The 57,001-nt window shown below is 70.1% G+C and carries 51 protein-coding genes and 1 pseudogene (2 of these 52 running past the window's edge); 37 read left to right on the forward strand and 15 right to left on the reverse strand.

The window, feature by feature from the left end:
- The 8 genes from lepB to ACQEVG_RS28015 all read left to right on the forward strand — a co-directional run.
- Positions 1 to 571 carry the 3' portion of a signal peptidase I gene (gene lepB / locus ACQEVG_RS27980; protein WP_432988747.1) on the forward strand. It extends 209 nt beyond the left edge of the window, so the window shows 571 of its 780 coding nt (coding positions 210–780); its start codon lies beyond the left edge, outside the window; the stop codon is at positions 569 to 571.
- Positions 572 to 677: 106 nt separating this feature from the next.
- On the forward strand, positions 678 to 1,154 hold the full coding sequence (locus ACQEVG_RS27985) for an NUDIX hydrolase (protein ID WP_432992960.1): 477 nt from the start codon (positions 678 to 680) through the stop codon (positions 1,152 to 1,154).
- A 54-nt stretch (positions 1,155 to 1,208) separates the two neighbouring features.
- Complete coding sequence (locus tag ACQEVG_RS27990; RefSeq protein WP_055510545.1) at positions 1,209 to 1,517, forward strand: DUF2469 domain-containing protein; 309 nt, start codon at positions 1,209 to 1,211, stop codon at positions 1,515 to 1,517.
- 99 nt (positions 1,518 to 1,616) lie between these two features.
- Entirely contained in the window at positions 1,617 to 1,979 is a 363-nt protein-coding gene (locus tag ACQEVG_RS27995; protein ID WP_432988750.1) for a YraN family protein, read from the forward strand.
- On the forward strand, positions 1,979 to 3,595 hold the full coding sequence (locus ACQEVG_RS28000) for a YifB family Mg chelatase-like AAA ATPase (protein WP_432988752.1): 1,617 nt from the start codon (positions 1,979 to 1,981) through the stop codon (positions 3,593 to 3,595). Before ACQEVG_RS27995 ends, ACQEVG_RS28000 begins: the two co-directional genes overlap by 1 nt.
- The gene (dprA, locus tag ACQEVG_RS28005; RefSeq protein ID WP_432988756.1) at positions 3,595 to 4,779 is read left to right on the forward strand and encodes a DNA-processing protein DprA; all 1,185 of its coding nucleotides are present in this window, start codon (positions 3,595 to 3,597) and stop codon (positions 4,777 to 4,779) included. Before ACQEVG_RS28000 ends, dprA begins: the two co-directional genes overlap by 1 nt.
- 242 nt (positions 4,780 to 5,021) lie before the next feature.
- Positions 5,022 to 5,858, forward strand: a complete 837-nt coding sequence (gene whiG / locus ACQEVG_RS28010; protein ID WP_432988759.1) for an RNA polymerase sigma factor WhiG — start codon at positions 5,022 to 5,024, stop codon at positions 5,856 to 5,858.
- A 69-nt stretch (positions 5,859 to 5,927) separates the two neighbouring features.
- Positions 5,928 to 6,485, forward strand: a complete 558-nt coding sequence (locus ACQEVG_RS28015) for a TetR/AcrR family transcriptional regulator (protein WP_432992963.1) — start codon at positions 5,928 to 5,930, stop codon at positions 6,483 to 6,485.
- 235 nt (positions 6,486 to 6,720) lie between these two features.
- On the opposite strand, the pseudogene ACQEVG_RS28020 reads toward ACQEVG_RS28015, so the two are convergent.
- Positions 6,721 to 7,299 (reverse strand): annotated as a pseudogene (locus ACQEVG_RS28020) (M23 family metallopeptidase); the annotation flags it as partial.
- Positions 7,300 to 7,556: 257 nt separating this feature from the next.
- Between ACQEVG_RS28020 and rpsB the strand changes: the two are divergent.
- The 9 genes from rpsB (at position 7,557) to ACQEVG_RS28065 (ending at position 17,346) form a co-directional block, all read left to right on the forward strand.
- A complete protein-coding gene (gene rpsB, locus ACQEVG_RS28025; RefSeq protein WP_432988761.1) occupies positions 7,557 to 8,462 on the forward strand; it encodes a 30S ribosomal protein S2 in 906 nt (301 codons plus the stop codon).
- 107 nt (positions 8,463 to 8,569) lie between these two features.
- Positions 8,570 to 9,406 carry a translation elongation factor Ts gene (gene tsf / locus ACQEVG_RS28030; protein ID WP_432988764.1) on the forward strand — a complete coding sequence of 279 codons (837 nt, stop codon included), beginning with the start codon at positions 8,570 to 8,572 and terminating at the stop codon, positions 9,404 to 9,406.
- A 161-nt stretch (positions 9,407 to 9,567) separates the two neighbouring features.
- Positions 9,568 to 10,350, forward strand: coding sequence for a UMP kinase (pyrH, locus tag ACQEVG_RS28035; protein WP_432988766.1), 783 nt, complete (start codon positions 9,568 to 9,570; stop codon positions 10,348 to 10,350).
- Between the two features lie 127 nt (positions 10,351 to 10,477).
- Positions 10,478 to 11,035, forward strand: coding sequence for a ribosome recycling factor (gene frr, locus ACQEVG_RS28040; protein WP_360875303.1), 558 nt, complete (start codon positions 10,478 to 10,480; stop codon positions 11,033 to 11,035).
- Positions 11,035 to 12,153, forward strand: a complete 1,119-nt coding sequence (locus tag ACQEVG_RS28045) for a phosphatidate cytidylyltransferase (protein WP_432988770.1) — start codon at positions 11,035 to 11,037, stop codon at positions 12,151 to 12,153. The genes frr and ACQEVG_RS28045 overlap by 1 nt, the downstream gene beginning before the upstream one ends.
- An 80-nt stretch (positions 12,154 to 12,233) precedes the next feature.
- Positions 12,234 to 13,340, forward strand: coding sequence for a 23S rRNA (adenine(2503)-C(2))-methyltransferase RlmN (gene rlmN, locus ACQEVG_RS28050; protein WP_432988772.1), 1,107 nt, complete (start codon positions 12,234 to 12,236; stop codon positions 13,338 to 13,340).
- 218 nt (positions 13,341 to 13,558) lie between these two features.
- The gene (locus ACQEVG_RS28055) at positions 13,559 to 14,653 is read left to right on the forward strand and encodes a thiamine ABC transporter substrate-binding protein (protein WP_432988774.1); all 1,095 of its coding nucleotides are present in this window, start codon (positions 13,559 to 13,561) and stop codon (positions 14,651 to 14,653) included.
- Positions 14,654 to 14,715: 62 nt separating this feature from the next.
- Positions 14,716 to 16,329 carry an ABC transporter permease gene (locus tag ACQEVG_RS28060; RefSeq protein WP_432988776.1) on the forward strand — a complete coding sequence of 538 codons (1,614 nt, stop codon included), beginning with the start codon at positions 14,716 to 14,718 and terminating at the stop codon, positions 16,327 to 16,329.
- Positions 16,330 to 17,346 carry an ABC transporter ATP-binding protein gene (locus ACQEVG_RS28065; protein ID WP_432988778.1) on the forward strand — a complete coding sequence of 339 codons (1,017 nt, stop codon included), beginning with the start codon at positions 16,330 to 16,332 and terminating at the stop codon, positions 17,344 to 17,346. It begins immediately after the preceding gene.
- 16 nt (positions 17,347 to 17,362) lie between these two features.
- On the opposite strand, the gene ACQEVG_RS28070 is transcribed toward ACQEVG_RS28065, so the two are convergent.
- From ACQEVG_RS28070 to ACQEVG_RS28100, 7 genes are all read right to left on the reverse strand, one after another.
- Positions 17,363 to 18,268, reverse strand: coding sequence for a hypothetical protein (locus tag ACQEVG_RS28070; protein ID WP_432988780.1), 906 nt, complete (start codon positions 18,266 to 18,268; stop codon positions 17,363 to 17,365).
- 113 nt (positions 18,269 to 18,381) lie between these two features.
- The gene (locus ACQEVG_RS28075) at positions 18,382 to 19,296 is read right to left on the reverse strand and encodes a hypothetical protein (protein ID WP_432988782.1); all 915 of its coding nucleotides are present in this window, start codon (positions 19,294 to 19,296) and stop codon (positions 18,382 to 18,384) included.
- Positions 19,297 to 19,381: 85 nt separating this feature from the next.
- Entirely contained in the window at positions 19,382 to 20,491 is a 1,110-nt protein-coding gene (locus ACQEVG_RS28080) for an LOG family protein (RefSeq protein ID WP_432988784.1), read from the reverse strand.
- 91 nt (positions 20,492 to 20,582) lie between these two features.
- Positions 20,583 to 21,728 carry a hypothetical protein gene (locus ACQEVG_RS28085; protein ID WP_432988786.1) on the reverse strand — a complete coding sequence of 382 codons (1,146 nt, stop codon included), beginning with the start codon at positions 21,726 to 21,728 and terminating at the stop codon, positions 20,583 to 20,585.
- The gene (locus ACQEVG_RS28090) at positions 21,710 to 22,438 is read right to left on the reverse strand and encodes an ABC transporter ATP-binding protein (RefSeq protein ID WP_432988788.1); all 729 of its coding nucleotides are present in this window, start codon (positions 22,436 to 22,438) and stop codon (positions 21,710 to 21,712) included. Before ACQEVG_RS28090 ends, ACQEVG_RS28085 begins: the two co-directional genes overlap by 19 nt.
- A gap of 191 nt (positions 22,439 to 22,629) precedes the next feature.
- Positions 22,630 to 24,009 carry an aspartate aminotransferase family protein gene (locus ACQEVG_RS28095; RefSeq protein WP_432988790.1) on the reverse strand — a complete coding sequence of 460 codons (1,380 nt, stop codon included), beginning with the start codon at positions 24,007 to 24,009 and terminating at the stop codon, positions 22,630 to 22,632.
- On the reverse strand, positions 23,994 to 24,485 hold the full coding sequence (locus ACQEVG_RS28100; RefSeq protein ID WP_432988792.1) for an Lrp/AsnC family transcriptional regulator: 492 nt from the start codon (positions 24,483 to 24,485) through the stop codon (positions 23,994 to 23,996). Before ACQEVG_RS28100 ends, ACQEVG_RS28095 begins: the two co-directional genes overlap by 16 nt.
- 179 nt (positions 24,486 to 24,664) lie before the next feature.
- On the opposite strand from ACQEVG_RS28100, the gene ACQEVG_RS28105 reads away from it, so the two are divergent.
- A complete protein-coding gene (locus tag ACQEVG_RS28105; protein ID WP_432992966.1) occupies positions 24,665 to 26,104 on the forward strand; it encodes a gamma-aminobutyraldehyde dehydrogenase in 1,440 nt (479 codons plus the stop codon).
- A gap of 61 nt (positions 26,105 to 26,165) precedes the next feature.
- Here ACQEVG_RS28105 and ACQEVG_RS28110 read toward each other — a convergent pair whose 3' ends face one another.
- Both ACQEVG_RS28110 and ACQEVG_RS28115 read right to left on the reverse strand, forming a co-directional pair.
- Positions 26,166 to 26,720 (reverse strand): TetR/AcrR family transcriptional regulator, encoded by a 555-nt coding sequence (locus ACQEVG_RS28110; RefSeq protein WP_432988794.1) that lies wholly within the window; start codon positions 26,718 to 26,720, stop codon positions 26,166 to 26,168.
- Positions 26,717 to 27,079: a DUF1304 domain-containing protein gene (locus ACQEVG_RS28115; RefSeq protein WP_405811104.1), complete on the reverse strand. Its 363-nt coding sequence runs from the start codon at positions 27,077 to 27,079 to the stop codon at positions 26,717 to 26,719. Before ACQEVG_RS28115 ends, ACQEVG_RS28110 begins: the two co-directional genes overlap by 4 nt.
- Before the next feature lie 161 nt (positions 27,080 to 27,240).
- Between ACQEVG_RS28115 and ACQEVG_RS28120 the strand changes: the two genes are divergently transcribed.
- Complete coding sequence (locus ACQEVG_RS28120) at positions 27,241 to 28,395, forward strand: polyamine ABC transporter substrate-binding protein (protein ID WP_432988796.1); 1,155 nt, start codon at positions 27,241 to 27,243, stop codon at positions 28,393 to 28,395.
- A gap of 211 nt (positions 28,396 to 28,606) precedes the next feature.
- On the opposite strand, the gene ACQEVG_RS28125 is transcribed toward ACQEVG_RS28120, so the two are convergent.
- Positions 28,607 to 29,299: a glycerophosphodiester phosphodiesterase gene (locus ACQEVG_RS28125; RefSeq protein ID WP_432988798.1), complete on the reverse strand. Its 693-nt coding sequence runs from the start codon at positions 29,297 to 29,299 to the stop codon at positions 28,607 to 28,609.
- A 21-nt stretch (positions 29,300 to 29,320) separates the two neighbouring features.
- Entirely contained in the window at positions 29,321 to 30,346 is a 1,026-nt protein-coding gene (locus ACQEVG_RS28130) for an adenosine deaminase (protein ID WP_432988800.1), read from the reverse strand.
- Positions 30,347 to 30,481: 135 nt separating this feature from the next.
- Between ACQEVG_RS28130 and ACQEVG_RS28135 the strand changes: the two genes are divergently transcribed.
- Entirely contained in the window at positions 30,482 to 31,198 is a 717-nt protein-coding gene (locus ACQEVG_RS28135; protein WP_432988802.1) for a DUF4190 domain-containing protein, read from the forward strand.
- A 117-nt stretch (positions 31,199 to 31,315) separates the two neighbouring features.
- On the opposite strand, the gene ACQEVG_RS28140 is transcribed toward ACQEVG_RS28135, so the two are convergent.
- Positions 31,316 to 31,876 carry an NADAR family protein gene (locus ACQEVG_RS28140; protein WP_432988804.1) on the reverse strand — a complete coding sequence of 187 codons (561 nt, stop codon included), beginning with the start codon at positions 31,874 to 31,876 and terminating at the stop codon, positions 31,316 to 31,318.
- 175 nt (positions 31,877 to 32,051) lie between these two features.
- Here ACQEVG_RS28140 and ACQEVG_RS28145 point away from each other — a divergent pair, with 175 nt between their 5' ends.
- From ACQEVG_RS28145 to ACQEVG_RS28180, 8 genes are all read left to right on the forward strand, one after another.
- Positions 32,052 to 33,566 (forward strand): gamma-aminobutyraldehyde dehydrogenase, encoded by a 1,515-nt coding sequence (locus tag ACQEVG_RS28145; RefSeq protein WP_432988806.1) that lies wholly within the window; start codon positions 32,052 to 32,054, stop codon positions 33,564 to 33,566.
- Between the two features lie 46 nt (positions 33,567 to 33,612).
- On the forward strand, positions 33,613 to 34,860 hold the full coding sequence (locus ACQEVG_RS28150) for a polyamine ABC transporter substrate-binding protein (protein WP_432988808.1): 1,248 nt from the start codon (positions 33,613 to 33,615) through the stop codon (positions 34,858 to 34,860).
- Positions 34,861 to 34,909: 49 nt separating this feature from the next.
- Entirely contained in the window at positions 34,910 to 36,061 is a 1,152-nt protein-coding gene (locus ACQEVG_RS28155; RefSeq protein WP_432988810.1) for an ABC transporter ATP-binding protein, read from the forward strand.
- On the forward strand, positions 36,058 to 36,984 hold the full coding sequence (locus tag ACQEVG_RS28160) for an ABC transporter permease (RefSeq protein ID WP_432988813.1): 927 nt from the start codon (positions 36,058 to 36,060) through the stop codon (positions 36,982 to 36,984). The genes ACQEVG_RS28155 and ACQEVG_RS28160 overlap by 4 nt, the downstream gene beginning before the upstream one ends.
- A complete protein-coding gene (locus tag ACQEVG_RS28165; protein ID WP_432988815.1) occupies positions 36,984 to 37,781 on the forward strand; it encodes an ABC transporter permease in 798 nt (265 codons plus the stop codon). Before ACQEVG_RS28160 ends, ACQEVG_RS28165 begins: the two co-directional genes overlap by 1 nt.
- A 32-nt stretch (positions 37,782 to 37,813) precedes the next feature.
- Positions 37,814 to 39,226, forward strand: a complete 1,413-nt coding sequence (locus tag ACQEVG_RS28170; protein WP_432988817.1) for an NAD(P)/FAD-dependent oxidoreductase — start codon at positions 37,814 to 37,816, stop codon at positions 39,224 to 39,226.
- A 105-nt stretch (positions 39,227 to 39,331) separates the two neighbouring features.
- Positions 39,332 to 39,793: a hypothetical protein gene (locus tag ACQEVG_RS28175; protein ID WP_432988819.1), complete on the forward strand. Its 462-nt coding sequence runs from the start codon at positions 39,332 to 39,334 to the stop codon at positions 39,791 to 39,793.
- An 86-nt stretch (positions 39,794 to 39,879) separates the two neighbouring features.
- The gene (locus tag ACQEVG_RS28180; protein WP_432988821.1) at positions 39,880 to 41,685 is read left to right on the forward strand and encodes a chitinase; all 1,806 of its coding nucleotides are present in this window, start codon (positions 39,880 to 39,882) and stop codon (positions 41,683 to 41,685) included.
- On the opposite strand, the gene ACQEVG_RS28185 is transcribed toward ACQEVG_RS28180, so the two are convergent.
- Both ACQEVG_RS28185 and gabT read right to left on the reverse strand, forming a co-directional pair.
- Entirely contained in the window at positions 41,636 to 42,172 is a 537-nt protein-coding gene (locus tag ACQEVG_RS28185; RefSeq protein WP_432988823.1) for a phosphatase PAP2 family protein, read from the reverse strand. The two genes, ACQEVG_RS28180 and ACQEVG_RS28185, sit on opposite strands and share 50 nt — an antisense overlap.
- Positions 42,173 to 42,553: 381 nt before the next feature.
- Positions 42,554 to 43,888 carry a 4-aminobutyrate--2-oxoglutarate transaminase gene (gene gabT, locus ACQEVG_RS28190; protein WP_432988825.1) on the reverse strand — a complete coding sequence of 445 codons (1,335 nt, stop codon included), beginning with the start codon at positions 43,886 to 43,888 and terminating at the stop codon, positions 42,554 to 42,556.
- Between the two features lie 300 nt (positions 43,889 to 44,188).
- Here gabT and ACQEVG_RS28195 point away from each other — a divergent pair, with 300 nt between their 5' ends.
- The 9 genes from ACQEVG_RS28195 to ACQEVG_RS28235 all read left to right on the forward strand — a co-directional run.
- Positions 44,189 to 46,291: an ATP-binding protein gene (locus ACQEVG_RS28195; RefSeq protein ID WP_432988827.1), complete on the forward strand. Its 2,103-nt coding sequence runs from the start codon at positions 44,189 to 44,191 to the stop codon at positions 46,289 to 46,291.
- Between the two features lie 100 nt (positions 46,292 to 46,391).
- On the forward strand, positions 46,392 to 47,957 hold the full coding sequence (locus ACQEVG_RS28200) for a PucR family transcriptional regulator (RefSeq protein ID WP_432988829.1): 1,566 nt from the start codon (positions 46,392 to 46,394) through the stop codon (positions 47,955 to 47,957).
- Positions 47,958 to 48,178: 221 nt separating this feature from the next.
- The gene (locus ACQEVG_RS28205) at positions 48,179 to 49,060 is read left to right on the forward strand and encodes an EamA family transporter (RefSeq protein WP_432992969.1); all 882 of its coding nucleotides are present in this window, start codon (positions 48,179 to 48,181) and stop codon (positions 49,058 to 49,060) included.
- Between the two features lie 135 nt (positions 49,061 to 49,195).
- The gene (locus ACQEVG_RS28210) at positions 49,196 to 50,641 is read left to right on the forward strand and encodes an aldehyde dehydrogenase family protein (RefSeq protein ID WP_432988831.1); all 1,446 of its coding nucleotides are present in this window, start codon (positions 49,196 to 49,198) and stop codon (positions 50,639 to 50,641) included.
- 205 nt (positions 50,642 to 50,846) lie between these two features.
- Positions 50,847 to 52,793: an acyl-CoA dehydrogenase family protein gene (locus ACQEVG_RS28215; protein ID WP_432988833.1), complete on the forward strand. Its 1,947-nt coding sequence runs from the start codon at positions 50,847 to 50,849 to the stop codon at positions 52,791 to 52,793.
- 138 nt (positions 52,794 to 52,931) lie between these two features.
- Positions 52,932 to 54,182 carry a 1-deoxy-D-xylulose-5-phosphate reductoisomerase gene (gene dxr / locus ACQEVG_RS28220; protein WP_432988835.1) on the forward strand — a complete coding sequence of 417 codons (1,251 nt, stop codon included), beginning with the start codon at positions 52,932 to 52,934 and terminating at the stop codon, positions 54,180 to 54,182.
- Complete coding sequence (locus ACQEVG_RS28225) at positions 54,179 to 55,480, forward strand: M50 family metallopeptidase (RefSeq protein WP_432988837.1); 1,302 nt, start codon at positions 54,179 to 54,181, stop codon at positions 55,478 to 55,480. Before dxr ends, ACQEVG_RS28225 begins: the two co-directional genes overlap by 4 nt.
- A 163-nt stretch (positions 55,481 to 55,643) precedes the next feature.
- On the forward strand, positions 55,644 to 56,822 hold the full coding sequence (gene ispG, locus ACQEVG_RS28230) for a flavodoxin-dependent (E)-4-hydroxy-3-methylbut-2-enyl-diphosphate synthase (RefSeq protein WP_432988840.1): 1,179 nt from the start codon (positions 55,644 to 55,646) through the stop codon (positions 56,820 to 56,822).
- Positions 56,823 to 56,944: 122 nt separating this feature from the next.
- A protein-coding gene (locus ACQEVG_RS28235; protein ID WP_432988842.1) for a GNAT family N-acetyltransferase crosses the window boundary here: on the forward strand, positions 56,945 to 57,001 show its start. It continues 789 nt past the right edge of the window; 57 of the gene's 846 nt are visible here — the first part of the coding sequence; its start codon is at positions 56,945 to 56,947; the stop codon falls past the right edge of the window.

Below are 57,001 nucleotides of genomic sequence, written 5' to 3' on the forward strand. Positions count from 1 at the left end.
GGTGCGGCGCGGGGACATCGTGGTCTTCCGCGACAAGCAGTGGGGCGACATGCCGATGGTGAAGCGCGTGGTCGGCGTGGGCGGCGACAGGATCGCCTGCTGCGGCGAGGGCGGCAGGCTCACCGTCAACGACAAGGCGATCGAGGAACCGTATCTGCTCAAGAAGGGGCCCGCTTCGAACACCTTCACGGCGACCGTGCCCGAGGGGCAGCTGTTCCTGCTCGGCGACGAACGCATGGGCTCGCTGGACTCCCGCGTACACCTGCAGGACCCCGGGCACGGGTCGGTGCCGCGCTCGGCCGTGGAAGCGCGGCTGGACGCCGTGGCATGGCCCCTGGACGGCGGCCTGGTGGCGCGGCCCGAGGGATTCGCGGCGCTGCCGGGCGGGGTGTCACAGCCGGGTCCGGTGAAGCTGATCGTCGGGTCGGTGGCGGTCGGGGCCGTATTGATCGTCGGGGGTGCGGCGTACGGGCCGCTCGCGCGGCGGCTGTCCCGGAAGGCGGGCAGGGCGTCGGACGGCGGTGGACGCGGGAGCGCCGGGCGCGGGACGGCGGCGGCCGGTGTCGGCTGAGGGCCGTGAGCGTGGGGTCGGTGAGGCCCCGGGCCGTGAGCGTGGAGCCGGCGAGACCCGGGGCCGTGAGCGTGGAGCCGACGAGGCCCCGGGACGTGAGAGCGGGCTGCGGAGGGTCGCCCGGGTCGTACTGCTCGATCCGCAGAACCGCATTTTGCTGATGCAGGGGTACGAGCCCGAGGACCCGGCCGACCGCTGGTGGTTCACGCCGGGCGGGGGCCTGGAGGGCGACGAGACCCGGGAGGAGGCCGCGCTGCGCGAGCTGGCCGAGGAGACCGGGATCACCGAGGTGGAACTGGGCCCGGTGCTGTGGCGGCGGACCTGCTCGTTTCCCTTCGACGGACGGCGCTGGGACCAGGACGAGTGGTACTTCCTGGCACGTACGGCACAGACGGCGACCGCCCCGAGCGGGCTGACGGAGCTGGAGCGGCGCAGTGTCTCGGGGCTGAGGTGGTGGACCTCCGCCGAACTGTCGGCGGCCCGTGAGACGGTGTATCCGACCAGGCTCGCCGAGCTGCTGCGCACGCTGCTCGACGAGGGTCCTCCGCGTACGCCGGTGGTCCTGGCCCCAGAAATCGTCTAGGGGACATGAGGCTGGCGCACAATGGGGGGACGCACGGCTGAAGGGGAACATGCCATGAGCGCCGAGGACCTCGAGAAGTACGAGACCGAGATGGAGCTGAAGCTCTACCGGGAGTACCGAGACGTCGTCGGGCTGTTCAAATATGTGATCGAGACCGAGCGTCGCTTCTACCTCACCAATGACTACGAGATGCAGGTGCACTCGGTGCAGGGCGAGGTCTTTTTCGAAGTCTCGATGGCGGACGCGTGGGTCTGGGACATGTACCGACCCGCCAGGTTCGTCAAGCAGGTGCGGGTGCTGACATTCAAGGACGTGAACATCGAGGAGCTCAACAAGAGCGATCTCGAACTTCCGAGCAGCTGAGCCTCGGGTGACTGAGTTATCCACAATGCATGGGTTGTCCACCAAGATCCACTAGCGGAGAGCTGAAGCGTCACAGTCGGTGCCGGAGGTGGTGCCGATATGAACGCGACGGGGGCACTGGGGCGGTACGGCGAGGATCTGGCGGCGCGGCTGCTGACCGAGGCCGGCATGACGGTGCTGGCGCGGAACTGGCGCTGTGGGCGGACCGGTGAGATCGACATCGTCGCCCGGGACGGCGACATGGTGGTCGTCTGCGAGGTCAAGACCCGGAGGGCGGGGCAGTTCGAGCATCCGATGGCCGCGATCACGCCGACGAAGGCGGAGCGGCTGAGACGGCTCGCCGAGTGCTGGCTGGAGAAGTCCGGGGGACCGCCGCCGGGCGGGGTGCGCATTGATCTGGTGGGGATTGTGCTGCCCCGACGCGGTGCGCCGCGACTCGAGCATGCGCGGGGGGTGGCCTGATGGGGTTCGCGCGTACGTGTTCTGTGGCGCTGGTGGGCGTCGAGGGGGTGGTGGTCGAGGTCCAGGCGGACCTGGAGCCGGGCGTCGCCGCGTTCACTCTGGTCGGGCTGCCGGACAAGTCTCTGGTGGAGAGCCGGGACCGGGTCAGGGCGGCGGTCGTCAACTCGGGCGGCGAGTGGCCGCAGAAGAAGCTGACCGTGGGGCTCAGCCCGGCGTCCGTGCCCAAAGGGGGAAGTGGATTCGATCTCGCCGTGGCCACGGCAGTGCTCGGCGCGGCGGAGCGCATCGACCCCAAGGACATCGCCGATCTGGTGCTCATCGGGGAACTCGGGCTCGACGGCCGGGTGCGGCCGGTGCGCGGGGTGCTGCCGGCCGTTCTCGCGGCGGCCGAGGCGGGGTACCGGCAGGTGGTCGTCCCCGAGCAGACCGCGGGGGAGGCCGCCCTGGTCCCGGGGATCTCGGTCCTTGGCGTACGCAGCCTTCGGCAGCTCATCGCCGTGCTGACCAATGAACCCGTGCCGACCGAGGAACCGGTCCCCGAGGGCAGCCCCGACCCCATGCTGGCCGGGCTGCTGGTGCCCGGCGCCGGGGTGGGCACCGGGCTGGCGGGGGAGAGCGCGGACGGACCCGACCTGGCCGATGTCGCCGGACAGACCGCGGCACGCACAGCGCTGGAGGTCGCCGCGGCGGGCGGCCACCACCTTCTTCTGCACGGGCCACCGGGCGCGGGCAAGACGATGCTGGCGGAGCGGCTGCCCAGGGTGCTGCCGCCGCTGAGCAGACGGGAGTCCCTGGAGGTCACCGCCGTGCATTCGGTGGCGGGGATCCTGCCCCCGGGCCAGCCCCTGGTGCGCACGCCGCCGTACTGCGCCCCGCACCACTCCGCGACGATGCAGTCGCTCGTCGGCGGGGGGAACGGGCTGCCCAGACCGGGAGCGGTGTCCCTGGCCCATCGGGGTGTGCTCTTTCTCGACGAGACTCCCGAGTTCTCGGGCAAGGCGCTGGACGCCTTGCGGCAGCCGCTGGAGTCGGGGCATGTGGTGGTGGCGCGCAGCGCGGGAGTGGTGCGGCTGCCCGCCCGCTTTCTCATGGTCCTGGCGGCCAACCCCTGCCCCTGTGGGCGGCACACCCTGCACGGGGCCGGGTGCGAGTGCCCGCCGTCGCTGATCCGGCGCTATCAGGCCCGGCTGTCCGGGCCGCTGCTGGACCGGGTCGATCTGCGGGTCGGGGTCGAGCCCGTCACCCGCGGCGACCTGCTGGGCCAGGGGGGCCGGGGTGAGCCGACAGCGGTCGTCGCGGCACGGGTGCGGGAGGCCAGAGAGCGTGCCGCGGCACGGCTGCGGGGCACTCCCTGGACCGTCAACAGCGAGGTGCCGGGCCATGAACTGCGTACGCGGTGGCTGGTCGCCCCCGGGGCGCTGGCCGCGGCCGAACGGGACATGGAGCGCGGGCTCCTCACGGCCCGCGGCATCGACCGGGTGCTGCGGGTGGCATGGACGATCGCGGACCTCGCCGGGCGGGACCGGCCGCAGGCGCACGACGTCGACCTGGCCCTTGAGCTGCGTACGGGCATCTCCCGCGGCGCGCCCATGCCGGTCGGCGCGGGAGGGCCGTGATGGAGGCCGAGCGGGCGGGCGCGGGGGAGCCGGAGCGGATCGCGCGGGCCGCACTGACGCGGGTGATCGAACCGGGCGAAGAGCACGGCGGGCGGTGGCTGCGCGAGTTCGGGGCGAGGGAGCTGATGGCCCGCCTCACCTTGCCGGAGTACTCGGACCACCAGAACGCGGGGCTCGCAGGAATCACTCCGCGGCGGCTCGCGGGCTACCGGATACGGGCGGCGGCGGCCGAACCGCACCGCGATCTGGCCGCGGTCGCCGCCGTCGGCGGTCGCTTCATCTGCCCCGGCGACCAGGAGTGGCCCACCCAGCTCGACGACCTCGGTGACGCCAGACCCATCGGGCTGTGGCTGCGAGGGCGGGCCGACCTGCGCAAATGGGCGCTGCGCTCGGTCGCCGTCGTCGGAGCCAGGGCCTGCACTCCGTACGGGGCGCATATGGCGGCCGGCCTCGCATCGGGGCTCGCGGAACGCGGCTGGGTGGTGGTGTCCGGGGCGGCGTTCGGAGTCGACGGCTCGGCGCATCGTGGCGCGCTGGCCGCCGGCGGTGCCACGGTCGCCGTGCTCGCCTGCGGGGTCGACGTCGTCTATCCGCGCGGCCATGCCGAGTTGATCGGGCGCATCGCGGAACAGGGTCTGGTCATCGGCGAGTTGGCGCCGGGCGACCACCCCACGCGCAGCAGATTCATCATGCGGAACCGGGTGATCGCCGCGCTGACCAGGGGCACCGTCGTCGTCGAGGCCGAGTACCGCAGCGGTTCGCTGGTCACGGCGCGCAGCGCTCAGCAGCTGGGACGCTTCACAATGGGTGTCCCGGGGCCGGTCACCAGCGGTCTCTCGGCCGGGGTGCACGAACTCCTGCGCGGGGAGGGTGTGCTGGTCACCGACGCCGCCGAAGTGGCCGAGCTGGTCGGCAACATCGGCGACCTCGCGCCGGACCGGCGGGGCCCGGTGCTTCCCAGGGATCTGCTGGATCCCGTCAGTGCACGGGTTCTTGAGGCACTGCCGGCCCGCGGCGCCGCCGGCGGCGACCAGGTCGCCCGTGGCGCCGGGACGACGACCGACGAGGCGCTCGGCAGGCTGTACGAACTGCACTCGCTGGGGTTCGTCGAACGGCACGGGGACGGCTGGCAGTTGACGTACAGCCCGAGCCGCGGTTCGAACGCGCGGCGAGGCGGTCCTTGACCTGGGGCATTCGGGTGAAAAGGTGATGCCGATGACCTTTGCAGGCCGCTCGGCGACGCCTCGGGGCCGGCGCGCGCGGCGTCGGCCCCGGTTCGAAGGTGTGGGCGAGGGCGGATACCCGCAGAGGTGCGTTCCCTCGTCCTTCGCCCACCGCAACACCACAGTCACGCTACGCTCACCAGGTTCCCGGCCCAGACGCTCGTCCCTCTCCCCCCTCACAGCAGAACGGCTCAAGGCAACGCATGCCCCAGCACACCTCCGGGTCTGACCGCGCGGCAGTGCCCCTCGCTGCCCGTGGCACCGTGCGGCCCCCCGCTCCCTCGTCGCTGGACGAGTTGTGGCGGTCGTACAAGGCCACGGGTGACGAGCGGCTGCGAGAGCAGTTGATCCTTCACTATTCGCCGCTGGTGAAGTACGTCGCGGGCCGGGTGAGCGTGGGGCTTCCGTCCAATGTTGAACAAGCGGACTTCGTCTCCTCCGGAGTCTTCGGACTCATTGACGCCATCGAGAAGTTCGACATCGACCGGGCGATCAAGTTCGAGACGTACGCGATCACCCGGATCCGTGGCGCGATGATCGACGAACTCCGTGCGCTGGACTGGATCCCACGCTCCGTGCGGCAGAAGGCCAGGGCCGTGGAGCGCGCCTATGCCACGCTGGAGGCGCAGTTGCGGCGTACGCCCTCGGAGTGCGAGGTCGCCCAGGAGATGGGGATCGCGGTCGACGAACTGCACGCGGTTTTCAGCCAGTTGTCGCTGGCGAACGTCGTGGCCCTGGAGGAGCTGCTGCATGTCGGCGGCGAGGGCGGCGACCGGCTCAGCCTGATGGACACGCTCGAGGACACCGCCGCCGACAACCCCGTCGAGGTGGCCGAGGACCGGGAGCTGCGCCGGCTGCTCGCCCGCGCCATCAACACCCTCCCGGAGCGCGAGAAGACCGTCGTCACCCTCTATTACTACGAGGGCCTGACCCTCGCCGAGATCGGCAATGTCCTCGGCGTCACGGAGAGCAGGGTCAGCCAGATCCATACAAAGTCGGTGCTCCAGCTGCGGGCGAAGCTGGCCGACGTCGGCCGCTGAGCCGAATCGTGCCTGCTTCAACCACGGCATCCGTACAGTGGAGGCGTGCCCAGGATTCGAGCGGCCTCCGTGGCCGAGCACCGGACGATGCAGCGCGGCGCCCTGCTGGACGCCGCGCGTTCCCTGCTGTCCGAGGGCGGCACGGAGGCGCTGACGTTCCCCGCCCTCGCCGAGCGCACGGGCCTGGCCAGGTCCTCCGTCTACGAGTACTTCCGCTCGCGCGCCGCGGTCGTCGAGGAGCTCTGCGCGGTCGACTTCCCCGTCTGGGCGGCGGAGGTCGAGACCGCGATGCAGATGGCGGACACGGCCGAGGGCAAGGTCGAGGCGTATGTACGCAAGCAGCTGGAGCTCGTCCGGGACCGGCGCCACCGGGCCGTCGTCGCGATCTCCGCGAGTGAGCTGGACGCCGGGGCGCGGGAGAAGATCCGTGCCGCGCACGGCGGGCTGATCGCGATGATCGTGGAGGCACTCGGCGAGCTGGGCCAGGACCAGCCCCGGCTGGCGGCGATGCTGCTGCAGGGCGTGGTGGACGCGGCGGTGCGGCGCATCGAACTCGGCGCGGCCGAGGACCCGTCGGCGATCGCGGACACGGCCGTGGCCATGGCACTCCGAGGCGTCCGCGCCTGACCCTGCGGCCCGCCGCGCCCCTTCGGCGCCGCGCACGGTGCCCCTGTCGTTCCCTTCGCTCCGGCGTACGCCGCGGCGCACGCGCGACACGCTGTGCCGGGCCGGTCGCGTCCCGTGCGCGGCGGAGTTCACGGTGGGCCACCGCGGTCGGGAGCAGGAGCAGTGCCGCGAACAGCGCTCCACCCGCGCTCGCGAGTGCCGGGGCGGGGGCCGGAGCGCGGGCCGGCTCCAGTGGCGGGACGCCGAAGACCGGCAGCAGACGGGACGGCGCGCGGTGCAGCAGCCAGGGCGGTAGCAGGGAGAGCGGGTCCAGATACTCCGCCGCGCGCAGCAGACCCCAGTGCAGGCACCCGGAGGCGCAGTGCGAAGACCCGGGCTCGACGGTTGCCACCACCTGGCCCGCGCTCACGTCCGCGCCCACGGGGAGCAGCGGGCGGACCGGTTCGTATGTGGTGCGCAGCGGTGGGTCACCCGTACCGGTGAGGGTCAGGGTGAGCACCCCACGGCCCGCGACCGGACCCGCGAAGGAAATCCGGCCCGGCGCGGCCGCCCGCACCGCCGTGCCCGGCGGCGCCGGAAGATCCACTCCGCGGTGGCCGGGACCGTACGCCGAATCGGGCGGCTCCCAGCCTCGTACGACGACCGGGCGCGGCGGCCCCACGGGCCAGCTCCGGTCGGCGGAGTCGTCGGCCCGGGCGGGCGCGGTACTCACCCAGAGCAGGGACAGCGGCAGTAACAGCAGCAGGGACAGGAGCAGCGGCGGATCCAGGGACAGAACCCGGGACGGAGACAGAGAGAGAAGGCGGCGGTACATGCACCGACCGTCCCGCACGACCCCTCACCCGAGTGGATCATGGTCCCGATCTGTGGAGTACCGACCGGTTGTGGACAGCGCCGTCACCCGACACCGCGCCGGTCCCGTACACTTCTTCTGGCGATCCGGGTCACCGGGTCGACTTCGCACGCCCCGCCACCACATCCTCTTCAGGTCGGTGGCCGCGCTCCTCGGTCCCTTGTGGCACGGCGCGTCGGGGCGTCAGGACATAACCGAGAATCCAAGGAGATACGGCCATGGCCGTCGTCACGATGCGGGAGCTGCTGGAAAGCGGCGTCCACTTCGGTCACCAGACCCGTCGTTGGAACCCGAAGATGAAGCGCTTCATCTTCACGGAGCGCAACGGCATCTACATCATCGACCTGCTCCAGTCGCTGTCGTACATCGACCGCGCCTACGAGTTCGTCAAGGAGACCGTCGCCCACGGCGGCTCCATCATGTTCGTCGGCACCAAGAAGCAGGCCCAGGAGGCCATCGCCGAGCAGGCGACGCGCGTTGGTATGCCGTACGTCAACCAGCGTTGGCTGGGCGGCATGCTCACCAACTTCTCCACCGTCTACAAGCGCCTTCAGCGTCTGAAGGAGCTCGAGCAGATCGACTTCGAGGATGTGGCCGCGTCCGGCCTCACCAAGAAGGAGCTCCTGGTCCTCTCCCGCGAGAAGGCCAAGCTGGAGAAGACCCTCGGTGGTATCCGCGAGATGCAGAAGGTGCCGAGCGCCGTCTGGATCGTCGACACCAAGAAGGAGCACATCGCCGTTGGTGAGGCGCGCAAGCTCCACATCCCGGTCGTCGCGATCCTGGACACCAACTGCGACCCCGACGAGGTCGACTACAAGATCCCGGGCAACGACGACGCGATCCGCTCCGTCACCCTGCTCACCCGCGTGATCGCCGACGCCGTCGCCGAGGGCCTCATCGCCCGCTCCGGCGTCGCCACCGGTGACTCCAAGCCGGGCGAGAAGGCCGCCGGCGAGCCGCTCGCCGAGTGGGAGCGCGACCTCCTCGAGGGCGAGAAGAAGGCCGACGACGCCGAGGCTCCGGCCGCCGCCGAGGCCGAGAAGCCGGCCGAGGCCGCTACTGAGGCTCCGGCCGTCGAGGCCCCGGCTGCCGAGGCGCCGGCCGCGGACGCCGAGCAGGCCTGACCTCACAGGTTCGGTAGTTGACGGCGGGGGGCGGTGCCACAAGCACCGGCCCCCGCCGCTCACCCGTAGATCTTCGACTTTCGACTTTCGAGAGAGATTCAAAGGACATGGCGAACTACACCGCCGCTGACGTCAAGAAGCTCCGCGAGCTTACCGGCGCCGGCATGATGGACTGCAAGAAGGCGCTGGACGAGGCCGAGGGCAACGTCGACAAGGCCGTCGAGGCGCTGCGCATCAAGGGCCAGAAGGGTGTGGCCAAGCGCGAGGGCCGCTCCGCCGAGAACGGCGCCGTCGTCTCCCTGATCGCCGACGACAACACCTCCGGTGTCATCGTCGAGCTGAAGTGCGAGACGGACTTCGTCGCCAAGGGCGACAAGTTCCAGGCCGTCGCGGGCGCGCTCGCCGCGCACGTCGCCGCCACCACCCCGGCCGACCTCGACGCGCTGCTCGCCTCCGAGATCGAGGCCGGCAAGACCGTCCAGGCGTACGTCGACGAGGCCAACGCCAACCTCGGCGAGAAGATCGTCCTGGACCGCTTCGCGCAGTTCTCCGGTGCCTATGTCACGGCGTACATGCACCGCACCATGCCCGACCTCCCGCCGCAGATCGGTGTTCTTGTCGAGCTCGACAAGGAGAACGCCGAGGTCGCCAAGGGCGTCGCGCAGCACATCGCCGCCTTCGCGCCGAAGTACCTCTCCCGCGAGGACGTCCCGGCCGAGGTCGTCGAGACCGAGCGCCGTGTCGCCGAGGAGACCACGCGCGCCGAGGGCAAGCCCGAGGCCGCCCTCCCGAAGATCGTCGAGGGGCGTGTCAACGGCTTCTTCAAGGAGGCCACCCTCCTTGGTCAGCCGTACGCGCTCGACAACAAGAAGTCCGTCCAGCAGATCCTGGACGAGGCCGGTGTCAGCCTGAAGCGCTTCGCGCGCATCAAGGTCGGCATCTGAGCCGGTACGCGATCGACGCCGGAGCCCGCTAGGGTTCCTTACGCAGTCGCCGGTCGCACTCGCACCGGACGACCGCAGATCTGACGAGGAGGCCATTGCCGACAGGGACACCAAACACCCCACGGCGATGGCCTTCTTCGTATGTGCACGAGGAGATCCCCATGAACAAGGGCGCGGACGCCAATCAGGCTGCCGACGACAAGAGCGACCACGACGCCAAGAACGCCGGGCGCTTCATGCTGAAGCTGTCCGGTGAGGCCTTCGCCGGCGGCGGCGGACTCGGCGTCGACCCCGACGTCGTACACGCCATCGCGCGCGAGATCGCCGCGGTCGTCCGCGACGGCGCCGAGATCGCGGTCGTCATCGGCGGCGGCAACTTCTTCCGCGGGGCCGAGCTCCAGCAGCGCGGGATGGACCGGGCCCGCTCCGACTACATGGGCATGCTCGGCACGGTGATGAACTGCCTCGCCCTCCAGGACTTCCTGGAGAAGGAGGGCATCGACTCCCGCGTCCAGACCGCCATCACGATGGGGCAGGTCGCGGAGCCGTACATCCCGCTGCGTGCGGTACGGCACCTGGAGAAGGGCCGGGTCGTCATCTTCGGCGCCGGTATGGGGATGCCGTACTTCTCCACCGACACCACCGCGGCGCAGCGCGCACTGGAGATCGACGCCGAGGCCCTGCTGATGGGCAAGAACGGCGTCGACGGGGTCTATGACTCCGACCCCAAGACCAACCCCGACGCGGTGAAGTTCGACGCGCTGGAGTACGGCGAGGTGCTCTCCCGCAACCTCAAGGTCGCCGACGCCACCGCCATCACGCTCTGCCGCGACAACGCTCTTCCGATCCTCGTCTTCGAACTGCTCACCGAGGGCAATATCGCTCGGGCCGTCAAGGGTGAGAAGATCGGCACGCTCGTGAGCGACCAGGGCACCAGGGCCTGACCCGGGGGACGTCCCTCGAGGGATGGACAAAGTCCTGCCGGTCGGACACCGTGCAGGGAAAGACGCGACGCAGGTTCCGCCGGCCCAGTCGAACGCCGGGCCTACTCAAGACACGCAGGAGCAAGTGGTGATCGAAGAGACCCTCCTCGAGGCCGAGGAGAAGATGGAGAAGGCCGTCCTGGTCGCCAAGGATGACTTCGCCGCGATCCGCACCGGACGTGCGCACCCGGCGATGTTCAACAAGATCGTGGCGGACTACTACGGTGCGCTGACCCCGATCAACCAGCTGGCCTCTTTCTCGGTGCCCGAGGCGCGGATGGCCGTGGTGACCCCGTTCGACAAGAGCGCGCTGCGCAATATCGAGCAGGCGATCCGTGACTCCGACCTCGGCGTCAACCCGAGCAACGACGGCAATATCATCCGGGTGGTCTTCCCGGAGCTGACGCAGGACCGCCGCAAGGAGTTCATCAAGGTCGCCAAGACCAAGGCCGAGGACTCCAAGATCTCGATCCGCTCCGTGCGCCGCAAGGCGAAGGAGACGATCGACAAGTTCATCAAGGACGGCGAGGTCGGCGAGGACGAGGGCCGTCGCGCCGAGAAGGAGCTCGACGACACCACCGCGAAGTACGTCTCGCAGGTGGACGAGCTGCTCAAGCACAAGGAAGCCGAGCTGCTCGAGGTCTGATGAACGACTCTTCCTGGGGGGCCCCGCCGAGAGCCGGTTACTGGGGGCCGCCCGACCAGGGGCCTGCCCCGGCGGGTCCCGCATACGATGAGCATGACGCACAGCAGACTCGGCCCATGCCCATCGTGCCGGACTTTCCCGACGCAGGTAGAGACGCCGAAGACCGTAACGACCGCGACCAGAGCGACCACAGCAGCGATCGCGACCGGGGGGCTGCTCGGCTGAGTGGCCCCCTGTTCCGCGACGAGATTCCGCAGGAGCCCATGCCCACCCCGCCGCCGGCGTCCGAGCCGCCGCAGAAGAAGCGGGCCGGCCGTGATCTGCGCGCGGCCATAGGGGTCGGCGTCGGGCTCGGCGTGGTGATCGTGGCGTCCCTCTTCGTCGTCAAGGCCGTGTTCGTCGGCGTGATAGCGGTCGCCGTCGTGGTGGGCCTGTGGGAACTCACCTCGCGGCTCGAGGAGCGCAAGCAGATCAAGGCTCCGCTGGTGCCGCTCGCGGTCGGCGGGGCGGCGATGGTGGTCGCCGGGTATGTGCGCGGTGCGGAGGGCGCCTGGGTCGCGATGGCGCTCACGGCGCTCGCGGTGCTGGTCTGGCGGATGACGGAACCCCCCGAGGGCTATCTCAAGGACGTCACGGCGGGCGTCTTCGCGGCGTTCTACGTTCCCTTCCTGGCGACGTTCGTCGCGATGATGCTCACGGCGAACGACGGGCCGCAGCGGGTGCTCACCTTCCTGGTGCTGACGGTGGTCAGCGACACGGGTGCGTACGCCGTCGGCTGGCGCTTCGGGAAGCACAAGCTCGCTCCCCGCATCAGTCCGGGAAAGACCAGGGAAGGTCTGCTCGGCGCAGTGGCGTTCGCGATGGTGGCGGGCGCGCTGTGCATGCAGTTCGTCATCGACGACGGCACCTGGTGGCAGGGCCTGCTGCTCGGCCTCGCGGTCGCGGTCAGCGCGACGCTTGGCGACCTGGGCGAGTCGATGATCAAGCGGGACCTGGGCATCAAGGACATGGGCACGCTGCTGCCGGGGCATGGCGGCATCATGGACCGGCTGGACTCGCTGCTGCCCACGGCTCCGGTCGTGTGGCTGCTGATGGTGATCTTTGTAGGTAGCGGCTGACCTGCGCGTTTATGCGTCAGGGGCTGGTTGTCCACAGGGCGGCCGGCCCCTCTTCGTATCTCTGCGACACTGGTGGGACCATGCCCAAGCCCGGAGAACTCACTTTCGTCGCGCCCCGCGGAGCCAAGAAGCCGCCGCGGCACCTCGCCGACCTCACGCCCGCCGAGCGCAAGGACGCCGTGGCCGCGATCGGCGAGAAGCCGTTCCGCGCCAAGCAGCTCTCGCAGCACTACTTCGCGCGGTACGCCCACGACCCCGCCCAGTGGACCGACATCCCCGCGACCGCGCGGGAGAAGCTCGCCACTGAGCTGCTGCCCGATCTGATGTCCGTCGTACGGCACATCTCGTGCGACGACGACACCACCCGCAAGACCCTGTGGCGCCTGCACGACGGCACCCTCGTCGAGTCCGTGCTCATGCGCTACCCGGACCGGGTGACCATGTGCATCTCGTCGCAGGCCGGCTGCGGGATGAACTGTCCCTTCTGCGCCACCGGGCAGGCCGGGCTCGACCGCAATCTGTCGACCGCCGAGATCGTGCACCAGATCGTCGACGGCATGCGCGCCCTGCGCGACGGCGAGGTTCCGGGAGGGCCTGCGCGGCTGTCCAACATCGTCTTCATGGGCATGGGCGAGCCGCTCGCCAACTACAAGCGCGTCGTCGGCTCCATCCGCCGGGTCACCGACCCCGAGCCGGATGGCCTCGGGCTCTCGCAGCGCGGGATCACCGTCTCCACCGTCGGCCTCGTGCCCGCGATGCTGCGCTTCGCCGACGAGGGCTTCAAGTGCCGTCTCGCCGTCTCGCTGCACGCGCCGGACGACGAGCTGCGCGACACCCTGGTCCCGGTCAACACGCGCTGGAAGGTGCGGGAGGTGCTGGACGCCGCATGGGAGTACGCGGAGAAGTCGGGCCGCCGCATCTCCATCGAGTACGCGCTGATCAGGGACATCAATGACCAGGCGTGGCGGGGCGATCTACTGGGACGCATGCTCAAGGGCAAGCGGGTCCATGTGAACCTGATCCCGCTCAACCCGACGCCCGGGTCGAAGTGGACGGCATCCCGTCCCGAGGACGAGAAGGCGTTCGTGGAGGCCATCGCGGCCCACGGCGTGCCCGTGACCGTACGGGACACCCGTGGCCAGGAGATCGACGGAGCGTGCGGACAGCTGGCCGCCACCGAGCGCTGACCTAGTAACCTGGCCTCGAAACATCTGCATATTCCGACAGGGGAGCGCCACAGCGCTGAGAGTGCGGTGCCAGTCAGACCGCAGACCCTCTGAACCTTGCCCAGGTCATTCTGGGTAGGAAGTTCGGTCGTTACTCAAGCTGTTGCGCCCTGCCCGGATCCTGCCTCAGGACCGGGCAGGGCCGCGTCTCTTCCTGGTCATCTCCAGGAGGAATCTCAGTGAGCACCACCAAGAAGATCACGGTCACGGCGCTCGCCGCGGCCCTGGGCGTCAGTACGCTCGCGGCCTGCGGCAGCGAGGAGGCCAAGGGCTCCGCGTCCGACCGCCCGAAGCAGAAGACCGTGACGCTGGTCAGCCATGACTCGTTCGTCGCCTCCGCGTCCGTACTGAAGGAGTTCACCAAGGAGACCGGTTACACGGTCAAGGTGCTCAAGAGCGGTGACGCGGGCGCCGCCCTCAACAAGGAGATCCTCACCAAGGGCTCTCCGCAGGGCGATGTCTTCTTCGGCGTCGACAACACCCTGCTCTCACGCGCCCTCGACAACGGCCTGTTCACTCCGCACGAGGCCAAGGGCCTGGCCCAGGTGCCCGACGAGGTGCAGCTCGACAAGGACAAGCACCGTGTCACGCCCGTCGACACCGGCGACATCTGCGTCAACTACGACAAGAAGTACTTCGCCGACATGAAGCTGGCCCCGCCGCAGTCCTTCGACGACCTGATCAAGCCCGAGTACAAGAACCTGCTGGTCACGGAGAATGCCGCGACCTCTTCGCCCGGTCTCGGCTTCCTGCTCGGCTCGGTCGGCAAGTACGGCGACGACGGCTGGCAGGACTACTGGAAGAAGCTGAAGGCCAACGGCGTCAAGGTCGTCGACGGCTGGGAGCAGGCGTACAACGAGGAGTTCTCCGGATCGGCGGGCGGCAAGAAGGCCAAGGCGGACCGGCCGCTGGTCGTCTCGTACGCATCCAGCCCGCCCGCGGAGGTGCTCTTCGCCAAGCCGCAGCCGGCCCAGGCGCCCACCGGCGTCGCGACCGGAACCTGCTTCCGCCAGACCGAGTTCGCCGGTCTCCTCAAGGGTGCCAAGAACGAGGATGGCGGCAAGGCACTGCTGGACTTCCTGATCTCCAAGCAGTTCCAGGAGGACATGCCGCTCAACATGTTCGTCAACCCGGTGGTGAAGGGGGCGAAGGTGCCCGAGCTGTTCACCAAGTTCGGCGCGGTCGTCGACAAGCCGGAGACCGTCGCTCCCGACAAGATCGCCAAGAACCGTGAGCAGTGGGTCCAGTCATGGTCCTCGCTCGTAGTGAAGTAACGAAGTCCGTCCGCGGGAGCACGCGGGGCGCGCTCCGCGGGAACGCGGCGCGGCTCGGGCTGATGGCTGTGCCCGTCGCGTTCTTCGCGGTCTTCTTCGCCTATCCCGTCAGCGCGATCGTCGGCCGTGGCCTCCAGATCGACGGAGTGTGGCAGTTCGGGCGGATCGGCGAGGTGCTGGGCCGCGCAGACATCCGGCACGTGCTGTGGTTCACCACCTGGCAGGCGCTCGCCTCGACGGCGCTCACCCTGCTGATCGCGCTGCCCGGCGCGTATGTCTTCGCCCGCCTCGACTTTCCCTTCAAGCGGCTGCTGCGCGCGGTGGTCACCGTTCCGTTCGTGTTGCCGACCGTCGTCGTCGGGACGGCGTTCCTGGCGCTCCTCGGACGTGGCGGGCTGCTCGACGAGCTGTGGGGCATCAGGCTCGACACCACGGTGTGGGCGATTCTGCTCGCGCACGTCTTCTTCAACTACGCAGTGGTCGTACGGACCGTGGGCGGTCTGTGGTCGCAGCTCGACCCGCGGCAGGAGGAGGCCGCCCGGGTGCTCGGCGCCGGGCGGTTCGCCGCCTGGCGAAGGGTGACCCTGCCGGCGCTCGGGCCGGCCGTCGCCGCTGCCGCGGTGATGGTCTTCCTCTTCACCTTCACCTCCTTCGGCGTCGTACAGATTCTCGGCGGGCCGACCTTCGCCACGCTCGAGGTGGAGATCTACCGGCAGACCGCCCAGCTGCTGGATCTGTCCACGGCGGCGGTGCTCTCCCTGCTGCAGTTCGCCGCGGTCGGAGCCATCCTCGCCGTGCACGCCCGGACGGTGCGGCGGCGGGAGACCATGCTGAAGCTGGTGGACCCGGCGGGGACCGCGCGGCGTCCGCGCGGTGCGGGCCAGTGGACGCTGCTCGGCGGCGTACTCGGCACGATCCTGCTGCTGGTGCTCGTACCGCTAGGCGTCCTGGTCGAGCGCTCGCTCGACGGGCCCGGCGGCTACGGCTTCGGCTACTTCCGGGCGCTCACCTCCAGCGACGCGAGCGGCGGCACGTTCCTCGTACCGCCGATCGAGGCCGTGGCGAACTCGCTGCAGTACGCACTGGTCGCGACCGGCATCGCGCTGGCCGTCGGCGGACTCGCCGCAGCCGCGCTCACGCGGCGGGCCGGGGGGCTGGTGCGCGGCTTCGACGCACTGCTGATGCTGCCGCTCGGGGTGTCCGCCGTGACCGTGGGCTTCGGTTTTCTGATCACGCTCGACAAGCCGCCGCTCGATCTGCGGGCCTCGTGGATCCTGGTGCCGCTCGCCCAGGCGCTGGTCGGCGTCCCCTTCGTCGTACGTACGATGCTGCCCGTCCTGCGGGCAGTGGACGAGCGGCTGCGCGAGGCCGCGGCGGTGCTCGGTGCGTCGCCGCTACGGGTGTGGCGGGAGGTCGACCTGCCGATGGTGCGACGGGCGCTGCTGGTCGCCGCCGGGTTCGCCTTCGCCGTGTCGCTGGGCGAGTTCGGCGCGACCGTCTTCATCGCCAGGCCCGACAATCCGACGCTGCCGGTCGCCGTGGCTCGACTGCTCGGCCGTCCCGGTGAGCTCAACTACGGTCAGGCGATGGCCCTTTCAACCATCCTGATGGTTGTCTGCGCGGCCGCGCTGCTGCTGCTCGAACGTATCCGGCCCGACCGTTCAGGGGAGTTCTAGATGCTGATGCTGCAGCACGCGACCGTACAGTTCGGGGACAGGTCGGCGCTCGACGCGGTGGACCTGGAGGTCGCCGACCACGAGATCGTGTGCGTGCTGGGCCCCAGCGGCAGCGGCAAGTCCACGCTGCTGCGCGCCGTCGCCGGACTGCAGCGCCTGGACAGCGGCCGGGTGCTGCTCGGTGGCGCCGACCAGGCGGGAGTGGGCGTGCACCGGCGCGGAGTGGGCCTGATGTTCCAGGACCACCAGCTCTTCCCGCAGCGCGACGTGGGCGGCAATGTGGCTTTTGGACTGCGTATGCGCGGCATGGGCCGACGCGAACAGGCCGACCGGGTCGGCGAGTTGCTGGAGCTGGTCGGGCTGCCCGGCGGGCAGCGCCGGGCCGTGGCCTCGCTCTCCGGCGGCGAGCAGCAGCGGGTTGCGCTGGCCAGGGCGCTCGCGCCCGAGCCCCGGCTGCTGATGCTGGACGAGCCGCTCGGCCAGCTGGACCGGGGTCTGCGCGAACGCCTCGTCGTCGAACTGCGCGAGCTCTTCGGACGGTTGGGCACCACCGTCCTCGCCGTCACCCACGACCAGGGCGAGGCCTTCGCGCTCGCCGACCGGGTGGTCGTCATGCGCGAGGGCCGGATCGCCCAGGCGGGCACACCGCTCGACGTCTGGCAGCGGCCCGCGTCGGCGTTCGTGGCGCGCTTCCTCGGCTTCGACAATGTGGTGGCGGCGACGGTGAGCGGTGCCGCGGCGGACACGGTGTGGGGCAAGATCCCGGTGCCGGACGGTGCCCGGCAGGGCGAGTGCCAGGTGCTGGTCAGGCCCGCGGGCGTAGGGCTCGGGGACGCCGCGGAGGGGCTGCCCTGCACGGTCGAAGGGCTTACGTTCCGGGGCAACCACGTCGCGGTACGGCTGCGGCCCGCCGATGGGCCGATGCTGGAGGCGGAGTGCTCCCTGCGGGACGCGCCGCTGGAGGGGGCGCTGGTCGGGGTGACCTTCGCCGCCGACGACGTGGTGGTGCTGGACTGACCGGCTCAGGGAACGGTCAGGGAACAGTGACGATGAGCAGCTGGCCGTGCGCGGTCAGGGGCTGGGCGTCGACCAGACTGCTCACCCAGCTGACGACGGCGTACCGCCCCGAGCGCATCGGCATCCGCAACGTCACCTCCCGGCCCGGCGAGAGCGGCGGAGTGCCGAGCGCGCCCGCGAAGTCGAACGGCGGGACGCTCGTCTCACCCTTGAAGAACGCCACAATGTCCGCCTCGGTGACCGAGTCGTCGTCGATGGGATAGAAGCGAGCCTCGTCGACGTGCTCGCGCATGGCATTCACATAGCGGAGGGGCTGCTCGGAAAGGACCCGGCCGCTCAGCGCGAAGCGCGGGGCACCGCCCGCGGATTCGAGGGCCGTCACCGTGCCGCTTGGGCGCGGCGGCCTGCTGTCGGACTCGGGCGCCCGGACCGTGAGCGGACGTAGGTACTCCTCTCCCGGCTGCGGATTTCGGCCGAGCGCGCCCGCGAAGTCCAGGTATTCGAGTACGAGATAGCTGCCCGGCCTCAGCCGCAGCGTGAAGTCGGAATCCGCGCCGGGGTGGGGTGCCGCGCCGCCCAACTGGTCGGCGGTGGCCATCAGTTCCCGGGACGCCTGGATGACGGCCGCCGGTTCCTCGGCGGCGAACACCTGCCGCAACCGGGCACGGAACTCGGCCTCGGTCGCCCCGTCGCGCAGCTTGGCGATGCCGACGGTGCCGGTGCGCGGGCTGGTGGTCCGGACGCGGAAGGTCACGGTCCCCGCCCGGGCGGTCGCCGGGGAGACGAACCCGTCCTCGCCGGTGACGATCTGCAGCGGCCCGCGTTGCTGTTCGGGTTCTGACACCTCCGGCAACGCGGCCCCGGTGAGCGCCGCCATGCCCGCCGCCGCCCCGGCGGCCAATACACCCCGTCTGTTCCACATCCGGATCCCCCACCCCTTTGGTTGGCGTACACGCGCCGGTGTACACAGGGCACCCAGTGAAGCCCCCTCCGGCAGGGGAAGGAAGGCCGCCACGGGGCGGGTCGGCGGGCTCTCTAGCGCGTGGTGGTGAGCTCCGGCTCGGGCTCCGGCTGAAGCTCATCGCCGTGCGCCTCCGGCGCGCCGAACCAGGCCACCGCGACCGCGCCCGCCACCGCCAGTACGAAGCCGAGGATCGCGGCCCAGGCGAATCCGGGGCGTGAGGAGTCGCCCAGCCAGAGCACGCCGATCATGCCCGGCAGCACGGTCTCGCCGACCACCAGCGCGGCCGTCGCGCCGTTGACCGAGCCGATCTGCAGAGCGACCGTGTGCAGATACATGCCGCCGATACCGGCCACCAGGATCGCGTAGAGCGCCGGGTCGCCGAGCAGCGCGCCCAGGTCGAAGGGGTCGATGCCGTTCAGTACGCGTACGCCGACCCCCAGCGCGCCGAAGCCGAGCCCCGACAGCAGACCGGCCAGAATCGCGGCGCGCGCGCCCATGAGGCGTACGACGACGGTGCCGCCGGCCATCAGCAGCACGGCGATCGCCAGCAGCCACCAGTGGGTCGCGATCGGGGTGTGGCCGCTGCCCTCCGGGCCCGCGGCGGTGGCCAGCAGCACCAGCGACGAGCAGACGACGGCGATGGACGCCCACTCGGCACGGGTGAGACGGATGCCGAGCATCCTGACGCTCAGTACGGCGGTGATCACCAGGTTGGCGCTGATGACGGTCTGGGACAGGAAGAGGGGGAGCAGTCGCGCTGCCAGCGCGCCCAGACCGAAGCCGACGAAGTCCAAGATTGTGCCGACGATGAACTCCCAGGTCATCGCGGCTTTCGCGGTGGAGGACAGGCTCGGGCCGCCGTGCTGGGTGACACCGGCGGCTGCTGCCTGCCGCCGGGCGGACCCGCGGGATCCGACGGCCTGCAGCACCGATCCTGTGCCGTAACAGATCGAGGCCGCGACAGCGGTCAGTAGGCCGATCAGCACCAAGGGCTCCGTTCACGTGGGGGGCAGCGACTCTGCCGCACTGCCAGACGCGTGCGGGGGGCTGGAAGTTGCTTCGGCCGGCCGGTCAGTCGAGGCCCGCGAGGCGGCGCAGTGCGGCGGGAGCCTCGTCGACCGACTCGACGAGCGCGATACGGGACTCCATCGGGCGGCCGGCCGCGAGGGACTGGAGCAGCGGCCAGGTGGGGAGCGATTGCGTCCAGTGGGTCCGGTTGACGAGGACCATGGGGGTCGGTTCGCCGCGGGACTCGTAGTAGTTCGGGGTCGCGTTGTCGAAGATCTCCTGGACCGTGCCGGCGGCGCCGGGCAGGAATATCACGCCCGCGTTGGAGCGCGCGAGGAGGCCGTCCTCGCGGGTGGCGTTCGCGAAGTACTTGGCTGTGTGACCCGCGAAGGCGTTCGGCGGCTCGTGCCCGTAGAACCAGGTGGGGATGCCGACGGAGTCGCCGCCGCCGGGCCAGCGGTCTCGTACCTCGAAGGCGGCGCCGGCCCAGTCGGAGACGGAGGGGGTGAACGAGGGGGTCTTGGCGAGGAGTTCGAGCGCCTCGTCCAGCATCTCGTCGGGGTGCGGGGCGGCATAGGCGCCGAGGTTGGCGGCCTCCATGGCGCCGGGACCGCCGCCGGTCGCGACGGTGAACCCGGCCCGGGCGAGGACGCGGCCGAGGCGGGCGGCGCCGGCGTAGGCGTCCGTGCCGCGGGCCATGGCGTGCCCGCCCATCACGCCCACGACGCGGGCGCCGACGAGGAGTTCGTCGAGGGCGTCGGACATGGCGTCGTCGTGGATCGAGCGGAGCATCGAGGCGAAGATGTCGCCGTCGGCCCTGGTCTGCTGGAACCAGTCGTAGGTGAGGGCGTCGGGGGTGTCGTCGTAGCCGCCGGTGGAGAGGCCTTCGAAGAGCTCGTCGGGCGAGTAGAGGAGCCCGCGGTACGGGTCGAAGGGCAGATCGGGGACGGGCGGAAAGACGAGCGCGCCGTCGGCCCTGACCTTGGCGTCGGCGTCGGGCTGCATACGGCACCCGAGGAAGACGGCTCCGGTGGTGTCGGTGGCGAGGAGCGCGAAGGTGCGGTCGGTGAGGTCGACGGACTGGACGCGGTGTCCGGCGAGCGAGTGGGTGGAGACGACGTGATCGAACTCGTCGAGGGTTTCGATCTCGCGGTCGTGGGAGGGGTGCGGCATGCGGTCACGATAGGGGTTGCGGGTGAGGCTGGTGGTGCGAGGGGTGCGGGGACCCCTCCCGCACCGCCACGCCCCGAAACCGGGTGCATCGCTAGCCGGAGAGAGGGATCGCCGCCACCGCCGCCACCGCCCACGTCAGGGGGGCGAACGCCGCCAGCAAGGTTGCCGCGCGCAGGGCCGCCGCGCCGCGGAGGGTGGCCGCGGGGGTGCCGAGGTGGCGGAGCGTGGCCGTCGTCGGGGCGCGGGACTGTCTCGATTCGAGGGCCGAGACCAGCAGAGTCGCCGTTGTGCAGGTCATGACCAGTGCCGCGCCCAGTGTCGTCAGGGGGCCCACGGGGTCGGCGGGCGTCCTGTCGTACACGGAGGTTGCCGCGATCGCGCCCGAGGCCACCGCGCACATCACGCCGAGCGGACGGCCGATGCGGGTGGACTCCTCCACCAGGATGCGGCCCGCCAGCAGGCGGGTCGGCCGCGGCCGCAGGGACTGGAGGAGGCGGCCGCAGAAGCGGGTGATGCCTGGCCCTGCCAGGGCCAGGCCCAGGGCGGTCAGGGTCCAGCCCGCCAGCACGCCCGCCGGGTGGCCGTCGAACTCACCGGGAAGGGGGAGCGGCGAGCCCGGGCCACCGCGGCTCGCGTAGGTCTCGACCGCCAGGCCCGCCGCCATCAGGGCCACCCCCCACGGCAGCCCGGTCGGCACTGGCGCCGGCGCGTCCGGGGGCGGAGTGACGCGGCGCGGGCGCAGGGCCAGCGCCGCGGCCACCGAGCCCAGCAGCGGCACCGGCGTGAGCAGGGTCAGCGCGGCCGCCAGCGGCAACGGCTCGCCCGCGGCCAGCAGTTCGGCCTGCGCCCCGTCGAACGGCGGCCCCGTCAGATCACCCCGCAGATGCAGGAAGACCAGCAGCGCGACCATGCTGCCGAGCGAGGCGGAGACGGCGGTCGAGACAGCGGCCAGCACGGCGAGCCTGGCCGGTCCCAGGCCGACCGCCGATAGCCCGGACCGTGGCCGGGTACTCGGATCCGTACGCGCCACCGCCACCGCGAACTGCACCGTCGCGGCGAGCGGGATCAGGCACCAGAGCAGCCGGAGTCCGGACGTGCCGGACTCGTCAGGATGGGACAGCGCGTACGTCAGCGTGCACAGCAGCAGGAAGCCGACACCCGCCGACGCCGCCGCCACCATCAGCCGGCGCAGCAGAACCAGCGGGTGTGCGCCCAGGGCTAGACGGAGAGCGAGCACTCGGCCCGCCCTTCCGTGCCCGTGGTCGCGAGCGAGTTGACGCGCCTGCCGTCCACGAGCGTGATCGAACGGTCCGCCAGCGCCGCCACCTCCGGGTCGTAGGTCGCGAGCACAACGGTGATCCGGTGCGATCGGGCCGCGGCCGTCAGCGTACGCAGCACCTGCACCCGGTCCGCGCGGTGCAGCGTCGCCGTCGGCTCGTCGGCGAACAGCACCGACGGCGTGCCGACCAGCGCCCGTGCCGTGGCGACCCGCTGCCGCTGCGCCTGGAGCAGCGCATGGGGCCGCATACGGGCGCAGTCGCCGATGTCGAGCCGCTCCAGCCACTCCATCGTCGTGCTTTTCGCGGTGCGGCGCGAGGTCCCGCCCAGCAGCAGCGGCAGGGCCGCGTTCTCCCATGCCGTCAGCTCGGGTACCAGCGTCGGCTCGGGGCCGATCCAGCCGAAGCGGTCCCGTCGCAGCCGCTCGCGTGCGATCGGCTTGAGCGTGTGCACGGGTGAGCTGTTGAACCAGACCTCGCCCTGCTGCGCTACGAGTTGACCGGACAGGCACCGCAGCAGCGTGGTCTTGCCGCTGCCGCGTGAGCCTTGCACGGCCAGGATCTCGCCCTCCCGCACACCGAGCGACACACCGACGAGCGCGGGCGAGCCGCTGTGGGAGTGATGCAGGGAACGTGCCCAGAGCACATCGTTGTCCGGCGGGGCCACCATGGCGTACACCTCGGTTCTGATCAGATTTCCACTCCCCCCTTTGGGGGAACGAAGTCAGTGCCGATCGGTCACTCGGCACGCTAGGTATTCAGAACCGGGGTCGGAGGAAGCACACGGCCCGGGTCCGCCCCATCTCACTCGAATGGGCGCTCCCGGGCCGTGTACGGCTGCTGGAACTGGGCTCTGCCGGCCTAGAGCTTCGTCCAGGCCTCCGTCAGCACCGTCCGCAGGATCTGCTCGATCTCGTCGAACGTCGACTGGTCGGCGACCAGCGGCGGCGCCAGCTGCACGACCGGGTCACCGCGGTCGTCGGCCCGGCAGTACAGGCCGTTCTCGTACAGCGCCTTGGAGAGGAAGCCGTAGAGCACGCGCTCGGTCTCCTCGTCCGTGAACGACTCCTTGGTGACCTTGTCCTTCACCAGCTCGATGCCGTAGAAGAAGCCGTTTCCGCGGACGTCGCCGACGATCGGCAGGTCGTGCAGCTTCTGCAGCGTGGAGAGGAAGTTGCCCTCGTTGTCCAGGACGTGCTGGTTGAGGCCCTCCTTCTCGAAGATGTCGAGGTTGGCCAGGCCCACCGCCGCGGAGACCGGGTGGCCGCCGAAGGTGTAGCCGTGCAGGAAGGTGTTGTCGCCCTTGTAGAACGGCTCGGCGAGGCGGTCGGAGATGATGCATGCGCCGATCGGGGAGTAGCCCGAGGTCATGCCCTTGGCGCAGGTGATCATGTCCGGTACGTAGCCGAACTTGTCGCAGGCGAACGTCGTGCCGAGCCGGCCGAAGGCGCAGATGACCTCGTCCGAGACGAGCAGCACGTCGTACTGGTCGCAGATCTCCCGGACCCGCTGGAAGTACCCGGGCGGCGGCGGGAAGCAGCCGCCGGCGTTCTGCACCGGCTCGAGGAAGACCGCCGCGACGGTCTCGGGGCCCTCGAAGAGGATCTGCTGCTCGATCTGGTCGGCGGCCCAGCGGCCGAAGGCCTCCGGGTCGTCGCCGTGGATCGGCGCGCGGTAGATGTTGGTGTTCGGCACCTTGTGCGCGCCGGGGACCAGCGGCTCGAAGGGTGCCTTGAGGGCGGGCAGACCAGTGATGGACAGGGCGCCCTGCGGGGTGCCGTGGTAGGCGACCGCGCGGGAGATGACCTTGTACTTGGTGTGCTTGCCCTGCAGCTTGAAGTACTGCTTCGCCAGCTTCCAGGCCGTCTCGACCGCCTCGCCGCCACCGGTGGTGAAGAAGACCTTGTTGAGGTCGCCCGGGGCGAGGTGGGCGAGTCGCTCGGCGAGCTCCACGGCCTTCGGGTGCGCGTAGGACCATACGGGGAAGAAGGCGAGCTCCTGCGCCTGCTTGAACGCGGCCTCGGCGAGCTCGACGCGGCCGTGGCCTGCGTTGACCACGAAGAGGCCGGCGAGACCGTCGAGGTAGCGCTTGCCCTTGTCGTCGTAGATGTAGGTTCCCTCACCGCGGACGATGGTGGGGACGGGGGCGTGCTCGTACGACGACATGCGGGTGAAGTGCATCCACAGGTGGTCGTAGGCGGTCTGGGAGAGGTCCTTGCTCACGGCTATCGGGTTCCCCACATATAGGTCTGCTTCTTGAGCTTGAGGTAGACGAAGCTCTCGGTGGACCGGACGCCGGGGAGCGCACGGATCCGCTTGTTGATCACTTCGAGAAGGTGGTCGTCGTCCTCGCAGACGATCTCCACCATCAGGTCGAAGGAGCCCGCGGTCATCACCACGTACTCGCACTCGGCCATGGCCGTGAGCGCGTCGGCGATCGGGTCGAGGTCGCCCTCGGCCCGGATGCCGACCATCGCCTGGCGTCGAAGGCCCACGGTGAGCGGGTCCGTGACGGCGACGATCTGCATCACGCCCTGATCCAGCAGCTTCTGGACCCGCTGTCGTACCGCCGCTTCGGAAAGGCCGACAGCCTTGCCAATGGCGGCGTACGGACGGCGCCCGTCCTCCTGGAGCTGTTCGATGATCGCTAGGGAGACGGCGTCGATCGTCGGGGACGATGCGTTCGCGTTCCTGGGGTCTGCGCTGCGACTGGCCACGCCCTCACTTTGCACGGGACTCCTCTGTCTGGCAACCCCTGATCAATGAAATTCGTTGTTCTGGGCTATGAATCTCACTGAATCCGAAGTTCGCGAGGGTCGGGGCTGTCGAAAGCGTCACCATAGAGATTAGGGTGGGTATCTCACCCATCGGACATCTGACAGGAGGGGTGGCAACAGTGACCACCGAGCTGCGTCGTCTGCGCAACTACATCAACGGGGAGTTCCGGGACGCCGCCGACGGGCAGACCCTCGAGGTCGTCAATCCGGCCACGGGCGACGTGTACGCCACATCGCCGCTCTCCGGCCAGGCCGACGTCGACGCCGCCATGGACGCTGCCGCGGCCGCCTTCCCCGGCTGGCGCGACACCACCCCGGCCGAGCGCCAGAAGGTGCTGCTGAAGATTGCGGACGCCTTGGAGGAGCGGGCCGAGGACCTGATCGCGGCCGAGTCGGAGAACACCGGCAAGCCGCTGGAACTGACCCGCACCGAAGAGATCCCGCCGATGGTGGACCAGATCCGCTTCTTCGCCGGTGCGGCGCGGATGCTGGAGGGCCGTTCGGCCGGTGAGTACATGGAGGGCCTGACGTCGATCGTCCGTCGCGAGCCGGTCGGCGTCTGTGCGCAGGTCGCGCCGTGGAACTACCCGATGATGATGGCCGTGTGGAAGTTCGCGCCGGCTCTGGCGGCGGGCAACACCGTTGTTCTCAAGCCGTCCGACACGACCCCGGCGTCGACCGTGCTGATGGCCGAGATCATCGGCGCGATCGTGCCCAAGGGCGTCTTCAACGTCATCTGCGGCGACCGCGAAACCGGCCGTGCGATGGTCGAGCACCCGACGCCGGCGATGGCGTCCATCACCGGTTCCGTACGGGCGGGCATCCAGGTCGCCGCGTCCGCGGCCAAGGACGTCAAGCGGGTCCACCTGGAGCTGGGCGGCAAGGCGCCGGTCGTCGTCTTCGAGGACACGGACATCGAGAAGGCCGTCGGGGACATCGCGGTCGCGGGCTACTTCAACGCCGGCCAGGACTGTACGGCCGCGACCCGCGTCCTTGTCCACGAGTCGATCCACGACGAGTTCGTGGCGGCGCTGGCGAAGGCCGCCGCGGACACCAAGACAGGTGCGCCGGACGACGCCGATGTGCTGTACGGCCCGCTGAACAACGCCAATCAGCTGGCGCAGGTGACCGGATTCATCGAGCGGCTCCCGGCACACGCCAAGGTCGAGGCGGGCGGCCACCGGGTCGGCGAGAAGGGCTACTTCTACGCTCCGACCGTCGTCTCCGGCCTCAAGCAGGACGACGAGATCATCCAGAACGAGGTCTTCGGCCCGGTCATCACGGTCCAGTCGTTCACGAACGAGGCCCAGGCGCTCGAGTGGGCGAACGGCGTCGAGTACGCGCTGGCGTCGTCGGTGTGGACCAAGGACCACGGGCGCGCGATGCGGATGTCGAAGTCGCTGGACTTCGGGTGTGTCTGGATCAACACGCACATCCCGCTGGTGGCCGAGATGCCGCACGGCGGCTTCAAGAAGTCGGGGTACGGGAAGGACCTGTCGGCGTACGGGTTCGACGACTACACGCGGATCAAGCACGTAATGACGTCGCTGGACGCGTAGTCCCTTGCGGGGTGGGGGAGTTCCTCCACCCCGCCCCTTTCGGCGCGGGCCCACGCCGGGCTCATCGCAGCGGTGTGCGGTGCAGAGCCAGCAGCAGGCGCCAGATCTGGGACGCCATCCGTTCCGCGGGCGCGTCGATCTTTCCGTGCAGCCAGTCCGCCAGGACGCCCGCGAAGGTCGCTGCCACCGCCGAGGCGATCAGGGGTGCGGCGGGCGCCCCCGCCAGCTCGCGTTCCTTGCGGCTGCGGTCACGCAGTTCGCGATGGAGCAGCTCGCCCAGCGGGCCGCTGCCTCCCTCCCGCAGCAGGGTCCGGTAGAGCGCGGCATGCGGGGCGAGTTCGGTGAAGAAGGCCGTCAGCGCGGGCGGCGCGGCGGCCGGGTCCGGGGTGCCGCGCCAGGCGTGCAGGGCCTCCACCGCGTTGCGTACGACCTCCGCGCAGGCGTCGACCGCCAGTGCCCGCAGGTCCGGGTAGTGCAGATAGAACGTGGCCCGGCCGAGCCCCGCTCTGCGTACGAGTGCTGCGACGCTCACCTCTTCGAGGGGGCGCTCCGTGCACTCGGCGAGCAGAGCCTCGCGCAGCCGCGCCCGGGTGCGTTCCGCGCGGGGGTCGCTCATCCCGCCACCAGTACGGCCGCCAGCGCGAGCGCCCCCGGCAGCGCCTGCGCCACCAGGATGCGCCGGTTCGCGGTGAAGCCGCCGTAGAGGCCCGCGATGACCACGCAGCTGGTGAAGAAGACCTGCACCCGGTACCCCGTCGGGTCCGCGGCGATCAGGCCCCAGACCAGGCCGGCCGCGAGAAAGCCGTTGTACAGCCCCTGGTTGGCGGCGAGCGGGGCGGTCGCGCGGGCCATCTCTGCGTCGAAGCCGGAGAGGCCGCGGCCCGGCTTGCGCTCCCACAGGAACATCTCCAGAACCAGGATGTAGGCGTGCAGCGCGGCCACCACGCCGACCAGGACATTCGCCGTTGTGTTCATCGTCAATCCTCAGTTTATGGACAGCTGTCCAGCAAGTATAGACACATGTCCATGATCGACAGGGTGTCGCCCGCGGTGCCCAGGGATCGACGCAGCGTCCATTGCCGCCCGCACCCGCCGCCCGGCATCCTTCGGACGTGCCAGCGATACGGATGAACCCCATGTCACGGCGGTCCCTGCTGCTCGGCCTCGCCGCCGGCGCCGCGCTCACCGGCTGTGGGGTGCCCGCGGCGTACGTACAGCCCGGGGACCGGGCCCGGCACGACGACTCCGAGCGCGACAGAAGCCTCGACTTCGCCAACTGGCCGCTCTACATCGACACCGACGACGACAACGCCTCCGAGCGGCCCACCCTCAACGCCTTCACCGAGCGCACCGGGATCTCCGTCCGCTACACCGAGGAGATCAACGACAACGACGAGTTCTTCGGGAAGATCAGCCCCGCCCTGATGAACCATCAGGAGACCGGCCGCGATCTGGTCGTCGTCAGCGACTGGATGGCGGCCCGTTTCGTACGACTGGGCTGGGTGCAGGAGATGGACAGGGCGAAGCAGCCCAACGTCGCCAAGTACCTCGACCCGCAACTGCGCACCCCCGCCTTCGACAAGGGGCGGCTGCACAGCGTTCCCTGGCAGTCCGGGATCACCGGCATCGCGTACAACCGCAAGCAGCTCGGCCGCGAGATCAGGCACACCGGCGAGCTGTGGGCGGACGATCTGCGCGGCCGGGTCACGCTGCTGTCCGGGCTCGACGAGTCCTTTGCGCTGCTGATGCAGGGCAATGGCGTCGACGTCACTCGCTGGAGTGCCGACGACTTCCACACCATGTGCGACCAGGTCGAGCGGCTGGTCAAGGCCAAACACATCAGACGCTTCACCGGCAACGACTACATCAAAGACCTCTCCACCGGCGATGTGCTTGCGTGTCAGGCGTACTCCGGCGATGTCATCCAGCTCCAGGCCGACAACCCGGACATCGAGTTCGTCGTGCCCGAGGAGGGCGGGGAGCTGTGGGCGGAGAGCCTGATGATCCCCAACCTCGCCCGCCACAAGCACAACGCCGAGGCGCTCGTCGACCACTACTACCAGCCGGAGGTCGCGGCCGAGCTGGCGAGCTGGGTCAACTACGTCTGCCCGGTGCCGGCCGCCCGTGACGTCCTGGCCTCGTCGAAGGACGAGGAGACGGCCGCGCTCGCCGAGGACCCGCTGATCTTCCCCGACGACGCGATGCGGGGGCGCCTCGCGATCGCGCGCGACATCACCTCGAAGGAGCGCACGCCCTTCGCCAAGCGGTGGAACGCGATCGTCGGGCTGTAGCAGACTCGCGATCATGAGCGATGATCACGTGAACTCGGCGGTGACATACGGCCTGTTCGCCGCCTGGCTGCTGCACGACGCCGAAGAGCCGGCGACCGGTCCGGCTGGACAGGGCTGACGGCTCCCATCCTGTTGATCGTGCGGGCTCCTCGGCCGGTGGCGTGCAGCCCATCGTGCCGGACTGATCAAAAGCCCTTGCCGCGAGGGGAATTCAGGCAGGAGTGGAGCGCAGAACGGCGGCATGCAGCACGTCGACGCGGTTGGTGGTGATCGCGTCCACGCCGTACCCGATCAGCCGGCGCATGGAGCGCCGGGTGTCCGCCGTCCAGGCCGAGACGAGCATCCCGTCCTTGTGGACACGGTCCGTCAGCTCCTCGTCGAGCAGCCCGAACCGGTAGTTGAGCCAGCGCGGCCGCACCGCTTCGAGCAGCGCGGGACGCGGCGGGGCCGACCTCGTCCAGGTCATCGCGATCTCGGCCGAGGGATCGGCGGCGCGCACCGCGAGCATGGTGGCCGGGCCCGCGCAGTAGTACACGCGCTCGCCCGCGCCGTACTCGCGGACGGTGCCGACGACCGTCCGTACCGATTCCTCCGTGGCACCCGGCAGATCGATCATCAGCCGATGCGCGCCGACGGCGAGCAGCGCATCACGCAGTGCCGGCACTCCGCCGCCGGTCAGCTCCGCCACCTCGGCGTGAGTGAGCCGGGCAAGCGGCCGGTCGTGGTCCCACAGCCGTTTCAGCGAGTCGTCGTGCAGCAGCACGGGCACGCGGTCACGGGTGAGGCGTACATCGATCTCCACCGCGTCCGCGCCCCGCTCGATCGCCGAGCGGAGCGAGGGCAGGGTGTTCTCGCGGACGCGGTAGGGATCGCCGCGATGAGCCACGACACTGACGGTGCGCATGTGCCCCATTGTCGGCGCCGGTCAGCGTGCCAGCCACGCTGTGGTGTAGGTGTCGATCTCGGCCGCGATCCGTGCCTTGCCCGCCAGGTCGAGGAAGGACGCCGCCACCGCGTTCTTGGCGAGATCGGCGAGACCGCGCTCGTCCAGCCGAAGCAGCCGGGCGGCGACCGCGTACTCGTTGTTCAGGTCGCTGCCGAACATCGGCGGGTCGTCGCTGTTGATCGTCACCAGCACCCCGGCCGCGACCATCTCCTTGATCGGGTGCTCGTCGAGGTCGGTGACCGCGCGAGTGGCGATGTTCGAGGTCGGACAGACCTCCAGCGGGATCCGGTGCTCCGCGAGATGGGCGAGCAGCTTCGGGTCCTGTGTCGCGCTGGTGCCGTGGCCGATGCGCTCGGCGCGCAGCTCGTTCAGCGCGTCCCAGATGGTCTGCGGTCCCGTCGTCTCACCGGCGTGCGGCACGGAGTGCAGCCCCGCCGCGATCGCGCGGTCGAAGTACGGCTTGAACTGCGGCCGCGGCACACCGATCTCGGGGCCGCCGAGACCGAAGGAGACGAGGCCCTCGGGGTGCAGATCCACCGCGAGCCGCGCGGTCTCCTCGGCGGCCTCGAGGCCGGCCTCGCCGGGGATGTCGAAGCACCAGCGCAGTACGACGCCGAGCTCCGCCTCGGCGGCCTTGCGGGCGTCCTCGATCGCCGCCATGAAGGCCTTCTCCTCGATGCCGCGGCGGGTGGAGGAGAAGGGCGTGATGGTCAGCTCGGCGTAGCGGATGTTCTGCCGGGCCATGTCCCTGGCCACCTCGAAGGTGAGCAGCCGCACGTCCTCAGGGGTGCGGATCAGGTCCACGACCGAGAGGTAGACCTCGATGAAGTGTGCGAAGTCGGTGAAGGTGAAGTAGTCGGCGAGCGCCTCGGGGTCGGTGGGGACCTTGGAGTCGGGGTGGCGGGCTGCCAGTTCGGCGACGATGCGCGGGGACGCCGAGCCGACGTGGTGCACATGCAGCTCGGCCTTGGGAAGCCCCGCGATGAAGGGGTGCAGATCGGTCATCGGGGTCCTCCGTGTCGGACGGCCGGGTGACGGCGTGTACGAGGGCTGTTCGGGTCAGGGATCATCGTAGGGGGGCCCGGCCGAGGACCGGACGCAGGCCGTAGCATGGCCGCGGACCTCAATGGGGGAGAACGTATGTCAGACAACCAGGCCTGGCCGGCGGGCGGGCCCGAGCCCCGCGACCGCGATCCGTGGGCTCCACCGGAGAGCAACGCGGCGCAGCCCAAGGTGCCGTTGGAGAAGCCCGGCGCCGCAGCGGGGCCGGCGGCCTCGCCCGTGCATGACCAGCCGACGGTCACCTCGATGCCCGGCGCGGAACCCGTCGTCGGCATGGGTGCGGTGCCGCCGCCTCCGATAGCCCCGGGCGGACCTGCCCAGGCCGCCCCCGGCCCGTACGGCTACCCCGCCCCGAGCGCCCCGCAGCCCGGCGTCGGCGATCCGTACGGCGGCTACCCCGGATACCCGGGCTACCAGAACTACGGCCAGACCGGCTGGCAGGCCCCGCCCGCCAATGGCATGGGCATCACCGCGATGGTGCTCGGCATCCTCTCCGTCTGTCTCTTCTGCCTGTACGGAATCGTCGGGGTCGTCCTGGGCGTGCTCGCCCTGATCTTCGGCATCCTCGGCCGGAAGCGTGTCCAGCGGGGCGAGGCGACCAACGGCGGCATGGCGCTGGCCGGGATCATCCTCGGCTCCGTCGGCATCGCGATCGGCGCGATCGTCATCGGGCTGCTGGCCTGGGGCATCACCACGGCGATCAACGAGGACAGGAAGTACGACGGCGTCGACGACGACTACTCGAACTCCCTGGTGATCGACGACGCCCTCCCGGCCCCCGTCGCCACCCGCTGACAGCGGCCACCCCGCCCCGGCCGGCGCCACTCCGCGCGGCCGGGGCCACCCCGACGCCGGGTTCGCCCGGACCGGCCCGGTCAGCCCGCTGGGAACGGGTCGCCCCGCCGGGCGGCCTCAGCCCTGCCGGGCCCCGGCCGTGCGCAGTTCCTCCCGCGCATCCATCAGCGCGAAACCCAGCAGATTGAGCCCGCGCCAGCGCGACGGGTCCTGTGCCCGCTCGTCGTCCGCGGCCAGCCCGATGCCCCAGACCCGGTCCAGCGGGCTGGCCTCGACAAGCACCCGGTCCCCGGTGGCCAGCAGAAAATCGCGCAGCTCGACATGCTGTCCGAACTTGTGCACGCTGCCCGAGCGCACGATGGCGAACCGCTCGTGCTCCCATATCGCGTCGTCGAAGCCGCGCACCAGCCGCCCCGCGCGCTTCGCCGCCGCCGGGCTCTTCGCCTCGAGCGCCTGCCGCTCGGCGTCCGCGTCGCCGAAGAGCCGCGCCTTGTGCGCCATCATCCAGTGCTCAGCCGTTGCGTACCGGACGCCGTCGACCACGAAGGGTGACGGCCACCACTGACTGAGGCAGCTTGCGCCGACGGATCCGTCCCTGCGCGGCGCATGGCCCCAGAAGTGCAGATACTTGATTCGCTTGTTCCTGCTGACCTGCTCGATCAGCTCTTCCATCCCCATGCACGCGAGTGTGGCATCGACCACTGACACTCCGTACGCGGATGAGCTGTCTGACCCGACACATGGTCGACCGATTCCGTCGCGTAACCAAAAGGCAACAACGGAATCACTTGTTGGACGGGTAGTGCTCTGTCAGGATCGGCACTCAACCCGAGCCGGAGCAACGGAGAGCGTCATGGCAAACCGCTTCCAGGCAGAGGACCGCTACGCGGACGGCGCGCAGTACATCGGCGGCCGGTTGCGGTCCGGCACCTCAGGACGCAAGCAGGACATCGTGAACCCCGCCACCGGCGAGCGGGTCCACACCTATGAACTGGCCGGAGCGGCGGACGTCGACGACGCCGTGGCCGCCGCCCGCGAGGCCTTCCCCGGCTGGGCGGGCGCCACCCCGGGTGAGCGCTCCGACGCCCTGCACCGCTTTGCGTCCGTCCTCGCCGAGCAGGCCGAGGATCTTGCGTACGCCGAATCCCTGCAGTGCGGCAAGCCGATCAAGCTCAGCACCGAATTCGACGTGCCGGGGACGGTCGACAACACCGCCTTCTTCGCCGGCGCCGCCCGCCACCTGCAGGGGCAGTCGGCCGGTGAGTACAGCGGCGACCACACCTCGTACGTACGCAGGGAGCCGATCGGCGTCGTCGGCTCCATCGCCCCCTGGAACTACCCGCTCCAGATGGCGGCCTGGAAGGTCCTGCCGGCCATCGCCGCGGGCAACACCATCGTGCTGAAGCCCGCTGAGATCACCCCGCTCACCTCGCTGATGTTCGCCGAGGCGGCGAAGGAGGCCGGGATTCCGGACGGCGTCGTCAATATCGTCAACGGCGCGGGCAGGGACGCGGGCGAGCGGCTGGTCGGCCACCCCGACGTGGCCATGACCTCCTTCACCGGCTCCACCCCGGTCGGCAGGCGCGTCGCCGAGATCGCCACCGCCACCGTCAAGCGCCTCCACCTCGAGCTCGGCGGCAAGGCCCCGTTCGTGGTCTTCGACGATGCCGATCTGGAGGCCGCCGTCCACGGCGCGGTCGCGGGCTCGCTCATCAACTCCGGCCAGGACTGCACGGCCGCCACCCGCGCCTACGTTCAGCGGCCGCTGTACGACGCCTTCGTCAGCGGTGTCGCCGATCTCATGGCGACCGTCCGTCTCGGCGACCCGCTCGACCCGGCCACCGACCTCGGCCCGCTGGTCTCGCACCTCCAGCGCGACCGCGTCGCGGGCTTCGTCGACCGGGCACGCGCCTACGCCACCGTCGTCACTGGCGGCGAAGCGCCGCAGGGAGAGCTGAAGAACGGCGCCTACTACCGGCCGACCCTTGTCGCCGGCGCCGCCCAGGACAGCGAGATCGTCCAGTCCGAGATCTTCGGCCCGGTCCTCGTCGTCCTGCCCTTCGACTCCGACGACGAAGGCATCGCGCTCGCCAACGACACCCCCTACGGTCTCGCCGCCTCCGCCTGGAGCCGCGACGTGTTCCGCGCGAACCGCGCAACCCGCGAGATCAAGGCCGGCTGCGTCTGGATCAACGACCACATCCCGATCATCAGCGAGATGCCGCACGGTGGATACCAGGCGTCCGGCTTCGGAAAAGACATGTCGATGTACTCCTTCGAGGAGTACACGCAGGTCAAGCACGTGATGTACGACAACACCGCGGTCGTCAGGAAGGACTGGCACCGCACGATCTTCGGGGACCGATAGCGACTTCGCCGCCGACCCGCGGCCCCATCCCGAAAGGGCACAGCTCATGGATCACAACGAGCCCGACGGCCTGTCCCCAGCGCAGCTGGCGGCCGTGCGACGCAGCCTGACGAGTGGTCGGGGCGCGCTGTCCCGCCGCTCCCTGCTGCGCGCGGGCGGCGTCGGTGCGCTCACCGTCGGTGGCCTGGCCGGCCTGAGCGCCTGTGGCATCCCGCCCGCCAAGCGCGAGGGCCAGGAAGCGGTCTCCGACGACCACTCCGATCAGGAGAAGGTGATCAACTTCTCCAACTGGACCGAGTACATGGACATCAGCGAGGACGGGAAGACCCGTCCCACGCTGGCCCAGTTCGCCAAGCGCACCGGGATCAAGGTCAAGTACACCGAGGACATCAACGACAACGTCGAGTTCTTCGGCAAGATCCAGCCGCAGCTGGCCGCGGGTCAGGACACGGGTCGTGACCTGATCAATGTCACCGACTGGCTGGCCGCCCGGATGATCCGGCTCGGCTGGGTGCAAAGGCTCGACGCGTCGCTTCTGCCGCACGCGTACGCCAACCTCTCCTCCCAGTTCCGCAGCCCCGACTGGGACCCCGGGCGTGCCTACTCCTACCCCTGGACCGGCATTCCGGCCGTCATCGCCTACAACGTCAAGGCGACCGGCGGCCGCAAGGTCGACTCGGTCACGCAGCTGCTGGACGACCCCACGCTCAAGGGCCGTGTCAGCTTCCTCACCGAGATGCGCGACACGGTCGGCATGACCCTGCTCGACATGGGCAAGGACCCGGCCAAGGTCAACGACGCCGACTACGACGCCGCCATCAACAGGCTCCAGAAGGGCGTCGACAAGAAGCAGATCCGCCGCTTCACCGGCAACGACTACACCTCGGACCTCGACAAGGGTGACATCGCCGCCTGTCTCGCCTGGGCGGGTGACCTCATCCAGCTTCAGGTCGACAACCCGGCCATCAGGTACGCGATCCCGGCCGCCGGATACATGATGGCGACCGACAACCTGCTGGTCCCGGCGCAGGCCCGGCACCAGAAGAACGCGACCCGGCTGATCGACTACTACTACGAGCTCCCCGTTGCCGCCCAGCTCGCCGCGTACATCAGCTATGTGACCCCGGTCGCCGGAGTCGGCCCGGAGCTCGCCAAGATCGACCCGGCGCTGGCCAAGAACCCGCTGATCATCCCGGACGCGGCCCTGGCCGCAAAGGCCCACGCCTTCCGCTCGCTCAGCAGCAAGGAAGAGACGGCGTACGAGGAGAAGTTCGCCAAGCTCATCGGCGCCTGACAGCTGCCCCCAGACCACGCTCCCTTCGATACCACCGGGACCGCGACCCATGACTGAAAAGACAGCAGGCGGGGATGTCCGCCTCGCCGGGATCAGCAAGACCTACGGCACCTTCACGGCCGTCCACCCGCTCGACCTGACCGTCCCGCAGGGCTCCTTCTTCGCCCTGCTGGGCGCCTCCGGCTGCGGAAAGACCACCACCCTGCGGATGATCGCCGGACTCGAGGATCCGACCACCGGCAGCGTGTTCCTGGGCGACAAGGAGGTCACCGACCTTCCGTCGTACAAACGTCCGGTCAACACGGTCTTCCAGAGCTATGCGCTCTTCCCGCACCTCGACATCTACGAGAACGTGGCCTTCGGGCTGCGCCGGCGCGGCATCACGTCGGTGAAGAAGCAGGTCGGCGACATGCTCGACCTGGTGGAGCTGGGCGACTTCGCCAAGCGCAAGCCGCATCAGCTCTCCGGCGGCCAGCAGCAGCGTGTCGCCGTCGCCCGCGCGCTCATCAACCACCCCCAGGTGCTGCTGCTCGACGAGCCGCTCGGCGCCCTCGACCTCAAGCTCCGCCGTCAGATGCAGCTGGAGCTCAAGCGCATCCAGACCGAGGTCGGCATCACCTTTGTGCATGTCACCCACGACCAGGAGGAGGCCATGACCATGGCCGACACGGTCGCGGTGATGAACGCCGGCCGGGTGGAGCAACTGGGCGCGCCCGCCGAACTCTACGAGAACCCGCACACCACCTTCGTCGCCAACTTCCTGGGCACCTCCAACCTCATCGAGGCCGAGGTCGCGTCGAACAGCAATGGCGAGGTCGTCGTCACGGCCGCCGACGCCAAGCTGCGGCTGCCCGCCGAGCGCTGTGCAACCCAGCCCCGCACCGGCGGAAAGCTGCTGGTCGGCGTGCGCCCGGAGAAGATCTCGCTGGCGCACGCGGACGACGCGGGCACCATCGCGGAGGGCCGCAACCGGTTCACCGGCAAGATCGCCGACTCCAGCTTCATCGGTGTCTCCACGCAGTACGTCATCGACAGCCCGGTCTGCCCGGAGCTGGAGGTGTACGTACAGAACATCGAGCGTGATGCGCGGCTGGTGCCCGGGGCCGAGGTCGTCCTGCACTGGAACCCCGAGCACACCTTCGGTCTCGACGCCGCCCAGGACATCGACGCGGGTGTGGAGACGGTGGAGGAGACGCCATGACCGTCACCGAGGCGCCACCCGCACCACCCGCCCCGGAGCCGGTGCTGCGCAAACCGTCCGTGCGCCGCAAGCTGGTTCCGTACTGGCTGCTGCTGCCGGGCATCCTGTGGCTGGTCGTGTTCTTCGCCCTGCCGCTGGTCTACCAGGCCTCGACCTCGGTGCAGACAGGCTCCCTGGAAGAGGGCTTCAACGTCACCTGGCACTTCCAGACCTACTGGGACGCGCTGACCCAGTACTACCCGCAGTTCCTGCGCTCGCTGCTGTACGCCGGCACGGCCACGATCCTGTGTCTGCTCTTCGGCTATCCGCTCGCGTATCTGATCGCGTTCAGGGCGGGCCGCTGGCGCAATCTGCTGCTGGTCCTCGTCATCGCGCCGTTCTTCACCAGCTTCCTGATCCGCACGCTCGCCTGGAAGACGATCCTCGCGGACGGGGGCCCGGTGGTGGACGTCCTGGGCAGCGTCGGCTTCCTCGATGTCACCAGCTGGCTCGGGATGACCGAGGGGAGCCGGCTGCTCGCCACCCCGCTCGCGGTGGTCTGCGGACTCACGTACAACTTCCTGCCGTTCATGGTCCTGCCGCTGTACACCTCGCTGGAGCGGATCGACCCGCGCCTCCACGAGGCTGCGGGGGACCTGTACGCGAAGCCGTCGACGATCTTCCGCAGGGTGACCTTCCCGCTGTCCATGCCCGGCGTCGTCTCCGGCACGCTGCTGACCTTCATTCCGGCCAGCGGCGACTACGTCAATGCCGAGCTGCTCGGCTCCACCGACACCAAGATGGTCGGCAACGTCATCCAGTCGCAGTTCCTGAGGGTGCTCGACTATCCGACCGCGGCCGCGCTGTCCTTCATTCTCATGGCGGTCGTGCTGATCATGGTCACTGTCTACATCCGTCGGGCCGGGACGGAGGATCTCGTCTGATGCGCTGGATAAGGCACCACCTTGTGGTCATCGCGGGCCTGCTCACGCTCGCGTATCTGATCCTGCCGAACATCGTCGTGATGGTGTTCTCGTTCAACAAGCCGGCCGGCCGGTTCAACTACTCCTGGCAGGAGTTCTCCACCGACGCCTGGAAGGACCCGTGCGGCGTCGCCGACATGTGCGGCTCCCTCACCCTCTCCCTCCAGATCGCCCTCTGGGCGACGATCGGCGCCACCGTACTCGGCTCGATGATCGCGTTCGCGCTGGTCCGCTATCGCTTCCGGGCGCGTGGCGCGATCAACTCGCTGATCTTCCTGCCGATGGCGATGCCCGAGGTGGTCATGGCGGCCTCACTGCTCACGCTCTTCCTGAACCTGGGCGCCGAGCTTGGCTTCCTGACCATCCTGATCGCGCACACCATGTTCTGTCTGAGCTTCGTGGTGGTGGCGGTCAAGGCGCGTGTGCTGTCGATGGACCCCCGGCTCGAAGAGGCCGCACGTGACCTCTACGCCAGTCCGGTGCAGACGTTCCTGCGGGTCACGCTGCCGATCGCGGCTCCCGGCATCGCGGCCGGTGCGATGCTCGCGTTCGCGCTCTCCTTCGACGACTTCATCATCACCAACTTCAACTCGGGCAACACCGTCACCTTCCCCATGTTCGTCTGGGGTTCGGCCCAGCGCGGCACGCCCGTCCAGATCAATGTCATCGGCACGGCCATGTTCGTCATCGCCGTACTGATCGTGGTGTTCGCCCAGTTCGTCAGCAACCGGCGGAAACACAGCGCACTGCCCAAGTAGGCCCCCACGAGGCCACCGAAGGAGTGGAAACCATGGCCCCAGCTGCCATGAACTTTGCCTCATCACTCTCCGACGCCCAGCCCGTCTCCTATTGGCTGGACGACCCCGGCAAGCCCGGCGCGCTGCCCGCGCTGACCGGGGACGAACACTGCGACCTTCTCGTCGTCGGCGGCGGCTACAGCGGACTGTGGACCGCGCTGCTGGCCAAGGAGCGCGACCCCGGCCGGGACGTCGTACTGATCGAAGGGCGCGAGGTGGGCTGGGCCGCCTCGGGCCGCAATGGCGGCTTCTGCGCCGCCTCCCTCACCCACGGCCTGGGCAATGGCCTCGCCCGCTGGCCCGACGAGCTGGCCACGCTGGAGGAGCTCGGCAACCGCAATCTCGACGCGATCGAGGAGACGGTCAAGAAGTACTCCATCGACTGCGACTTCGAGCGCACCGGCGAGATCGACGTCGCCACCGAGCCCCACCAGGTCGACGAGCTCCACGAGATGTACGAGGAGGTGCGCGGGCTCGGCCTCACCGGATTCGAACTCCTCGACCAGGACGCGGTACGCGCCGAGGTGAACTCCCCGACCTTCCTCGGCGGGCTGTGGGACCGGCGCGGTGTCGCCATGCTGCACCCCGCCAAGCTCGCCTGGGGCCTCAAGCAGGCCTGCTCGGACCTCGGCGTACGCATCTACGAGAACACCAGTGGCCTGGACTTGGCCTCGTCCGGCAACCGGACCGTGGTCCGCACCCCGTACGGCCGGGTCTTCGCCGACCGCGTCGCGCTCGGCACGAATGTCTTCCCGTCCCTCGTCAAGCGGGTGCGCGCGTACACCGTCCCGGTCTACGACTACGCGCTGATGACCGAACCGCTCAGCACCGAACAGCTGGCCGCGATCGGCTGGAAGAGACGGCAGGGGCTCGGCGATAGCGCCAACCAGTTCCACTACTTCCGGATCACCGCCGACCACCGGATTCTCTGGGGCGGCTACGACGCGATCTATCCGTACGGCGGCAAGGTCAGCGCCGAGATGGACCACCGGCCCGAGACCTATCTCAAGCTCGCCGGCCACTTCTTCCACTGCTTCCCGCAGCTGGAGGGGCTGCGCTTCAGCCACGCCTGGGGCGGTGCCATCGACACCTGCTCGCGCTTCTCCGCCTTCTTCGGTACGGCGCACGGCGGCAAGGTCGCCTACGCGGCCGGGTACACGGGTCTGGGCGTGGGCGCGACCCGCTTCGGAGCGGACGTCATGCTCGACCTCCTCTCCGGCGCGCAGACCGGGCGCACCCAGCTGCAGATGGTGCGCAACAAGCCGCTGCCCTTCCCGCCCGAGCCGGTGGCCTGGGCCGGTATCGGTCTTACCAAATGGGCGCTGGCCAGGGCGGATGCCAATGGCGGCAGGCGCAATGCCTGGCTGCGGACGATGGACAAGCTCGGCCTCGGCTTCGACAGCTAGACCCCTCGTCGAATTAAGTAGTGAGAACCCGCGTAATCCTCCGTGCCGAGCCCGCTCTCCCCGTGTGAACGCAACTTCCGCGGACACGGAACGGAGGCCGGGACATTGGCTGGCTCGGGGGCCAAGACTGCGGTGGAGTGGCTGGCGTCGGTGGCGCCGGACCCGGACGCCTGCCGGTGGGAGTGGGAGCGCAACCCTCTCGGGGTCGCCCTGCTGCCCGCCGGCCGGCGCTGGGACGTGCTGGTACTCCCCGGTGAACTGGGCCGTCCGACGCTCGACGTGCTGAGCCTGCTGGTCGACCGGCCGGGACCGGTGCTCGCCGCCGACGTGGGCGACGCACGCACGGGTTTCTTCGTACCGCCGGGCACGGCAGAACGCTGGGTCGGCACGGGCGTACGCAACGCCGGCACCGGCGCCTGGATCGTCGTCCCGTACCCGGGGTGGCCCACCCGGGGCGTGCGCTGGCTGATCGTTCCCGACGGCTCCGGCACGCTCACCGATCCGGCGCTGCTGCAGCTGGCGATGCACGAGGCTGCCGCCGAAATCGCATGCGGCCCCTGGAAATAGGCGGTCTGCAGCGCTGCCTGAGGGCTTGACAACGGCATTGGTCTGGACCAAATTGTGCGCTCAACCCCCCATGCCCGGAGGCAGTTGTGGACCGCACCAGACTCTTGGCCGCCCTTTCGGCGGCCGCCCTCGCCATCAGCGGACTCGTCGCCACGGCGGGCTTCGCCACGGCCGCCGACACCGAACTCGCCCGCAACGGCGGCTTCGAGGCGGGCCTCGACGGCTGGAGCTGTACGGCGGGCAGCGGCGCCGCCGTCAACTCACCCGTCCACGGCGGCAGTTCCGCGCTGAAGGCCACTCCGGCGGGCAGCGACAACGCCAAGTGCAGCCAGACGGTCACGGTCAAGCCCAACTCCGACTACACACTCAGCGGCTGGGTGCAGGGCAGCTATGTCTACCTCGGCGCATCCGGCACCGGCACCACCGACGTCTCCACCTGGACGGCGTCGGCCCCCAGCTGGCAGAAGCTCTCCACGACCTTCCGCACGGGCGCCTCGACCACCTCCGTGACGATCTACACGCACGGCTGGTACGGCACACCCGCCTATGCCGCCGACGACCTCTCGCTGCTCGGCCCCGGCGGCGACCCGGTCCAGACACCGGCCGCCCCCAACGGGCTGACCGCCGGATCCCCCGGCTCCACCTCCGTCCCGCTGAGCTGGTCGCCCGTCTCCGGCGCCACCGGCTACAACGTCTACCGGGCCGGCACCAAGGTCCTCTCCGTGACCGGGACTTCGGCCACCGTGACGGGGCTCGCGCCGTCGACGTCGTACAGCTTCCAGGTCACCGCCACGAACAGCGCCGGCGAGTCGCCGAAGTCCGCCGCCGTCACCGCGACGACCACCAGCGGCGGCAACCCGGGCACGGGCCTGCCCGCCCACGCCCTTGTCGGCTATCTGCACGCCAGCTTCGCCAACGGCTCCGGCTATACGCGCATGGCGGACGTGCCCGACTCCTGGGACGTCATCAACCTCGCCTTCGGCGAACCGACCTCGGTCACCTCGGGCGACATCCGCTTCAGCCTCTGCCCGGCGAGCGAGTGCCCGAACGTCGAGTCGGCCGCCGACTTCAAGGCCGCCATCAAGGCCAAGCAGGCGGCGGGCAAGAAGGTCCTGATCTCCATCGGCGGCGCCAACGGCCAGGTGCAGCTCTCCACCACGGCCGCCCGTGACACCTTCGTCTCCTCGGTCTCGAAGATCATTGACGAGTACGGACTCGACGGCCTGGACATCGACTTCGAGGGTCACTCCCTGTCCCTGAACACCGGCGACACGGACTTCCGCTCCCCGACCTCGCCGGTGATCGTCAATCTGATCTCGGCGATCAAGACCCTCAAGGCGAAGTACGGCTCCGGTTTTGTGCTCACGATGGCTCCGGAGACCTTCTTCGTGCAGCTCGGCTACCAGTACTACGGCTCGGGTCCCTGGGGCGGCCAGGACCCGCGCGCCGGGGCCTACCTCCCGGTCATCCACGCCCTGCGCGACGACCTCACCCTGCTGCACGTCCAGGACTACAACTCCGGCTCGATCATGGGCCTGGACAACCAGTACCACTCCATGGGCGGCGCCGACTTCCACATCGCCATGACCGACATGCTGCTGACCGGCTTCCCGGTCGCGGGCGATCAGTCCAAGTTCTTCTCGGCACTGCGGCCCGAGCAGGTGGCCATCGGCCTGCCGGCATCGACGCAGGCGGGCAACGGCCACACCACGCCCGCCGAGGTGAACAAGGCGCTGGACTGCCTGACGAAGAAAACGGGTACGACCTGTGGCTCGTACCAGACCCACGGCAGCTGGCCCGCCCTGCGCGGACTGATGACCTGGTCGATCAACTGGGACCGCTTCAACCAGTGGGAGTTCTCGAAGACCTTCGACGCGTACAACTGGAGTTGACGAGGAGCAGCAACCCGCACAGGCACCAGCTGCCGATGACGTCCAGTGGCCAGTGATAGCCGCGCAGGACGAGTCCGATGCCCGTCGCCAGGGTGAGTACCAGGGCGACGGGCATCGCCCATCGCCGCCCGATATACGGGCCCAGGAGCAGCGCGGCGCCGCAGTAGGCCACCATCGCGGTCGCGGTATGGCCCGAGGGGTAGAAACCGCCCGCCTCGGTGAGCGGTCCCTGACGGTCGATCAAGGACTTCAGGGGCGTGACGAGCGCGGGAACCGCGGCCATCGTGAGAACGGCACCGAGTACCTCGAAACGCCGGGTGCGAGCATCGCGCCGGAGGGTGTACCAGGCCGCCGCGACCAGCACCGGCAGCGCGAACTCCCTACTGCCGAGGTCGGCCAGCAGATCGGTCAGCGACCTGGGTCCGTGCCCGACGATCCTGAGCTCGATGCGTTCGTCCAGGGACCGCAGCGGCCCGTTGGCGGCCACCTGCCAGGTGCCCAGCGAGAAGACGAGGGCGCACAGCGCGCCGAGCGCCGCACGAGGAAAAGCCGGCCTCCTCGGAACAGGGGGGGTGGTTCCGAGAGGGCCGGCCGGACCGGTTTGCCGCGCGCCCCGGGGGGTTTGGGGCGGGCGGCCATCCGATCGGTGAGGAGTTCCGGAGCCAGAAGCTCCAGTGGTGTGCGCGAGGGCACTACCAGGACGGGGCTGGGGATGCTCCGGCCTGGGGTCGCTCGCAGTCCCCTGCGAGCGGGGTGTTTCTCTCATCTGCAGAAACCGTACGGCAGTGGCTGAGGGACCGACAGCCGGATCTCCATCCCGCCATCGGCCCCCCACAGAGTCTTCACAGGCCCTGACCGTTCGCCCCGGTCAGACGCTTGCGAACGCCTGCTCGATAATGTCGAGACCCTCGTTGAGCAGGTCCTCCCCGATCACCAGCGGGGGCAGGAAGCGCAGCACATTGCCGTACGTGCCACAGGTCAGGACCAGCAGACCCTCGGCGTGGCAGGCCTTGGCGAGCGCGGCGGTGGCGGCCGGGTTCGGCTCCTTGGTGTCCCGGTCCTTGACCAGCTCGATGGCGATCATGGCGCCGCGGCCGCGGACGTCGCCGATGATCTCGAACTTCTCGGCCATCGCGGTGAGTCGGCCTTTCATGACCTCCTCGATGCGCTTGGCCTTGCCGTTGAGGTCGAGCTCCTTCATGGTCTCGATGGCGCCGAGCGCACCGGCGCAGGCGACCGGGTTGCCGCCGTACGTACCGCCGAGGCCGCCCGCGTGCGGGGCGTCCATGATCTCGGCGCGGCCGGTCACGGCGGCGAGCGGCAGACCGCCCGCGATGCCCTTGGCGGTGGTGATCAGGTCGGGGACGATGCCCTCGTCCTCACAGGCGAACCACTGGCCGGTGCGGCAGAAGCCGGACTGGATCTCGTCCGCGACGAACACGATGCCGTTGTCCTTGGCGAACTGCGCGATGGCCGGCAGGAAGCCCTTGGCGGGCTCGATGAAGCCGCCCTCGCCGAGGACCGGCTCGATGATGATCGCGGCGACGTTGTCGGCGCCGACCTGCTTGGAGATCTGGTCGATGGCCTGGGCGGCGGCCTCGGGGCCGCAGTTCTCCGGTCCGGTCGGCCAGCGGTAGCCGTAGGCGACCGGGACGCGGTAGACCTCGGGGGCGAACGGGCCGAAGCCGTGCTTGTACGGCATGTTCTTGGCGGTCAGCGCCATCGTGAGGTTGGTGCGGCCGTGGTAGCCGTGGTCGAAGACGACGACCGCCTGGCGCTTGGTGTAGGCGCGGGCGATCTTGACGGCGTTCTCGACGGCCTCGGCGCCGGAGTTGAACAGCGCGGACTTCTTCTCGTGGTCACCCGGGGTGAGCTCGGCGAGGGCCTCGGCGACCTCCACGTAGCCCTCGTACGGCGTGACCATGAAACAGGTGTGGGTGAAGTCGGCGAGCTGCGCGGAGGCACGGCGTACGACGGCCTCGGCGGAGGCGCCGACGGAGGTCACGGCGATGCCGGAGCCGAAGTCGATGAGGCGGTTGCCGTCCACGTCCTCGATGACACCGCCGCCGGCGCGGGCGGTGAAGACGGGCAGCACGGACCCCACACCGCCGGCGACCGCGGCGGTACGGCGGGCCTGCAGCTCGATCGACTTCGGGCCGGGGATGGCGGTGACGACGCGGCGCTCCTGCGGGATTGCGGTCATGAGGGGCTCCTGTGGGTGTTCCGGACGCTTTTCTTCGCAGGCTAGGCGGGGGAGGGGGAGACGGGCATGCGCCGTTCGGGAGTGTTGGGGGGTGTGTCGTTGTCCGCGCCGGACATAGGCGGGCCGGGGCGGACGTTCCTCGCGCCGACTGCCGGACCGACGACCGCGCGGTGCCGTGTCTTCCCGGGGGAACGCGCCTCCGGACGTCCACCATGAGGTGAATCAGTGAACTACCCCGACCAGGGCACTAGATTGACGGGTGCACAGAGCGGGCCTGGCTGGTCAGGGGGCAGCGGTTTCATGGATTCCGAAGGCACATTCGACGCACGCGGCACACGGTCCAACCCGGTGCCACGGCCCGCGCGGCCGCCCGTGGTGCCCGGGATCCCGGCCATTCCCGGCCACGCCCCCACCACCCGGCCCGCCGTCGTCGACTGGCTGCGTACCCCGCGCCCGGCCGCCGAGCCCGGCATCTGGCGGCTCGGCCACCGCGCGCGGGCCGCCGAGGAGCCCGAGCTCGTCCCCGCCCGCCGGCTCTTCACCGGCGCCCTCATCGCACTGCTCAGCGGCTGGCTGCTGTGGTCGCTCCTGTGGAACGGCTACCTCGGCCGCTATTGGCTGTGGCCCTTCCTCGTCCTCACCCCGGACTCCTGGAACGGCACCATGGCCCAGGTCGTCGCCTCGTACACCTACTACGCGATCGTCGGCGGCGGCCTGCTCGTGTTCTTCGCCCGGATCGGCCATGTGCCGGAGATCTGGCAGCGCTATGTGCGCCGCGCCGACAAGCACGTCCGCATCCCGACGCCGCCCCCGGACGCCGATCCCGCCGACTGGCCCGAGCTGCGCTCCGCCGGCCTGGTGGACGCGGCGCAGGCCCTGGCCGAAGCCACCCGTTCCGGCGCGCTCGGCGATGTCGACTACGCCAGGATCCGGCGCGCCTGGCAGGGCGTCCACGCCCGGCCGGAGCGGCTTGCCGCGTTCACCGACACGGTGCGCAAGCACGGCGCGGCCGCCTGCGCCCATCCCTCCGGCGTACGCGACCTGCCGGTCCGTACCGCCACCCACGATCTCGCCACCGCCCAGGTCAAGATCGGCACGGCCGTCGACGACCGGCGCAACCCCTACGCCCGCCGCACCACCGGCGTCGCCCTCGAGCCCGCCCTCCTCGGCACCTCGCTGCTCGCCGTCGGGCCCTCCGGGTCCGGCAAGAGCGTGCGCCTGGTGCGGCCCGTCGTCGAGTCGATGTGTCTGCTCGCGCTCGCCAACCGCGCGGCCGTCGTCGCCGTCACGGCGTACGGCACGGGGCTCGCCCCCGACGACGCCTTCGACCTCGTCATCGCCGTCGGCCGCCCCGAGTCCACCCATGACCTCGACCTCTACGGCGGCGCCGACGACCCCGACGAGGCCGCCCGGGTGCTCGCCGAGGCGCTTGTCGGGGATCTCGCCGCCACCCTGCCCGGTGGCGACAGCAGGCGCGCCGCCACCGCACTGGCCCAGCTGATCGGGCCGTACCAGTGCGTCCACGGGCGCTTCCCGGCCGTACCGGAGCTGCGTGAACTGCTCGGCGGCGCACCCGCCGCGATCGGCGCGCTGCGCACCGCCCTGGAGGCCGCGACCGACCCCGGTGCCGCCGCCCAGCTGCGTGAACTGGACGCCCGCGAGCGGCAGTCGGCCCGCGCCGACGACATCGGCGTCCTGCTCGCCGAGCGGATCGCCTTCCTGGACCGGCCCGCGTTCGCGGACTTCTTCCGTACGGACGGCACCGGCCGGCAGTTCTCGCTGCGCGCCATCGAGCACCCGCTGCGCGTCCGCATCGACCTGCCCGAGCGCGGCCACGCCGAGGCCTCGCGGATCATCGCGCGCCTGGTGCTCGCCCAGTTCACCGAGGCGGCGCTGAACCGCTCGGACCGCTCGTTGTTCGGCGCACTCGTCCTCGACGACGCTACGTACACCGTGACCGCCGACTCGGTGCGCGCCGTGCAGCGGCTGCGCTCCGCCAACGCCGGGGTGGTGTTCGCGCTGCGCACCCTGGAGGACGTGCCGGAGCCGCTGCGCGGCCCGCTGCTGGGTGCGGTCGGCTGCCGGATGGCGTTCGCCGGGCTCGCCCCCTGGGACGGCGGGCGGTTCGCCGAGACCTGGGGCACCGAGTGGGTGCAGACCCGGGACGTCACCAACCGGCAGATCATCTCCGACGAGCCGCTCACCAAGGCGCTGCACATGATGCGCCGCCTGGTGACCGGCAAGGCGGCCACCGCCGAGGCGATCACGGTGCGCGAGGTCGAGCGGGCCCGCTGGTCGGCCTCCGACCTGGCGCACGCCGTGCCCGCGGGGCATGCGGTGCTCTCCCTGACGACCGTGCGGGGCGAGCACGCGCCGCCCCTTCTGGTGGATCTCAGAACCTGAGCAGAGCCCCGTACTGCTACGTCCTGGCAGAATCGATGTACGCCGTTCATACGGGACGGCGAAATCACCCTCACCTCTGCTCGAAGGGCCCACGGTCCCCATGCCGCCCACGCTCGCCTCGCTCGTCCAGCACTCGGCGCTCAAACTCACCGTGCGCGCCGGGGAGGACCGGCTGGAGACGCCGGTGCGCTGGGCGCATGTCAGTGAGCTCGCCGACCCCGTGCCGTACATGGAGGGCGGCGAGCTGCTCCTTGTCACGGCCATGACCCTGGACGCCGAGGACCGCGAGGCGATGCGCCGCTATGTGCGCAGGCTGGTGGGCGCGGGCGTCGTCGGGCTCGGCTTCGCGGTCGGCGTCTACTACGACGACATCCCGGACGCGCTCGTCGAGGCGGCCAAGGAGGAGGACCTGCCGCTGCTCGCCGTGCCGCGCCGCACCCCCTTCCTCGCCATCAGCAAGGCCGTCTCGGCGGCGAACGCGGCCGACCAGTACCGCGCGGTGACGGCCGGTTTCGAGGCACAGCGGGAGCTGACGCGGGCCGCACTCGCCGAGGGGCCGGCCGCGGTCGTCAGCAGGCTCGCCGCGCATGTCGACGGCTGGGCCGCGCTGTACGACGCGTCCGGTGCCGTTGTCGCCGCAGCACCCGAATGGGCCGCGCGCCGGGCAGCCCGGCTCACCGCCGACATCGAGCGGCTGCGGGAGCGGTCCGCGCCTGCGAGCGTGGTCGTCGGCGACACGGACGACGACCGGGTCGAACTGCAGTCGCTGGGCACCGGACGCCGAGTGCGCGGGGCGCTGGCCGTGGGCACCGGAGCGCCGCTGGGCACCGCCGAGCGGTATGCCGTGCACTCCGCCGTCGCCCTGCTCACCCTCTCCACGGAGCGCTCACGCTCACTCCAGGAGGCCGAGCAGCGGCTCGGTGCCGCGGTCCTGCGGATGCTGCTGTCCGGCCAGCCCGACCACGCGCGTGCGGTCGCCGGAGATCTGTACGGCGGGCTGCTCGACGCTCCCTTCCGGCTGCTGATCGCCGAGCCGGCGGCCGAGCCGGACCCCGCCGCCGGGCACCCGCTGCAGGCCTTCGCCGAATCGCTGGAGTCGGCCGCCGCCCGGGCCGGGGAGCCGATGCTCGCCGTGCCGGACATCGACGACCGCCTTGTGGTGCTGGCCGCGGACGGCGGCGCGGTGGTGGCGGCCTGTACGGCGGAGTACGCGGAGAAGGAGGCCGAGGACGCCGAAGCGGTCGTGGGGCTCTCGGCGCCGACCGGACCGATTGCGACAGCGGGCGCGTACAAACAGGCCGAACAGGCACTCTCGGTCGCCCGGCGGCGCGGGCGCGCCCTCGTCGAGCACGAAGAACTGGCCGCGGGATCGGTCCTCCCGCTGCTCGCGGACGACGCGGTGCGCGCCTTCGCGGACGGCATGCTGCGGGCGCTGTACGAACACGACGCGACCGGCCGCGGCGATCTGGTCGCCTCGCTGCGCGCCTGGCTCTCGCGCCACGGCCAGTGGGACGCGGCGGCCGCCGATCTGGGCGTGCACCGCCATACGCTGCGCTACCGGATGCGCCGGGTCGAGGAGATCCTGGGCCGCTCGCTGGACGACCCGGATGTGCGGATGGAGCTGTGGCTGGCGCTGAAGGCGACAGCAGGCGGCACGGCGGAATGAGGCACCCGCGGAAGATTTTTGCGCTCCAGTGCCCGAAGTCGGGCAAAATCGTTGGAGTTTGAGGGCTTGAATGCCTAGGGTCCTGCCTCGTGGTCACCAACTCTGGCACTCCCGAGGCCAGCACCCCCGAGGCAGACACCCCCGCAAGCGGCAGCGCCGCGACCCCGGTATACGACACCCCGCCAACCGGTACCGCCGGACCGGCCGCGCCCGGCCGCCGGATATCCGGCGCGGTCTGGGGTGCGCTCGCCATCGTCTACGTCGTCTGGGGCTCCACCTACCTCGGCATCCGCATCGTCGTCGAGACCATGCCGCCGTTCCTCTCCGCAGGGGCCCGCTTCATCCTCGCGGGCCTGATCCTCGCCGGGCTGGTGGCCTGGCGGCAGGGGCCGTCGGCGCTCAAGGTCACCCGCACCCAGCTCGCCTCGGCCGCCCTGGTCGGCCTGCTCCTCCTCCTCGGCGGCAACGGACTGGTCGTCCTCGCCGAGACCTCCATCCCCTCCGGACTCGCGGCCCTGCTGATCGCCGTCGTGCCCACCTGGGTGGTGCTCCTGCGCCGGAGCTTCGGCGAACGGCCCGGCGTGGGCGCGTACTGCGGCGTTCTGCTCGGTCTCGCGGGCCTCGCCGTGCTGACCCTGCCCGGTCTCAGCGGCGACGTACGCCTGTGGGGCGTCCTCACCGTGATCGGCGCGACTCTCATGTGGTCGGTCGGCTCCTTCTCCTCGTCGCGCATCCCGATGCCCGCGAATCCCTTCGCGGCGAGCGCGTACGAGATGGTCGCCGGCGGCATCGGCTGTCTGCTGGTGGGCCTCGGCCGGGGCGAGCAGTACGGCTTCGACCTCGGCGAGGTCTCGGCCCGCTCCTGGACCGCGCTCGGCTATCTCGTCGTCTTCGGCTCGCTCATCGCGTTCACGGCGTACGCCTGGCTGCTGCACTCCGCGCCGCTGTCCCTGGTCGCCACCTACGCGTATGTGAACCCGGTCGTCGCGGTCCTGCTCGGCGCGCTGATCCTGGACGAGCAGCTGAGCTGGCCGATAGCCGTCGGAGGCGCGGTGGTGGTGACGGGGGTCTGCCTGATCGTGTCGACGGAACGCCGTCGCTAGGCACTCGGCCTGGGAGTGCACGCCAAAGCGTAGGAGAGCGTCCGCCGACCACTCCACACCGGATAAACGCGCGGACGCCGTCCCGGTCCTACCGTGGGGCAGAGACATCCCCATCTACTTCGGAAGGGCCGGGACATGACTTCCACCCACGCCTTCTGGCTCGCCGGCCGCCAGGCCACCGGCGAGACCGCCTTCGACGTCACCTCCCCCTGGGACGGACGTCTTGTCGGTCAGGTCTCCGTCCCGACCGATGCCCAGGTCGAGGAGGCCGTCGCCGCCGCGCACGCGGTGCGCGACGAGTTCGCGGCCACCCCGGCGCACGTACGCGCCGCCGCCCTCGACCATGTGTCGAAGCGGCTCGCCGAGCGCACCGAGGAGATCGCGCAGCTGATCTCCGCCGAGAACGGCAAGCCCGTCAAGTGGGCCCGTGGCGAGGTCGGCCGTGCCGTCTCCGTCTTCCGCTTCGCGGCCGAGGAGGCCCGCCGCTTCAACGGCGGCGAGGCCCAGCGCCTGGACACCGACGCCGGCGGCCAGGGCCGTCTCGCGCTCACCCGCCGCTTCCCCAAGGGCACCGTCCTCGGTATCGCGCCGTTCAACTTCCCGCTGAACCTCTGTGCCCACAAGATCGCCCCGGCGATCGCCGTCGGCGCGCCGATCATCCTCAAGCCCGCCCCGGCGACCCCGCTGTCCGGGTTGATCCTCGGTGAGCTGCTTGCCGAGACCGACCTGCCGGCCGGCTCCTGGTCCGTGCTCCCGGTTCCGAACGACAAGATGCCCGCCCTCGTCCAGGACGAGCGCCTGCCGGTCATCTCCTTCACCGGCTCCGACAAGGTCGGCTACGCGATCATGGACTCGGTGCCGCGCAAGCACTGCACCCTGGAGCTGGGCGGCAACGGCGCGGCCGTCGTCCTCGCCGACTTCGCCTCCGAGGAGGACCTGGACTGGGCGGCGACCCGCATCGCCACCTTCTCCAACTACCAGGGCGGTCAGTCCTGCATCTCCGTGCAGCGCGTGATCGCCGACGCCACGGTGTACGACCGGCTGCTGCCGAAGGTCGTCGCGGCCGTCGAGGCCCAGGTCACCGGCGACCCGTCCGACTCCGCCACCGACGTCGGCCCGCTGGTCAGCGAGGACGCCGCCAAGCGCGTGGAGTCCTGGGTCGACGAGGCGGTGCAGGCGGGCGCGAAGCTGCTCGCCGGCGGCAAGCGCGAGGGCGCGTCCTATGCGCCGACCGTTCTCGCGGACGTCCCCGCGGGCACGACGATCGCCTGTGAGGAGGTCTTCGGGCCCGTCCTCACGGTCACCAGGGTCGACGGCGAGGCCGAGGCCTTCGCCGCGGTCAACGACTCCAAGTACGGCCTGCAGGCGGGCGTGTTCACGCACGACGTGCAGACCGCCTTCCGCGCCCACCGCGCCCTCGAGGTCGGCGGCGTGATAATCGGCGACGTTCCGTCGTACCGCGCGGACCAGATGCCGTACGGCGGAGCCAAGCAGTCCGGCGTGGGCCGCGAGGGTGTGCGCTTCGCGATGGACGACTACACGTACGAGCGGGTGCTGGTCCTGACGGGTCTCGCTCTCTGAAGTACGTGAATGACCGACGGCCGGAGCCCACTGTGCGGGGGCTCCGGCCGTTGCCGTAGCTCCGGGGCAGTTCCCTCGACTGCGGTACGCAGACTGGTGGAGAGGGCGGGAATCGGGTACTACGGACGAGTAGCACCGGTCGGTAAGGCGACGTGCGCCACCGGCCGACGCCCCGGAAATCCCGACTCGCGGCGAGGTGAGCCTCATGTCCGCACCACTCGACACGACACAGACCCCGAAGGTCAGTGAGCGCGAAGCACGACAGGTAGCCGAGGCCGCGCGAGAACAGGACTGGCGCAAGCCCAGCTTCGCCAAGGAGCTGTTCCTGGGCCGCTTCCGGCTGGACCTGATTCATCCGCATCCCATGCCCGCGGACGAGGACACGCGGCGGGGCGAGGCGTTTCTCGCGAAGCTGCGCGACTTCTGCGAGACGAAGATCGACGGCGCGCTGATCGAGCGTGAGGCGCGGATCCCCGACGAGGTGATCAACGGTCTCAGGGAGATCGGCGCGCTCGGCATGAAGATCGACACGAAGTACGGGGGCCTCGGCCTCACCCAGGTGTACTACAACAAGGCGCTGGCTCTGGTCGGCTCGGCGAGCCCGGCGATCGGCGCCCTGCTCTCGGCGCATCAGTCGATCGGCGTACCGCAGCCGCTGAAGATCTTCGGCACCCAGGAGCAGAAGGACGCGTTCCTGCCGCGACTGGCCCGGACGGACATCTCGGCCTTCCTGCTCACCGAGCCGGACGTGGGCTCCGACCCGGCCCGCCTCGCCACGACGGCCGTGCCGGACGGCGACTCGTACGTCCTCGACGGCGTCAAGCTCTGGACGACCAACGGTGTCGTCGCCGACCTGCTCGTCGTGATGGCCCGGGTGCCGAAGTCGGAGGGCCGCAAGGGCGGGATCACGGCGTTCGTCGTCGAGGCGGCCAGCGAGGGCATCACCGTCGAGAACCGCAACGCCTTCATGGGCCTGCGCGGCCTGGAGAACGGTGTCACCCGCTTCCACCAGGTGCGTGTCCCCGCCGCGAACCGCATCGGCCCCGAGGGCGCCGGCCTCAAGATCGCGCTGACCACCCTCAACACCGGCCGTCTCTCGCTGCCCGCGATGTGCGTCGGCGCCGGCAAGTGGTGCCTGAAGATCGCCCGCGAGTGGTCGGCCGTCCGGGAGCAGTGGGGCAAGCCGGTCGCGAAGCACGAGGCCGTCGGCGCCAAGATCTCCTTCATCGCCGCGACCACCTTCGCCCTCGAAGCGGTCGTCGACCTCTCCTCGCAGATGGCCGACGAGGACCGCAACGACATCCGCATCGAAGCGGCGCTCGCCAAACTGTACGGCTCCGAGATGGCCTGGCTGATGGCCGACGAGCTGGTCCAGATCCGTGGCGGCCGCGGCTTCGAGACGGCCGACTCGCTGGCGGCGCGCGGCGAACGGGCGGTGCCCGCCGAGCAGATGCTGCGCGATCTGCGCATCAACCGCATCTTCGAGGGCTCGACCGAGATCATGCACTTGCTGATCGCCCGCGAGGCCGTCGATGCGCACCTCAAGGTGGCGGGGGATCTGATCGACCCGGACAAGTCGCTGGGCGACAAGGCGAAGGCCGGCGCCCAGGCCACCGCCTTCTACGCCCGCTGGCTGCCCAAGCTGGTCGCGGGCCCCGGTCAACTCCCGCGTACCTTCGGCGAGTTCCACCCGGCAGGTCATGCGGACCTCTCCGGCCATCTGCGCTACGTGGAACGCTCGGCCCGCAAACTGGCGCGCTCCACCTTCTATGCGATGTCCCGCTGGCAGGGCCGGATGGAGACCAAACAGGGCTTCCTGGGCCGGATCGTCGACATCGGCGCGGAACTCTTCGCCATGAGCGCTACCTGCGTCCGCGCGGAACTCCTCCGCAGCACCGAGGGCCACGGCCGCGAGGCGTACCAACTGGCCGATGTGTTCTGCCGCCAGTCCCGCATCCGCGTCGAAGAGCTCTTCAACCGACTGTGGTCCAACACCGACGACCTCGACAGCAAGGTGGTGGACGGCGTCCTGTCCGGCACGTACACCTGGCTCGAACAGGGCATCATCGATCCGAGCGGCGAGGGCCCCTGGATCGCGGACGCAACACCGGGCGCATCCGACCGCGCCAACGTCCACCGCCCGATCCGCTAGAACCAGCTCGACCGCACCGGCCTCCCTGCCCCCACTCGACCCATGAACGCCCCGTGGGAGAAGCAGCGCGCGGGGCGGAAGACCGGCGCGTAGGGACGCACTGTCCGGCCGGACAGGCGGAGCGGCCACAATGGGGGGATGAGCGACAGCCCATCCCCCCTCGCCGACCCGCACATCGTCTTCGACGCGACCGAAGGCCGCCGGGACGTCGTCGTCCTCGGCTCCACCGGGTCCATCGGCACGCAGGCCATCGACCTGGTCCTGCGCAACCCCGAGCGCTTCCGCGTCACCGCACTCTCCGCCGCCGGCGGACGGGTCGGACTCCTCGCCGAGCAGGCGCGGCAGTTGCGCGTCGAGACGGTCGCCGTGGCCCGGGAGGACGTCGTGCCCGCGCTGCGCGAGGCGCTGGCCGAGGAATACGGCGCCGAGCCCCTGCCCGAGATCCTGGCAGGGCCCGACGCCGCCACCGAGCTCGCCGCCTCCCCCTGCCACACCGTGCTCAACGGCATCACAGGCTCCATCGGCCTCGCCCCCACCCTTGCCGCGCTCGAAGCCGGCCGCACCCTCGCCCTCGCCAACAAGGAGTCGCTCATCGTCGGCGGGCCGCTGGTCAAGGCCCTCGCCAAGCCCGGCCAGATCATCCCCGTCGACTCCGAGCACGCGGCCCTCTTCCAGGCGCTGGCGGCCGGGACGAGGGCCGACGTACGCAAGCTCGTCGTCACCGCCTCCGGCGGCCCCTTCCGCGGGCGTACGAAGGCCGAGCTCGCGGACGTCACACCCGAGGCCGCCCTGGCGCACCCCACCTGGGCGATGGGCCCGGTGATCACCGTCAACAGCGCCACCCTGGTCAACAAGGGTCTCGAGGTCATCGAGGCGCATCTCCTCTACGACATCCCCTTCGAGCGCATCGAGGTCGTCGTCCACCCTCAGTCGTACGTCCACTCCATGGTGGAGTTCACCGACGGCTCGACCCTCGCGCAGGCCACCCCGCCCGATATGCGCGGCCCGATCGCCCTGGGCATCGGCTGGCCCCAGCGGGTGCCGGACGCCGCGCCCGCCTTCGACTGGACCAAGGCATCGACGTGGGAGTTCTTCCCGCTCGACACCGAGGCCTTCCCCTCGGTGGGACTCGCCAGGCACGTGGGCGAGCTGGGCGGTACGGCTCCGGCGGTGTTCAATGCCGCGAACGAGGAGTGCGTGGACGCATTTCTCGCGGGACGGCTGCCGTTCAACGGAATCATGGATACGGTCACCGAAGTCGTCGCCGAGCACGGTGCGCCCGCCAAGGGAACCTCGCTCACGGTGGCGGACGTCCTGGAAGCGGAGACCTGGGCCCGTGCGCGGGCTCGGGAACTGGCAGTGAAGGCAACAGCGGAGGCTCGCGCATGACGATTCTGTTGACGGTCCTCGGCATTCTGCTGTTTGCGGTAGGGCTGCTGATCTCGATCGCCTGGCACGAGCTCGGTCATCTGTCCACGGCCAAGCTCTTCGGCATCCGCGTGCCCCAGTACATGGTCGGCTTCGGCCCGACCATCTGGTCCCGCAACAAGGGCGAGACGGAGTACGGCATCAAGGCCATCCCCATGGGGGGCTACATCCGCATGATCGGGATGTTCCCGCCGGGGGAGGACGGGCGGATCGAGGCACGTTCGACATCGCCGTGGCGCGGAATGATAGAGGACGCCCGCACGGCCGCGTTCGAGGAGCTCAAGCCGGGCGACGAGAACCGTCTCTTCTACACGCGCAAGCCCTGGAAGCGCGTGATCGTGATGTTCGCCGGGCCGTTCATGAATCTGGTCCTCGCCGTCGCGATCTTCCTCGGTGTGGCGATGACCTTCGGCTTCTCGACCCAGACCACCGAGGTCGCGGGCGTTCAGAAGTGCGTCATCTCGCAGAGCGAGAACCGTGACACCTGTGCCAAGGGCGACCCCGTCTCGCCCGCCCAGGCAGCGGGTCTGCAGAAGGGCGACAAGATCGTCGCCTTCAACGGGCAGCCCGTCGCCGACTGGACCACGCTGTCGAATCACATCCGCGAGACGATCGGCCCGGCCACCATCACGGTCGAGCGCGACGGCACGCAACAGGTCCTGCACGCCACCCTCGCCAAGAACATGGTCGCCGAGAAGAACGCCGACGGCGAGGTCGTCCCCGACAAGTACGTCCCGGCCGGCTATCTCGGCTTCGCCGCGAAGACCGAGATCCTGCCGCTCTCCTTCACCGACTCCGTCGACCGCATGGGCGACATGATCCAGAACGGTGTCGAGTCGATCGTCGCGCTGCCGTCCAAGATCCCCGACCTGTGGAACGCGGCCTTCAGCGACGGCGAGCGCAAGAACGACTCCCCGGTGGGCGTCGTCGGCGCCGCCCGGATCAGCGGCGAGGTGATGAACCTCGACGCTCCCGCGCAGAACCTCTTCGCCATGTTCATGATGCTGCTCGCGGGCTTCAACCTCTCGCTGTTCCTGTTCAACATGCTGCCGCTGCTGCCGCTGGACGGCGGGCACATCGCGGGCGCGCTGTGGGAGTCCCTGCGCCGCACCGTTGCCAAGGTGTTCCGGCGCCCCGACCCGGGCCCCTTCGATGTCGCCAAGCTGATGCCGGTCGCGTATGTCGTGGCGGGGATCTTCATCTGCTTCACACTGCTCGTGCTGGTCGCCGACATCGTCAATCCGGTCAAAATCAGCTGAGAGCCTCCCTTTTGTGGCGGTCGGATACGCTTTGTATCCGGCCGCTCACCTTTGGGGGTACTTTCGCGGGCGATGTGCTGGCCCGAACCTCTGTGCCGTAATCTCGGAGGCTGGAGCCCGCCGATCTCGGGACCACGATCCACACCTTGGGGTTGCACAGCAGATGACTGCAATTTCGCTCGGAATGCCGTCCGTTCCGACCCAGCTCGCCGACCGGAGGGTCAGCCGCAAGATCCAGGTCGGTTCGGTGGCCGTCGGGGGGGACGCGCCGGTGTCGGTGCAGTCGATGACGACCACGCGTACCTCGGACATCGGGGCGACGCTGCAGCAGATCGCCGAGCTGACCGCTTCGGGCTGCCAGATCGTACGGGTGGCCTGTCCGACGCAGGACGACGCGGACGCGCTGGCCACGATCGCGAGGAAGTCGCAGATCCCGGTGATCGCGGACATCCACTTCCAGCCGAAGTATGTGTTCGCGGCGATCGACGCGGGCTGCGCGGCGGTGCGTGTGAACCCGGGCAACATCAAGCAGTTCGACGACAAGGTCAAGGAGATCGCCCGCGCCGCGGGTGAGACGGGCACCCCGATCCGGATCGGCGTCAACGCCGGTTCGCTGGACGCCCGGCTGCTGCAGAAGTACGGCAGGGCGACGCCCGAGGCGCTGGTCGAGTCCGCGCTGTGGGAGGCCTCGCTCTTCGAGGAGCACGGCTTCCGCGACATCAAGATCTCGGTCAAGCACAACGACCCCGTCGTGATGGTCAACGCCTACCGCCGGCTCGCCGCCCAGTGCGACTACCCCCTCCACCTCGGCGTCACCGAGGCGGGACCCGCCTTCCAGGGCACGATCAAGTCGGCCGTTGCCTTCGGCGCGCTGCTCAGCGAGGGCATCGGCGACACGATCCGGGTCTCGCTGTCCGCCCCGCCGGCGGAGGAGGTCAAGGTCGGCATCCAGATCCTGGAGTCGCTGAACCTGCGCCAGCGCCGGCTGGAGATCGTCTCCTGCCCCTCCTGCGGCCGCGCCCAGGTCGATGTGTACAAGCTCGCCGACCAGGTCAGCGCCGGTCTCGAAGGCATGGAGGTGCCGCTGCGCGTCGCCGTCATGGGCTGTGTCGTCAACGGCCCCGGCGAGGCCCGCGAGGCCGACCTCGGCGTGGCGTCGGGCAACGGCAAGGGCCAGATCTTCGTCAAGGGCGAGGTCATCAAGACCGTGCCCGAGTCGAAGATCGTCGAGACCCTCATCGAAGAGGCGCTGAAAATCGCCGAGCAGATGGAGAAGGACGGCGTCCCCTCCGGTGTGCCCGTGGTCGACGCGGTGGGCGAGCCCGAGGTCTCCGTCAGCTGACGAGTGCTGTGCCGGCCCCGCTCACGCCCCCGCGCGTTGCGGGGCCTTGCGCTGGGCTCGGCAGCGCGTGGACCTGCCAGGTACAGTGCGGAGATCAGCAGACCGTATGGTGAGGCCCCCTCGTGTTGACGCAGACCACCACCCGGGTCCTCGACCCCAGTGACCTCGGCGCAGCGCTC

This window comes from Streptomyces sp. CA-135486 (genome assembly GCF_050936555.1).
Classification (GTDB): Bacteria; Actinomycetota; Actinomycetes; order Streptomycetales; family Streptomycetaceae; genus Streptomyces.

Coding starts and splice junctions, on each gene's coding strand:
- ACQEVG_RS27990 (WP_055510545.1), top strand. CDS start 1,209: ATGAGCGCCGAGGACCTCGAGAAGTACGAGACCGAGATGGAGCTGAAG.
- ACQEVG_RS27995 (WP_432988750.1), top strand. CDS start 1,617: ATGAACGCGACGGGGGCACTGGGGCGGTACGGCGAGGATCTGGCGGCG.
- ACQEVG_RS28000 (WP_432988752.1), top strand. CDS start 1,979: ATGGGGTTCGCGCGTACGTGTTCTGTGGCGCTGGTGGGCGTCGAGGGG.
- dprA (WP_432988756.1), top strand. CDS start 3,595: ATGGAGGCCGAGCGGGCGGGCGCGGGGGAGCCGGAGCGGATCGCGCGG.
- whiG (WP_432988759.1), top strand. CDS start 5,022: ATGCCCCAGCACACCTCCGGGTCTGACCGCGCGGCAGTGCCCCTCGCT.
- rpsB (WP_432988761.1), top strand. CDS start 7,557: ATGGCCGTCGTCACGATGCGGGAGCTGCTGGAAAGCGGCGTCCACTTC.
- tsf (WP_432988764.1), top strand. CDS start 8,570: ATGGCGAACTACACCGCCGCTGACGTCAAGAAGCTCCGCGAGCTTACC.
- pyrH (WP_432988766.1), top strand. CDS start 9,568: ATGAACAAGGGCGCGGACGCCAATCAGGCTGCCGACGACAAGAGCGAC.
- ACQEVG_RS28045 (WP_432988770.1), top strand. CDS start 11,035: ATGAACGACTCTTCCTGGGGGGCCCCGCCGAGAGCCGGTTACTGGGGG.
- rlmN (WP_432988772.1), top strand. CDS start 12,234: ATGCCCAAGCCCGGAGAACTCACTTTCGTCGCGCCCCGCGGAGCCAAG.
- ACQEVG_RS28060 (WP_432988776.1), top strand. CDS start 14,716: ATGGCTGTGCCCGTCGCGTTCTTCGCGGTCTTCTTCGCCTATCCCGTC.
- ACQEVG_RS28065 (WP_432988778.1), top strand. CDS start 16,330: ATGCTGATGCTGCAGCACGCGACCGTACAGTTCGGGGACAGGTCGGCG.
- ACQEVG_RS28070 (WP_432988780.1), bottom strand. CDS start 18,268: ATGTGGAACAGACGGGGTGTATTGGCCGCCGGGGCGGCGGCGGGCATG.
- ACQEVG_RS28080 (WP_432988784.1), bottom strand. CDS start 20,491: ATGCCGCACCCCTCCCACGACCGCGAGATCGAAACCCTCGACGAGTTC.
- ACQEVG_RS28090 (WP_432988788.1), bottom strand. CDS start 22,438: ATGGTGGCCCCGCCGGACAACGATGTGCTCTGGGCACGTTCCCTGCAT.
- ACQEVG_RS28110 (WP_432988794.1), bottom strand. CDS start 26,720: ATGAGCGACCCCCGCGCGGAACGCACCCGGGCGCGGCTGCGCGAGGCT.
- ACQEVG_RS28115 (WP_405811104.1), bottom strand. CDS start 27,079: ATGAACACAACGGCGAATGTCCTGGTCGGCGTGGTGGCCGCGCTGCAC.
- ACQEVG_RS28120 (WP_432988796.1), top strand. CDS start 27,241: ATGTCACGGCGGTCCCTGCTGCTCGGCCTCGCCGCCGGCGCCGCGCTC.
- ACQEVG_RS28125 (WP_432988798.1), bottom strand. CDS start 29,299: ATGCGCACCGTCAGTGTCGTGGCTCATCGCGGCGATCCCTACCGCGTC.
- ACQEVG_RS28130 (WP_432988800.1), bottom strand. CDS start 30,346: ATGACCGATCTGCACCCCTTCATCGCGGGGCTTCCCAAGGCCGAGCTG.
- ACQEVG_RS28135 (WP_432988802.1), top strand. CDS start 30,482: ATGTCAGACAACCAGGCCTGGCCGGCGGGCGGGCCCGAGCCCCGCGAC.
- ACQEVG_RS28140 (WP_432988804.1), bottom strand. CDS start 31,876: ATGGGGATGGAAGAGCTGATCGAGCAGGTCAGCAGGAACAAGCGAATC.
- ACQEVG_RS28145 (WP_432988806.1), top strand. CDS start 32,052: ATGGCAAACCGCTTCCAGGCAGAGGACCGCTACGCGGACGGCGCGCAG.
- ACQEVG_RS28150 (WP_432988808.1), top strand. CDS start 33,613: ATGGATCACAACGAGCCCGACGGCCTGTCCCCAGCGCAGCTGGCGGCC.
- ACQEVG_RS28155 (WP_432988810.1), top strand. CDS start 34,910: ATGACTGAAAAGACAGCAGGCGGGGATGTCCGCCTCGCCGGGATCAGC.
- ACQEVG_RS28160 (WP_432988813.1), top strand. CDS start 36,058: ATGACCGTCACCGAGGCGCCACCCGCACCACCCGCCCCGGAGCCGGTG.
- ACQEVG_RS28165 (WP_432988815.1), top strand. CDS start 36,984: ATGCGCTGGATAAGGCACCACCTTGTGGTCATCGCGGGCCTGCTCACG.
- ACQEVG_RS28170 (WP_432988817.1), top strand. CDS start 37,814: ATGGCCCCAGCTGCCATGAACTTTGCCTCATCACTCTCCGACGCCCAG.
- gabT (WP_432988825.1), bottom strand. CDS start 43,888: ATGACCGCAATCCCGCAGGAGCGCCGCGTCGTCACCGCCATCCCCGGC.
- ACQEVG_RS28195 (WP_432988827.1), top strand. CDS start 44,189: ATGGATTCCGAAGGCACATTCGACGCACGCGGCACACGGTCCAACCCG.
- ACQEVG_RS28200 (WP_432988829.1), top strand. CDS start 46,392: ATGCCGCCCACGCTCGCCTCGCTCGTCCAGCACTCGGCGCTCAAACTC.
- ACQEVG_RS28210 (WP_432988831.1), top strand. CDS start 49,196: ATGACTTCCACCCACGCCTTCTGGCTCGCCGGCCGCCAGGCCACCGGC.
- ACQEVG_RS28215 (WP_432988833.1), top strand. CDS start 50,847: ATGTCCGCACCACTCGACACGACACAGACCCCGAAGGTCAGTGAGCGC.
- dxr (WP_432988835.1), top strand. CDS start 52,932: ATGAGCGACAGCCCATCCCCCCTCGCCGACCCGCACATCGTCTTCGAC.
- ACQEVG_RS28225 (WP_432988837.1), top strand. CDS start 54,179: ATGACGATTCTGTTGACGGTCCTCGGCATTCTGCTGTTTGCGGTAGGG.
- ispG (WP_432988840.1), top strand. CDS start 55,644: ATGACTGCAATTTCGCTCGGAATGCCGTCCGTTCCGACCCAGCTCGCC.